General features: G+C 68.5%; 55 protein-coding genes (1 of these 55 running past the window's edge). 27 read left to right on the top strand and 28 right to left on the bottom strand.

Annotated elements, in window-relative coordinates:
* Together C6P64_RS09510 and C6P64_RS09505 are read right to left on the bottom strand one after the other, a co-directional pair.
* On the bottom strand, positions 1-394 hold the beginning of the coding sequence (locus C6P64_RS09510; RefSeq protein ID WP_105748326.1) for a penicillin-binding protein 1A. It extends 1,874 nt beyond the left edge of the window; only the first 394 of its 2,268 coding nucleotides appear in the window; the start codon lies at positions 392-394; the stop codon falls past the left edge of the window.
* A 44-nt stretch (positions 395-438) separates the two neighbouring features.
* Positions 439-780 carry an ArsR/SmtB family transcription factor gene (locus C6P64_RS09505; protein ID WP_105748325.1) on the bottom strand — a complete coding sequence of 114 codons (342 nt, stop codon included), beginning with the start codon at positions 778-780 and terminating at the stop codon, positions 439-441.
* 141 nt (positions 781-921) lie between these two features.
* On the opposite strand from C6P64_RS09505, the gene C6P64_RS09500 reads away from it, so the two are divergent.
* From C6P64_RS09500 to C6P64_RS09455, 10 genes are read left to right on the top strand one after another with little or no spacing between them, the layout of a single operon-like run.
* Positions 922-2,001, top strand: a complete 1,080-nt coding sequence (locus tag C6P64_RS09500) for an efflux RND transporter periplasmic adaptor subunit (RefSeq protein WP_105748324.1) — start codon at positions 922-924, stop codon at positions 1,999-2,001.
* Positions 2,002-2,012: 11 nt separating this feature from the next.
* On the top strand, positions 2,013-5,267 hold the full coding sequence (locus C6P64_RS09495) for an efflux RND transporter permease subunit (protein ID WP_105748323.1): 3,255 nt from the start codon (positions 2,013-2,015) through the stop codon (positions 5,265-5,267).
* A gap of 39 nt (positions 5,268-5,306) precedes the next feature.
* A complete protein-coding gene (locus tag C6P64_RS09490; protein ID WP_105748322.1) occupies positions 5,307-5,516 on the top strand; it encodes a YgaP family membrane protein in 210 nt (69 codons plus the stop codon).
* Positions 5,517-5,565: 49 nt separating this feature from the next.
* Entirely contained in the window at positions 5,566-6,945 is a 1,380-nt protein-coding gene (locus tag C6P64_RS09485) for a TolC family protein (protein WP_105748321.1), read from the top strand.
* A gap of 39 nt (positions 6,946-6,984) precedes the next feature.
* Positions 6,985-8,259, top strand: a complete 1,275-nt coding sequence (locus C6P64_RS09480; protein ID WP_105748320.1) for an NAD(P)/FAD-dependent oxidoreductase — start codon at positions 6,985-6,987, stop codon at positions 8,257-8,259.
* A gap of 21 nt (positions 8,260-8,280) precedes the next feature.
* On the top strand, positions 8,281-8,739 hold the full coding sequence (locus C6P64_RS09475) for an OsmC family protein (protein ID WP_105748319.1): 459 nt from the start codon (positions 8,281-8,283) through the stop codon (positions 8,737-8,739).
* Positions 8,740-8,749: 10 nt separating this feature from the next.
* Positions 8,750-9,349, top strand: a complete 600-nt coding sequence (locus C6P64_RS09470; RefSeq protein ID WP_105748318.1) for a class I SAM-dependent methyltransferase — start codon at positions 8,750-8,752, stop codon at positions 9,347-9,349.
* Positions 9,350-9,384: 35 nt separating this feature from the next.
* Entirely contained in the window at positions 9,385-10,593 is a 1,209-nt protein-coding gene (locus C6P64_RS09465; RefSeq protein ID WP_105748317.1) for an efflux RND transporter periplasmic adaptor subunit, read from the top strand.
* A complete protein-coding gene (locus tag C6P64_RS09460; protein WP_105748316.1) occupies positions 10,590-11,783 on the top strand; it encodes an ABC transporter permease in 1,194 nt (397 codons plus the stop codon). Before C6P64_RS09465 ends, C6P64_RS09460 begins: the two co-directional genes overlap by 4 nt.
* Before the next feature lie 2 nt (positions 11,784-11,785).
* Positions 11,786-12,538: an ABC transporter ATP-binding protein gene (locus C6P64_RS09455; protein ID WP_105748315.1), complete on the top strand. Its 753-nt coding sequence runs from the start codon at positions 11,786-11,788 to the stop codon at positions 12,536-12,538.
* 1 nt (position 12,539) lies between these two features.
* Here the strand turns inward: C6P64_RS09455 and C6P64_RS09450 are convergent, their stop codons facing one another.
* The 7 genes from C6P64_RS09450 to C6P64_RS09420 all read right to left on the bottom strand — a co-directional run bounded on the left by C6P64_RS09450 (position 12,540) and on the right by C6P64_RS09420 (position 19,364).
* On the bottom strand, positions 12,540-13,325 hold the full coding sequence (locus C6P64_RS09450) for an ABC transporter permease (protein WP_105748314.1): 786 nt from the start codon (positions 13,323-13,325) through the stop codon (positions 12,540-12,542).
* Between the two features lie 9 nt (positions 13,326-13,334).
* A complete protein-coding gene (locus tag C6P64_RS09445) occupies positions 13,335-14,522 on the bottom strand; it encodes an ABC transporter substrate-binding protein (RefSeq protein ID WP_105748313.1) in 1,188 nt (395 codons plus the stop codon).
* A 1-nt stretch (position 14,523) separates the two neighbouring features.
* Positions 14,524-15,342 (bottom strand): ABC transporter ATP-binding protein, encoded by an 819-nt coding sequence (locus C6P64_RS09440; protein WP_105748312.1) that lies wholly within the window; start codon positions 15,340-15,342, stop codon positions 14,524-14,526.
* Positions 15,343-15,359: 17 nt separating this feature from the next.
* The gene (gene rd / locus C6P64_RS09435) at positions 15,360-16,625 is read right to left on the bottom strand and encodes a rubredoxin (protein ID WP_105748311.1); all 1,266 of its coding nucleotides are present in this window, start codon (positions 16,623-16,625) and stop codon (positions 15,360-15,362) included.
* Complete coding sequence (locus C6P64_RS09430) at positions 16,622-17,740, bottom strand: acyl-CoA dehydrogenase family protein (RefSeq protein ID WP_105748310.1); 1,119 nt, start codon at positions 17,738-17,740, stop codon at positions 16,622-16,624. The genes rd and C6P64_RS09430 overlap by 4 nt, the downstream gene beginning before the upstream one ends.
* A gap of 42 nt (positions 17,741-17,782) precedes the next feature.
* Complete coding sequence (locus C6P64_RS09425) at positions 17,783-18,340, bottom strand: carboxymuconolactone decarboxylase family protein (protein WP_105748309.1); 558 nt, start codon at positions 18,338-18,340, stop codon at positions 17,783-17,785.
* Between the two features lie 100 nt (positions 18,341-18,440).
* Positions 18,441-19,364 (bottom strand): AraC family transcriptional regulator, encoded by a 924-nt coding sequence (locus C6P64_RS09420; protein ID WP_105748308.1) that lies wholly within the window; start codon positions 19,362-19,364, stop codon positions 18,441-18,443.
* Between the two features lie 240 nt (positions 19,365-19,604).
* On the opposite strand from C6P64_RS09420, the gene C6P64_RS09415 reads away from it, so the two are divergent.
* Entirely contained in the window at positions 19,605-21,641 is a 2,037-nt protein-coding gene (locus C6P64_RS09415; RefSeq protein WP_105748355.1) for a bifunctional 2',3'-cyclic-nucleotide 2'-phosphodiesterase/3'-nucleotidase, read from the top strand.
* 7 nt (positions 21,642-21,648) lie between these two features.
* On the opposite strand, the gene C6P64_RS09410 is transcribed toward C6P64_RS09415, so the two are convergent.
* The gene (locus tag C6P64_RS09410) at positions 21,649-22,098 is read right to left on the bottom strand and encodes a c-type cytochrome (RefSeq protein WP_105748307.1); all 450 of its coding nucleotides are present in this window, start codon (positions 22,096-22,098) and stop codon (positions 21,649-21,651) included.
* A 135-nt stretch (positions 22,099-22,233) separates the two neighbouring features.
* Here C6P64_RS09410 and C6P64_RS09405 point away from each other — a divergent pair, with 135 nt between their 5' ends.
* Positions 22,234-22,890 carry a cytochrome b/b6 domain-containing protein gene (locus C6P64_RS09405; protein WP_105748306.1) on the top strand — a complete coding sequence of 219 codons (657 nt, stop codon included), beginning with the start codon at positions 22,234-22,236 and terminating at the stop codon, positions 22,888-22,890.
* Positions 22,891-22,978: 88 nt separating this feature from the next.
* Here the strand turns inward: C6P64_RS09405 and fghA are convergent, their stop codons facing one another.
* The 3 genes from fghA to C6P64_RS09390 form a co-directional block, all read right to left on the bottom strand.
* Positions 22,979-23,812 (bottom strand): S-formylglutathione hydrolase, encoded by an 834-nt coding sequence (gene fghA, locus C6P64_RS09400; protein WP_105748354.1) that lies wholly within the window; start codon positions 23,810-23,812, stop codon positions 22,979-22,981.
* 8 nt (positions 23,813-23,820) lie between these two features.
* Entirely contained in the window at positions 23,821-24,933 is a 1,113-nt protein-coding gene (locus tag C6P64_RS09395; protein WP_105748305.1) for an S-(hydroxymethyl)glutathione dehydrogenase/class III alcohol dehydrogenase, read from the bottom strand.
* A 73-nt stretch (positions 24,934-25,006) separates the two neighbouring features.
* On the bottom strand, positions 25,007-25,282 hold the full coding sequence (locus C6P64_RS09390) for a metal/formaldehyde-sensitive transcriptional repressor (RefSeq protein ID WP_105748304.1): 276 nt from the start codon (positions 25,280-25,282) through the stop codon (positions 25,007-25,009).
* A 99-nt stretch (positions 25,283-25,381) separates the two neighbouring features.
* Between C6P64_RS09390 and C6P64_RS17940 the strand changes: the two genes are divergently transcribed.
* Positions 25,382-25,576 (top strand): hypothetical protein, encoded by a 195-nt coding sequence (locus C6P64_RS17940; protein WP_146115890.1) that lies wholly within the window; start codon positions 25,382-25,384, stop codon positions 25,574-25,576.
* Positions 25,577-25,587: 11 nt separating this feature from the next.
* Positions 25,588-27,177 (top strand): MFS transporter, encoded by a 1,590-nt coding sequence (locus C6P64_RS09385; RefSeq protein ID WP_105748303.1) that lies wholly within the window; start codon positions 25,588-25,590, stop codon positions 27,175-27,177.
* Between the two features lie 67 nt (positions 27,178-27,244).
* Here the strand turns inward: C6P64_RS09385 and C6P64_RS09380 are convergent, their stop codons facing one another.
* The 11 genes from C6P64_RS09380 to C6P64_RS09330 form a co-directional block, all read right to left on the bottom strand.
* The gene (locus tag C6P64_RS09380) at positions 27,245-28,144 is read right to left on the bottom strand and encodes an HTD2 family dehydratase (protein ID WP_105748353.1); all 900 of its coding nucleotides are present in this window, start codon (positions 28,142-28,144) and stop codon (positions 27,245-27,247) included.
* 107 nt (positions 28,145-28,251) lie between these two features.
* On the bottom strand, positions 28,252-29,031 hold the full coding sequence (locus C6P64_RS09375) for an SDR family oxidoreductase (protein ID WP_105748302.1): 780 nt from the start codon (positions 29,029-29,031) through the stop codon (positions 28,252-28,254).
* A gap of 15 nt (positions 29,032-29,046) precedes the next feature.
* Complete coding sequence (locus C6P64_RS09370) at positions 29,047-30,405, bottom strand: 3-hydroxyacyl-CoA dehydrogenase (RefSeq protein WP_105748301.1); 1,359 nt, start codon at positions 30,403-30,405, stop codon at positions 29,047-29,049.
* A gap of 13 nt (positions 30,406-30,418) precedes the next feature.
* Positions 30,419-31,207 carry a crotonase/enoyl-CoA hydratase family protein gene (locus C6P64_RS09365; protein WP_105748300.1) on the bottom strand — a complete coding sequence of 263 codons (789 nt, stop codon included), beginning with the start codon at positions 31,205-31,207 and terminating at the stop codon, positions 30,419-30,421.
* Between the two features lie 78 nt (positions 31,208-31,285).
* Complete coding sequence (locus C6P64_RS09360; protein ID WP_245911688.1) at positions 31,286-32,263, bottom strand: PDR/VanB family oxidoreductase; 978 nt, start codon at positions 32,261-32,263, stop codon at positions 31,286-31,288.
* A 31-nt stretch (positions 32,264-32,294) separates the two neighbouring features.
* Positions 32,295-33,575, bottom strand: a complete 1,281-nt coding sequence (locus C6P64_RS09355) for an aromatic ring-hydroxylating oxygenase subunit alpha (RefSeq protein WP_105748298.1) — start codon at positions 33,573-33,575, stop codon at positions 32,295-32,297.
* 31 nt (positions 33,576-33,606) lie between these two features.
* Positions 33,607-34,578, bottom strand: coding sequence for a Bug family tripartite tricarboxylate transporter substrate binding protein (locus tag C6P64_RS09350; RefSeq protein WP_105748297.1), 972 nt, complete (start codon positions 34,576-34,578; stop codon positions 33,607-33,609).
* A gap of 96 nt (positions 34,579-34,674) precedes the next feature.
* A complete protein-coding gene (locus C6P64_RS09345; RefSeq protein ID WP_105748296.1) occupies positions 34,675-35,910 on the bottom strand; it encodes a Rieske 2Fe-2S domain-containing protein in 1,236 nt (411 codons plus the stop codon).
* Between the two features lie 28 nt (positions 35,911-35,938).
* Complete coding sequence (locus tag C6P64_RS09340; RefSeq protein ID WP_105748295.1) at positions 35,939-36,940, bottom strand: amidohydrolase family protein; 1,002 nt, start codon at positions 36,938-36,940, stop codon at positions 35,939-35,941.
* 33 nt (positions 36,941-36,973) lie between these two features.
* Complete coding sequence (locus tag C6P64_RS09335; protein ID WP_105748294.1) at positions 36,974-37,360, bottom strand: RidA family protein; 387 nt, start codon at positions 37,358-37,360, stop codon at positions 36,974-36,976.
* Between the two features lie 40 nt (positions 37,361-37,400).
* Positions 37,401-38,150 carry a GntR family transcriptional regulator gene (locus tag C6P64_RS09330; protein WP_105748293.1) on the bottom strand — a complete coding sequence of 250 codons (750 nt, stop codon included), beginning with the start codon at positions 38,148-38,150 and terminating at the stop codon, positions 37,401-37,403.
* A 338-nt stretch (positions 38,151-38,488) separates the two neighbouring features.
* Here C6P64_RS09330 and C6P64_RS09325 point away from each other — a divergent pair, with 338 nt between their 5' ends.
* The 13 genes from C6P64_RS09325 (at position 38,489) to C6P64_RS09265 (ending at position 51,891) form a co-directional block, all read left to right on the top strand.
* Positions 38,489-40,639 (top strand): acetate--CoA ligase family protein, encoded by a 2,151-nt coding sequence (locus tag C6P64_RS09325; RefSeq protein WP_105748292.1) that lies wholly within the window; start codon positions 38,489-38,491, stop codon positions 40,637-40,639.
* A gap of 39 nt (positions 40,640-40,678) precedes the next feature.
* Positions 40,679-41,872: an acyl-CoA dehydrogenase family protein gene (locus C6P64_RS09320; protein ID WP_105748291.1), complete on the top strand. Its 1,194-nt coding sequence runs from the start codon at positions 40,679-40,681 to the stop codon at positions 41,870-41,872.
* Between the two features lie 25 nt (positions 41,873-41,897).
* Complete coding sequence (locus tag C6P64_RS09315) at positions 41,898-43,028, top strand: acyl-CoA dehydrogenase family protein (RefSeq protein WP_105748290.1); 1,131 nt, start codon at positions 41,898-41,900, stop codon at positions 43,026-43,028.
* A gap of 35 nt (positions 43,029-43,063) precedes the next feature.
* Complete coding sequence (locus C6P64_RS09310) at positions 43,064-44,044, top strand: Bug family tripartite tricarboxylate transporter substrate binding protein (RefSeq protein ID WP_105748289.1); 981 nt, start codon at positions 43,064-43,066, stop codon at positions 44,042-44,044.
* Between the two features lie 25 nt (positions 44,045-44,069).
* Positions 44,070-45,302: a thiolase domain-containing protein gene (locus C6P64_RS09305; RefSeq protein ID WP_105748288.1), complete on the top strand. Its 1,233-nt coding sequence runs from the start codon at positions 44,070-44,072 to the stop codon at positions 45,300-45,302.
* Between the two features lies 1 nt (position 45,303).
* The gene (locus C6P64_RS09300) at positions 45,304-45,684 is read left to right on the top strand and encodes a Zn-ribbon domain-containing OB-fold protein (protein ID WP_105748287.1); all 381 of its coding nucleotides are present in this window, start codon (positions 45,304-45,306) and stop codon (positions 45,682-45,684) included.
* Positions 45,685-45,698: 14 nt separating this feature from the next.
* Positions 45,699-46,910, top strand: coding sequence for a CaiB/BaiF CoA transferase family protein (locus C6P64_RS09295; RefSeq protein WP_105748352.1), 1,212 nt, complete (start codon positions 45,699-45,701; stop codon positions 46,908-46,910).
* 66 nt (positions 46,911-46,976) lie between these two features.
* A complete protein-coding gene (locus C6P64_RS09290) occupies positions 46,977-47,978 on the top strand; it encodes a DODA-type extradiol aromatic ring-opening family dioxygenase (RefSeq protein WP_105748286.1) in 1,002 nt (333 codons plus the stop codon).
* 19 nt (positions 47,979-47,997) lie between these two features.
* Positions 47,998-48,681, top strand: a complete 684-nt coding sequence (locus tag C6P64_RS09285; protein WP_105748285.1) for an RraA family protein — start codon at positions 47,998-48,000, stop codon at positions 48,679-48,681.
* Positions 48,682-48,683: 2 nt separating this feature from the next.
* A complete protein-coding gene (locus C6P64_RS09280) occupies positions 48,684-49,346 on the top strand; it encodes an RraA family protein (protein ID WP_105748284.1) in 663 nt (220 codons plus the stop codon).
* Positions 49,343-50,005, top strand: coding sequence for a 4-carboxy-4-hydroxy-2-oxoadipate aldolase/oxaloacetate decarboxylase (locus C6P64_RS09275; RefSeq protein WP_105748283.1), 663 nt, complete (start codon positions 49,343-49,345; stop codon positions 50,003-50,005). Before C6P64_RS09280 ends, C6P64_RS09275 begins: the two co-directional genes overlap by 4 nt.
* A 13-nt stretch (positions 50,006-50,018) precedes the next feature.
* Complete coding sequence (locus tag C6P64_RS09270; protein WP_105748282.1) at positions 50,019-50,807, top strand: enoyl-CoA hydratase/isomerase family protein; 789 nt, start codon at positions 50,019-50,021, stop codon at positions 50,805-50,807.
* Between the two features lie 88 nt (positions 50,808-50,895).
* The gene (locus C6P64_RS09265; protein ID WP_105748281.1) at positions 50,896-51,891 is read left to right on the top strand and encodes a porin; all 996 of its coding nucleotides are present in this window, start codon (positions 50,896-50,898) and stop codon (positions 51,889-51,891) included.
* A gap of 34 nt (positions 51,892-51,925) precedes the next feature.
* On the opposite strand, the gene C6P64_RS09260 is transcribed toward C6P64_RS09265, so the two are convergent.
* The 4 genes from C6P64_RS09260 to C6P64_RS09245 form a co-directional block, all read right to left on the bottom strand.
* The gene (locus tag C6P64_RS09260) at positions 51,926-53,125 is read right to left on the bottom strand and encodes an MFS transporter (protein ID WP_105748280.1); all 1,200 of its coding nucleotides are present in this window, start codon (positions 53,123-53,125) and stop codon (positions 51,926-51,928) included.
* The gene (locus tag C6P64_RS09255; RefSeq protein ID WP_105748279.1) at positions 53,126-54,346 is read right to left on the bottom strand and encodes a CaiB/BaiF CoA transferase family protein; all 1,221 of its coding nucleotides are present in this window, start codon (positions 54,344-54,346) and stop codon (positions 53,126-53,128) included.
* The gene (locus C6P64_RS09250) at positions 54,346-55,332 is read right to left on the bottom strand and encodes a Bug family tripartite tricarboxylate transporter substrate binding protein (RefSeq protein WP_105748278.1); all 987 of its coding nucleotides are present in this window, start codon (positions 55,330-55,332) and stop codon (positions 54,346-54,348) included. Before C6P64_RS09250 ends, C6P64_RS09255 begins: the two co-directional genes overlap by 1 nt.
* Positions 55,333-55,360: 28 nt before the next feature.
* Positions 55,361-55,559 (bottom strand): acyl-CoA dehydrogenase family protein (locus C6P64_RS09245; protein WP_281257957.1); only part of this gene is annotated, 199 nt, incomplete at its 5' end.

Below are 55,559 nucleotides of genomic sequence, written 5' to 3'. Positions count from 1 at the left end.
CCTGCATCGTGATGGTCGAGGCGCCCTGCTTGAGACCGCTGGTGAGATCGGTGATCACGGCCCGCGCCACGCCCTTGAAGTCGACGCCACCATGCTCGTAGAAGCGGGCGTCCTCGATGGCGAGCAAGGCCTGCTGCTGGATCAGCGGGATGTCCTTGATCGGCATGAACTCGCGCCGTTCCTGGCCGAACTCGCCGATCAGCACCCCGTCGCTCGTGTAGACGCGCAGCGGAATCTTGGGGCGGTAGTCGACCAGGGCCTCCAGGCTGGGCAGGTCCATCGGCGTCGCCGACCAGGCGACGGGCCCGCTGGACAAACCCAGCCACAAGCCGGCCAGCAGCAGGGCCAAGCGCCCGTGAGCGATCACCGCCGACCTGGGGCGGTCCTGTTGCATCGCATCGAGTCTGTGGATTTGACGGTTCCTGGCCCACGGCATGATCAGTGCGGGGCCCCGGTGAAGGCGGCCCGGCTCGCCGCCGAGCGCTCGAGCTGGCGCGCGATGTTGCCGCAGACCAGGTCGCACAGGGCGTAGATGGTCGGGTCGGCGATGCGGTAGAACACGCTGGTGCCGCGCCCCTCGCGCTTGACCAGGCCGTGTTTGCTCATCATAGTCAGATGGCGCGAGATGTTGGCGGTCGTGAAGCCGCACAGCTGGGCCAGTTCGCTCACGTTGCGCTCGCCGCTGCGCAGCAGATTCAGGATCTGCAGCCTGGTCGGTTCGGCCAGCACCTGGAAATAGGCCGCGATTTCCTCCATCGCCTCGAGCGGCATGTGTTCCATCGCCGGACAGTCCGGGGGCGTGGGGGCGCCGGAATCGACGGGCGGGGAAATTTTTTCGCTTGGCATGGTTTTATTGTAACATTGCATAATTAAGCAATCAGTTAAATAAGCAAGAAACTACAAGTACAAGAGGAACGCAAGATGAAACGCTTACATCGGGTGACCCTGGCATCGCTCGCGGCCCTGTCCTTGGCCGGCGCGGCGCTGGCGGCCGAGGGCGGGGCGCTGGCCACGGTGGAGCTGCGCAGCGCGGCCGGCACGGGCCTGGAGACCAGCGTCGACGGCGTGGTCGAGGCGGTGCGCCAGACCCGGCTCTCGACCCAGGTCGCCGGTGCCATCGTCGCGCTGCAGGTCAAGGCGGGCGACCGGGTCAAGGCGGGCCAGGAGCTGCTGCGCATCGATGCCAGCGCGGCCCAGCAGGGCGTGGCGGCCAGCGCATCCCAGGTCGAGGCAGCGCAGGCCCAGCTCAAGGTGGCCGCCAGCGAGCTGGCGCGGCAGAAGCAGCTGCACCAGAAGCAGTACATCAGCCAGGCCGCGCTCGAGCGCAGCCAGGCCCAGTGGGAGGCGGCCCAGGCCCAGGTCAATGCGCTGCAGGCGCAGACCCGGGTCGCGCAGACGCAATCGGGCTTCTTCCTGCTCAAGGCGCCCTATGCGGGCATCGTCAGCGAGGTCGCGGTCACGCTGGGCGACATGGCGCTGCCGGGCCGGCCGCTGCTGACCCTGCATGATCCGTCCGCGCTGCGCGTGACGGCGGCGGTGCCGCAGGCGCTGCTGGGCAGCTTGAGTACCCGGCTGGACCAGGTGCGCTACGAGATCAACGGCATGGGCGGCTCGGCCACGCGTCTGCAGCCGGCCGCGGTCGAGCTGCTGCCCACCCTCGATGCGGCCAGCCATACCGCGCAGATCCGGCTTGCCCTGCCGTCCTCCGGTGCTGCGGGTGCGGCCGGTCAGGCCCTGATGCCGGGGCTGTTCGCCCGCGTCTGGCTGCCGGTCGGCGGCAGCGCCAAGGCCGGGCCGCAGCGCCTGTTCCTGCCGGCCAGCGCCATCCTGCGCCGCGCCGAGCTGACAGCCGCCTATGTGGTCGATGCCCAGGGCAAGCCCAGCCTGCGCCAGGTCCGGCTCGGGCGGGTCACGGGCGACCAGGTCGAGGTCCTGAGCGGCCTGCGCCCGGATGACAAGGTCGCTGCCGATCCGCAGGCGGCTGCTGCCGTCGCACGCTGAAAGGGCGCCGCATGAGTCCGATCAAGTCCATGGGCCCCTCGGGCCGGATTGCCGCGCTGTTCCAGAGCGCGCAGATCACGCCGCTGCTGGCGCTGGTCGCGCTGCTGCTGGGCATCTTTGCCGTGCTGGTGACGCCGCGCGAGGAGGAGCCGCAGATCAACGTCACCATGGCCAACGTCATCGTGCCTTTCCCGGGCGCCTCGGTGCGCGATGTCGAGCAGATGGTCGCGATTCCGGCCGAGCAGGTGCTGTCGCGCATCGCGGGCATCGAGCATGTGATGTCGGTCTCGCGCCCGGGCGTGGCGGTGCTGACGGTGCAGTTCAAGGTCGGCGTGCCGCGCTCGGAGGCGCTGGTGCGCCTGCACGACACGCTGCGCGACCACAGCGACTGGTTGCCGCAAGGGCTGGGCGTCATGGAGCCGCTGGTCAAGCCCAAGGGCATCGACGACGTGCCTATCGTGACGCTGACGCTGTTCAGCCAGGAGCCGGAGACCGGCGCCTACGAGCTCGAGCGGGTCGCGCACAGCATCGAGGCCGACCTCAAGCGGGTGCCGGGCACCCAGGACGTGAGCACGCTGGGCGGCCCGGGCCGCGCGGTGCGGGTGCAGATCGATCCGGGCCGCATGGCGGGTTCGGGCGTGACGGTGCAGGACCTGCGCCAGAGCCTGCAGTCGGCCAATATGGGCCTGCCGGTCGGCGAGCTGCTGGCTGGCAACCGCAGCATCAGCGTCGAGGCCGGCCCGTGGCTCTCGAGCGCCGACGAGGTCGCCGAGCTGATGGTCGGCGTGCGCGCCGGCAAGCCGGTGTTCCTGCGCGATGTCGCCGAGGTCAGCGAGGGTCCGCTGCCCGCCGCCCGCCATGTCTGGCATGGACTGAACCGGCAGCAGGGCGGCGGCGAATACCCGGCCGTGACGCTGGCGATCACCAAGAAGCCGGGCGAGAACGCGATCGATGTCGCCAATGCCGTGATGCAGCGCGTCGAGCAGCTGCACGGCAGCGTGATCCCGGACGGGGTCGAGGTCGCCGAGACGCGCAACTATGGTGCCAGCGCCAACGACAAGGCGCGCAAGCTGATCCAGAAGCTGCTGTTCGCGACTGCCTCGGTGGTGGCGCTGGTCTTCATCGCGCTGGGCCGGCGCGAGGCCGCCATCGTCGGCACCGCGGTGATCCTGACCCTGACCGTGACCCTGTTCGCCTCCTGGGCCTGGGGCTTCACGCTGAACCGGGTCTCGCTGTTCGCGCTGATCTTCTCGATCGGCATCCTGGTCGACGACGCGATCGTGGTGGTCGAGAACATCCACCGCCACCAGCAGCTCTACCCCGGCAAGACCCTGGCCGAGATCATCCCGGGCGCGGTCGACGAGGTCGGCGGCCCGACCATCCTGGCCACGCTGACCGTGATCGCGGCGCTGCTGCCGATGGCCTTCGTGACCGGACTGATGGGCCCCTACATGAGCCCGATCCCGATCAATGCCAGCATGGGCATGCTGCTGTCGCTGGCGATCGCCTTCGTCGTCACGCCCTGGCTGGCGCGGCTGTGGATGAAGGCTGGCCATGGCCATGCAGCCGGCGCCCATGGCGCGCCCACGGGCCTGGCCGCCAAACTCGGGCCCTTGTTCGAGCGCGTGTTCGGTCCGCTGCTGCACCCCGAGGCGGGCGGGCGCAACCGCAGGCTGCTGGGCCTGGGCATTGCCGGCCTGATCGCGCTGTCGGTGCTGCTGCCGGTCGTCGGCCTGGTGCAGCTCAAGATGCTGCCGTTCGACAACAAGTCCGAGTTCCAGGTCGTGGTCGACATGCCGGCCGGCACCCCGGTCGAGGACACGGCGGCGGTGCTGCGCGAGCTCGGCGCCTACCTGGCCACCGTGCCCGAGGTCACCGACTACCAGGCCTATGCCGGCACGGCGGCGCCGATCAACTTCAACGGCCTGGTGCGCCAGTATTACCTGCGCGCTGGCGGCGAGGTCGGCGACCTGCAGGTGAACCTGGTCGACAAGCACCATCGTTCCGACCAGAGCCACGCGATCGCGACCCGGCTGCGGCCCGAGCTGCAGGCGATCGGCAAGCGCTTCGGCGCCAATGTCAAGGTGGTCGAGGTGCCGCCGGGCCCGCCGGTGCTGTCGCCCATCGTGGCCGAGATCTACGGCCCGGAGGCCGAGGGCCGGCGCCAGGTTGCCAAGCAGGTGCGCGCGGTGTTCGAGCAGACCGCCAATGTGGTCGATGTCGACGACAGCAGCATCGCCGACGCGCCGCGCCAGCTGCTGCTGGTGGACCGAAGCAAGGCTGCGCTGCTGGGCGTGCCGCAGGCGGCGATCGTGAGCACGCTGCGCGCCGGCCTGGCCGGCGAGGAGGCGACCTGGCTGCACGACGGCAGCAAGTATCCGCTGCCGGCGCTGATCCAGCTGCCGCCCGAGCGCCATGGCGAACTCGACGCGCTGCTGCAGCTCGCCGTGCGCGGCTCGTCCGGCCAGCTGGTGCCGATCCGCGAGCTGGTCAAGGTCAGCGACACCCTGCGCGAGCAGCCGGTGATCCACAAGGACCTGCTGCCGGTCAACTTCGTGACCGCCGACATGGCCGGAAAGATCGACAGCCCGCTCTACGGCATGTTCCAGATGCGCGCGCGGATTGCCGAGCTCAAGCCCCCGGTCGGCGGCCAGCTGGAGGAGTATTTCATCCACCAGCCCGCCGATGCCTGGCGCGGCTACGCGCTCAAGTGGGACGGCGAGTGGCAGATCACCTACGAGACCTTCCGCGACATGGGCGCCGCCTATGGCGTCGGCCTGATCCTGATCTACCTGCTGGTGGTGGCGCAGTTCGGCAGCTATCTGACGCCGCTGATCATCATGGCGCCGATTCCGCTGACCCTGATCGGGGTGATGCCGGGCCATGCGCTGCTGGGCGCGCAGTACACCGCGACCAGCATGATCGGCATGATCGCGCTGGCCGGCATCATCGTGCGCAACTCGATCCTGCTGGTCGACTTCATCGAGCTGCAGGCCAGGGCGGGCGTGCCGTTCCGGCAGGCGGTGGTGCATTCGGCCGTCACGCGGGCCCAGCCCATCATGCTGACCGGACTGGCCGCGATGCTGGGCGCCTTCTTCATCCTCGACGATCCGATCTTCAACGGGCTGGCGATCTCGCTGATCTTCGGCATCCTGGTCTCGACCCTGCTGACCCTGGTCGTGATCCCGACCCTGTACTACGCGGCCTACCGCAAGCAGCACCCCGAGCGGCCGCAGCCGCCGGCTGGCGCTGAAGCGGCGGCCTGAACCCATTCAACCCATTCGCCATCCAAGGAGCAACCCATCATGACCACCTGGCAAATCGTTCGCGTCGTCGCCGGCAGCTTCATCCTGCTGTCGCTGGCGCTCGGCATCCCCGGCAGCCCGGTCTTCGTCAGCCAGTGGTGGCTGGCCTTCACCGCCTTCGTCGGCGCCAATCTGCTGCAGAGCGGCCTGACGAAATGGTGCTTGATGGAAACCCTGCTGCGCAAGCTCGGCTTCAAGCCCGGCTGCTGAGCCGCGCTCGAGCTGTTTCGACCCGTTGACGGATTTACGGAGCGCAAGGATGAGATCTCGCCCCCTGATTGCCGGCGCGCTGCTCGCGCTATGCGCCATGTCCCCCGGTTTTGCCAGTGCGACCGACCTGCTGCAGGTCTGGCAGGCGGCGCGCGAGCATGACCCGCAGGGCCAGGTGCTAGACGCGGCCCGCGCTGCCGGTGCCGCCCGGCGCGAGCAGGCCGCCGCGCTCTGGCGTCCGACCCTGGGCCTGAGCACCAGTGCCGGCTACTCGAGCGCCGACAGCCGCATGGACGGCGCACAGTTTGCCGCGCCGGGCTTCGGCCATTCGACCGGCGTGTCCTTCGGTACCTCGGTCGAGGGCGGCACGGCCACGCGCTGGGCCCTGGGCGCGCGCCAGCCGCTCTACAGCCCCGAGCGCCGGGCCCAGCAGCGCCAGCTGTCGCTGGCGGCCGATGCCGCCGACCTCGAGTGGCAGGCCGCGCAGCAGGACTGGATGCTGCAGACCGCGCAGCGCTATTTCGGCCTGTTGCTGGCCGAGCGCCGGCTGGCGCTGCTGAAGCAGCAGCAGGTCGCCGTCGACCGCGCCTACACCGAGGCCCAGGACCGCTACGCGCTGGGCGACCAGCCGATCACCGACAGCCACGAGGCCGCGGCGCGCGCGCGCGGCCTGCAGGCCCAGGTGCTGGCGGCGGCCAACGAGCTCGAGCTCGCGCGCCAGGCGCTGCAGGACAGCACCGGGCTGGCGGCCGAGCGACTCCAGCTGCAAGCGCCCTCCGGCCAGCTGGCCGACGGCGCGCTGGCCCCGCTCGAGTCATGGCTGGCGCTGGCGCAGCAGCACAACCCGCTGCTGCGCTTGCAGCAGGCCCAGGCCGAGGTCGCCGCGGCCGAGGTGCGCAAGCATGGCCTGGCCGGATCGGCCACGGTCGAGCTGGTGGCGCAGGCCTCGCGCGAGCGCCTGGGCGGCTCGGGCGATTACGGCACAGCCAGCAACAGCCAGAGCCAGCAGATGGTCGGCGTCGCGCTGAACCTGCCGCTCTACACCGGCGGCTGGCGCAGCGCCAAGCTGGCCGAGGCCTTGAGCCTGGAGCAAAAGGCCAGGGCCGAGCTCGAGCGAGTCCGGCTGCAGCTGGCGCAGCAGACGCGCGCCAGCTGGCTGGCGCTCAGCAGCGGCCAGGCCAGGCTGGCGGCGCTCGAGCAGGCGCTGGTCGCCAGCCGCGCGCGGCTGGACGCGACCCGGCTCGGTCGCCAGGTCGGCGACCGCACCACGCTCGACCTGCTCAATGCCGAGAACGATGCCGCGGCGGCCGAGCTCGCGCTGTTGCAGGCGCGCACCGAGCTGCTGCAGAATCGGCTGCAGCTCGAGGCGCTGGCCGGACAACTGGATTTGCCGGGGCTGCAGGCGGTCAACGCCAAGCTGCAGCCCTGAGCCGGATTTACCCACCAAGCCCGCAAGAGGAGACAGACCATGGCCCATGTCCTTGTCATCGGTGCAGGCGTCGGCGGCATGCCGGCCGCCTACGAGTTGCGCGAGATCCTGCCCCGCGAACACCGGATCACGGTGATCAGCGCGGTCGACTATTTCCAGTTCACGCCGTCGAACCCCTGGATCGCGGTGCACTGGCGCGAGCGCCAGCACACCACGCTCGAGATCGCGCCGCTGCTCGAGCGCAAGGGCATAGGCTTCATCGCCCAGCCGGTCACGGCCATCGATGCCGAGGCCAATCGCCTGACCCTGGCCGACGGACAGGGCGTGGACTACGACTACCTGGTGATCACGACCGGCCCCAAGCTGAGCTTCGACGAGGTGCCCGGCGCCGGACCGCATGGCGGCCACACCCATTCGATCTGCACCGTCGACCATGCCGAGCGCTTCTGGCAGGACTACCAGGCCTTCCTGGAAAACCCGGGGCCGGTGGTGATCGGCGCCATGCCGGGCGCGAGCTGCTTCGGGCCCGCCTACGAGTTTGCCTTCATCCTGGCCACCGACCTGCGCCGGCGCAAGCTGCGCCACAAGGTGCCGATCACCTATGTCAGCAGCGAGCCCTATGTCGGCCACATGGGCCTGGGCGGCGTCGGCGACAGCAAGTCCATGCTCGAGAGCGAGTTCCGCCAGAACGACATCAAGTGGATCACCAATGCCCGGACCACCAAGGTCGAGGCCGGCAAGCTGTTCGTGACCCAGCTCGACGACCTCGGCAATCCCTACCAGGAGCATGAGCTGCCGTTCAAGCTGGCGATGATGCTGCCGGCCTTCAAGGGCGTCGATGCGGTGGCGGCGGTGCCCGGGCTGTGCAACCCACGCGGCTTCGTGCTGATCGACGAACACCAGCGCAGCAAGAAGTACCGCAACATCTTTGCCGCCGGCGTCTGCGTGGCGATCCCGCCGGTCGAGGTCACGCCGGTGCCGACCGGTGCGCCCAAGACCGGCTACATGATCGAGAGCATGGTCAGCGCCATCGTCCACAATATCGTGGCCGAGCTCAACGGCCGGCCCGCCAGCGCCAGGGGCACCTGGAATGCGATCTGCCTGGCCGACATGGGCGACACCGGCGCGGCCTTCGTCGCGCTGCCGCAGATCCCGCCGCGCAACGTCAACTGGAACCGCAAGGGCAAGTGGGTGCACCTGGCCAAGATCGGCTTCGAGAAGTATTTCCTGCACAAGATGCGTGCCGGCCATTCCGAGCCGATCTACGAGAAATACGTGCTCAAGGCGCTCGGTATCCTGCGGCTCGAGAAGTGAACCCTGGAAAGCGATGACAAGATGAGCGAAGCCACCGTATCCGTCACCCTGCACCAGCAGCAGGACTACCGCTTCGAGATCCGTTTCGATGACACCATGCCGGTGCTGGTCTGCGACGAACCGCCGCCGCTCGGCAGCGGGCAGGGGCCGTCCCCGGTGCAGCTGCTGTGCGCCTCGGTCGGCAACTGCCTGAGCGACTCGCTGCTGTTTGCTCTGCGCAAGTTCAAGCAGGCGCCCGAGCCGATCAGCTGCACCGTGCAGGCCGAGGTCGGCCGCAATCCCGAGGGCCGCTTGCGCGTGCTCAAGCTAGGCGCCAGGCTGCAGCTCGGGGTGAAGGCCGCGGCGCTCGAGCATCTGGAGCGGGTGCTGGGCCAGTTCGACGCCTTCTGCACCGTGACCCAGAGCATCGGGCAGGGCATCCCGGTCACGGTCGAGGTGTTCGACGTCACGGGCGCCTTGCTGAAATCTTCCACTACCTGAATTGACTTGCATGAACTTCTGGGACCAGCAATTTTCCGGCGCCGGCTTCAAGTACGGCACCCGGCCCAATGCCTTCCTGCTTAGCCAGGCCAGCCGCCTGCCGAGCGCCGCGCGCATCCTGGTGCCGGGTGACGGCGAGGGGCGCAACAGCGTCTGGCTGGCCTCGCAGGGCCACCAGGTGCTGGCCATGGATGGCTCGGCGGTCGGACTGGCCAAGGCCCAGGCGCTGGCGGCCGAGCAGGGGGTCAGGATAGCCACCCAGCTCGCCGACCTGGCCGACTGGCAGCCGCCCGCCGGCGCCTTTGACGCGCTGGTGCTGACCTATGTCCACCTGCCGCCCGCAATCCGTGCCAGCGCCCACCAGAGGCTGGCCGATGCGCTGCGCCCGGGCGGCCTGCTGATCCTGGAGGCCTTCCACCCGAAGCAGCTCGAACGCAGCAGCGGCGGGCCCAAGCAGCTCGACATGCTCTATGCGCTGGCCGACCTCGAAGCAGACTTCGCGGGCCGGCTGCAATGGCTGCTGCGCGAGGAAGTCGAGACGGTGCTCGACGAGGGGCCTGGCCACCAGGGGCCGGCCTGGGTGACCCGGCTGGTGGGCCGCCGGACCTGAGTCAGCCCCATCACTGCACTTCCAGAAGGACTCCGATGACCGTTTCCCCCGCGCTCAAGCGGCGTCTCCTGCTCGGCGGCTCGGTCGCGCTGCTGGCGCTGCTGTTCCTGTTCGTGCTGCTGCGCACCGGCCCGTTGGCGCCGGTCCAGGTCACGGTCGCCGAGGTCAAGCCCGGCCGCTTCACGCCCGAGCTGTTCGGCATCGGCACGCTCGAGGCCAGGCACCACTGGATGCTGGGTCCCACGGCGCCAGGCCGGCTGCTGACGCTCCAGGTCGATGTCGGCGACCGGGTCCGGGCCGGGCAGCTGCTGGCCGAGATGGACCCGGTGGACCTGGACCAGCGGCTGCAGGCGCTCGATGCCAGCATCGCGCGCGCCAGCAGCGTGCAGGCCGCGGCTGCTGCGCAGCAGGCCGATGCCCGGGCCCGGCGCGAGCTCGCGCTGTCCAACCTGCGCCGCCAGCAGGAGCTGGCAAGGCAGCACTTCATCAGCGCAGGTGCCCTGGAGGCGCGCGGCCAGGAGCTGGCCTCGGCCGAGGCCGCGCTCGAGTCGGCGCGCGCCACGGCCCAGGCGGCGGCGCAGGATGCACTGCGCGCCAAGGCCGAGCGCGCGGCGCTGCAGCAGCAGCGCGCCAATGCCCGGCTGATCGCGCCGGCCGACGCGGTGGTGTCGGCGCGCGAGGCCGAGCCGGGCTCGACCGTCGTCGCAGGGCAGGCGGTGCTGCGCCTGATCGATCCGACCAGCCTGTGGGCCAGGGTGCGGCTGGACCAGGGCCGCTCCGCCGGTCTGGTGCCTGGCCTGCCGGCCCGGCTGCTGCTGCGCTCGCGCCCGCATGAGCCGGTGCCGGCCCGGGTGGCACGGGTCGAATGGCTCAGCGACAGCGTGACCGAGGAGCGCATCGCCCAGCTCTCGCTCGAGCAGATTCCGCCGGGCCTGTCGGTCGGCGAGATGGTCGAGGCCAGCATCGAGTTGCCGGCGATTGAAGACTCGCTGCTGCTGCCGGCAGCCAGCCTGCAGCGCCAGGGCGGCGCCACTGGGGTCTGGCGCCTGCAGGACGGCCGGCTGGCCTTCGCGCCGGTCCAGGTCGGTGCGAGCAGCCTGGACGGCCAGGTCCAGGTGCTGGCCGGGCTCAAGTCGGGCGAGCGGGTCGTGGTCTACAGCCAGAAGCCGCTGAGCGCCGATTCGCGCATCCAGGTGGTGGAGCAGCTGATCCGGCCCGCGGGTGCAGCCAGGACCGGCCCATGATCAGCCTAGCCGGACGCGACATCCTGCACGGCTGGCGCAAGTTCCTGCTGACGGGCATCGGACTCGGGCTGCTGATCGGCGTCACCTTCTCGATGGCCGGGCTCTACCGCGGCATGGTCGACGATGCCCAGGTGCTGCTGAGCAACAGCGGCGCCGACCTGTGGGTGGTGCAGCAGGGCACCCAGGGCCCTTATGCCGAGTCGTCCAGCCTGCGCGACGACCTGGTCCATGGCATCGAGGGCATGCCCGGGGTGGCGCTGGCAGCCAACGTGACCTATTTCAACATGCAGGTCAGGCGCGGCGACACCGAGGTGCGGGCCATGGTGGTCGGCATCGAGCCCGGCAAGCCCGGCAGTCCGAGCCATCTGGTGGCGGGCCGGCCGCTGAGCCGCAGCCATTACGAGGCGCTGGCCGATGTCAGGACCGGCTTCGCGCTTGGCGACCGCATCCGGCTGCGTCGCCACGACTACGAGGTGGTCGGACTGACCCGGCGCATGGTCTCGTCGGGCGGCGACCCGATGGTCTTCATCCCCTTGAAGGATGCGCAGCAGGCCCAGTTCCTCAAGGACAACGACGCCATCGTCAACGAGCGCGCGCGCAGCGCAGCCAATCCGGCCTTCAACCGCCCCGGCGTGCCGGGACTGCTGGAGGCCGTGGTCGAGAGCCAGAGCAGCAGCAGCCAGGTCAATGCCGTGCTGGTGCAGGTCAGGCAAGGGTTTTCTCCGGCTCAGGTGGCCGAGCCGATCCGGCGCTGGAAGCACCTGCAGGTCTACGACCGCGCCGGCATGGAAGAAATCCTGGTCGCCAAGCTGATCGCCACCTCGGCCAGGCAGATCGGCATGTTCCTGGTCATCCTGTCGGTGGTGAGCGCCGCCATCGTCGCCTTCATCATCTACACCATGACCATGGGCAAGCTGCGCGAGATCGCCGTGCTCAAGCTGATCGGCACCCGCAACTCGACCATCGCCTCGATGATCCTGCAGCAGGCGCTCGGGCTGGGGCTGATCGGCTTTGTCGTCGGCAAGTTCGCGGCCACCCTGTGGGCGCCGATCTTCCCGAAATACGTGCTGCTGCTGCCGCGCGATGCGCTGACCGGGCTGGTCGTGGTGCTGCTGATCTGCGCGCTGGCCAGCACGCTGGCGATCCGGATCGCGATCAAGGTCGATCCGGCCGAGGCGATCGGGGGCTGAGCATGACGATCACCTTATTGCCATCGTCCCCGTCTGGCGCCGCCGAGCCCGGGGCGGGCATCCTGGTCCAGGGCCTACGCAAGGTCTATGGCCAGGGCCAGACCGCGGTCGAGGCGCTGAAGCAGGTCGACCTGGTGGTCGGCCCGGGCGAGGTGGTGGGCCTGGTCGGGCCCTCGGGCTCGGGCAAGAGCACGCTGCTCAAGTGCCTGGGCGCCATCATCGAGCCGACCGCGGGCCGCATGGTGCTGGGCGGCAAGGTGCTGTACGACCAGGCCTGGGCCAGCCGCGACCTGAGCGCGCTGCGCCGCGACCATATCGGCTTCGTGTTCCAGGCGCCCTACCTGATCCCCTTCCTCGATGTCACCGACAACGTGGCCCTGCTGCCGATGCTGGCCGGGATGCCGAACGCGGCGGCCAGGAGCCGTGCCCTCGAGCTGCTGACCGAGCTCGACATGGCGCACCGGGCCCAGGCCGCGCCGTCCCAGCTCTCGGGTGGCGAGCAGCAGCGGGTGTCGATCGCGCGGGCGCTGGCGAACCGGCCGGCGGTGATCCTGGCCGACGAGCCCACCGCGCCGCTCGACAGCGAGCGCGCCCTGGGCGTGATGCGGCTGCTGGCCCGGATGGCGCGCCAGTACCAGGCCGCCGTCATCGTCGTGACCCATGACGAGAAGATCATCCCGACCTTCCGTCGCCTGTATCACATCCGCGACGGCAGAACGGTGGAGGAGCCGGGCCAGGGGCGGGCGCTGGACTGACTCAGTCGCCGCGCCGGCTGTGCGTCCAGTGCCGGTGCAGCGCGCGCGCCATGCCGTCGAGCGCGAAGCCGAGCGCGCCGATCAGCAGGATCACCGCCATCAGCTCGGAGTAGGCCAGCCGGTCGCGGGTGTCGAGGATGAAGTAGCCCAGGCCGGCGCTGACCCCGAGCATCTCGCAGGGCACCAGCACGATCCAGACGATGCCGATCGCGAGCCGGATGCCGGTCAGGACATGGCCGAGCACGCCCGGCAGCACGATCCGGCACAGCAGTTCCCAGCGCGTCGCGCTCAGGCTCTGGCCCAGCATCAGCCAGCGCGCATCGAGCTGGTGCACGCCGGAGACGGTGTTGAGCAGGATCGGCCAGACGGCGGCAAAGGCGAGCAGGAAGTAGATCGGCGCATCGCCGACGCCCAGCACCATCACCGCAATCGGCATCCAGGACAGCGGCGAGATCATGCGCAGGAACTGGAAGGCGATGCCGGTGCCGGCCTCGAGCCGGCGCGAGGCGCCGACGGCCAGGCCCAGCGGCACGCCGATCGCGAGCGCGATCAGCAGCCCGACCAGCACCCGCTTCAGGCTGACCAGCACATGCTCGGTCAGCTGGTTGCCGATCAGCAGCTGGTACAGGCTGGCCAGGGTCTGGTCGGGCGCGAGCGCGGCCGCCAGCGGCACCTTGGCCTGCAGCGACCAGGTGCCGCCCCACCAGGCGGCAATGACCAGCGTCAGCCCGAGCAGGCCCAGCATCCAGCGGGCGAGCGGGCCCGGCTTGTTCGAATTCGATCGCATCGGCCGCACTCAGCTTCCGAACACTTCGGTGCGCCCGAAGGACTCGGGGAAGCCGAAGGTCTTGAGCCCGCCGACCTGCCTGAGCGCCTGCTTGACGAAGCGGTCATCGACCAGGTCGGCGGCGGTCTTCTTGCCGTCGAGCGACTGGATGAAGGCGTTGTTGCCCTCGATCTGGGTCAGCTTGAGCAGCTCGACCATCTTCTCGGTGTAGCTCGGGAAGGGGTAGGGCTGGAAGTCGATGCGCTCCTCCTTCCATTCCGGGTGCCGGATCGCGCCGCTGGCCTGGTACTGGCGCGCCTGGTCGGCGCTGGGCTCGAGCACGCGCAGCAGCGCCTTGGCGCTGTGCGGGGTGTAGCGGTTGGCGCCGTCCTTGGCCAGCAGGCGCGCGGTTGCGGCGCGGTTGTCCTGGATCCAGGCCTGGGCCTGCACGAGGCTGCTGACCACCTTCTGGCTCCATTCGGGACGCTGGTTCAGGTCGCGCTCGTGCATGAAGACGACGCAGCAGGCGTGGTTCTTCCAGACATCGCCGGTGAAGCGCAGCACCTTGCCGACCTTGAGCAGCTCGGCGCTGGCATTGAAGGGCTCGGCGACGATGAAGCCGGCGATCTGCTTGGAGGCCAGTGCCGGCGTCATGTCCGACGGCGCCATCACGACCAGCTTGACCTGCTGCGGGCCGGCATCGCCCTTGGTGACGGCCTCGAGCTTGGCTTCGCGCAGCAGATGCTGCAGCACGACGTTGTGCATGGAATACCAGAACGGCACCGCGACGGTCTTGCCGCCGAGCTGCCTGATGTCGTTGATCTCGGGCGCGACGGTCAGCGCCGATCCGCCGACATGGTTCCAGGCCACGACCTTGGCCGGCACCTTGCTGCCGTAGCGGGCCCAGACCGTGATCGGCGACAGCAGGTGCACCACGTTGACCTGGCCGGCGATGAAGGCCTCGACCAGCTGGGCCCAGCTGCGGAACATGCGCGGCGGCTCGACCTGCAGGCCCTGCGCCTCGTAGAGCTTGTTGTGGTGCGCGACCAGCAGCGGCGTGGCATCGGTGATCGGCAGGTAGCCGATGCGCACCGGCGCATTGGCGTCGGTCGCCGCGCGCGCCTCGAAGGATTGCAGCAGCGGCAAGGCGCCGCCGGCGCTCAGCAGCGACGCGAGCTTGAGCCATTCACGGCGGTTGTTCAGCAGGATTTGCGACATGTCAGATCTCGTAGGTCAGGGGCTCGGAGGGGGAGGGCTGCCGCGCCGGGGCGCGGGCCTGGTGCAGCGCCTCGACGACGGACAGGCGCAGCTGGGCCAGTGCGCGCACATGGTCGGCGCGCGGCTCGGGGATGTCGACGCTCCAGCTGCCGGCCAGGCGGCCGGGCTGGCCGCCGATCAGCACCACGCGGTCGGCCAGGAGCAGCGCCTCGTCGATGTCGTGCGTGACCAGCACCGCGGCGGTCCGGTGGCGCCGGCAGACGCCGCGCAGCAGCTGCTGCATCTCGCCGCGCGTGACCTCGTCGAGCGCGCTGAACGGCTCGTCGAGCAGCAGGATCTCGGGCTGGCGCGACAGCGCGCGCGCCAGCGCGGTGCGCTGCGCCATGCCGCCCGAGAGCTCTGCGGGATAGCGCCGGTGTGCCTCGCTCAAGCCGACTTCGGCAATCGCGTCGCTGACGCGCTGCCTGCGTTCGGCCGGGCTCAGTGCCGGCTGGTGCTTGAAGTCGAGGCCGAAGGCGACGTTCTGCTCCAGCGACAGCCAGGGCAGCAGGCAGGGGTCCTGGAACACCATGCTCAGGCGCGGATGCGGACCGCGCAGCGGCTCGCCGTGCACCTGCACCAGGCCGCTCTCTGCGCCCTGCAGGCCGGCGAGCACGCGCAGCAGCGAGGACTTGCCGACCCCGCTGGGTCCGAGCAGCGCGACGATCTCGCCGGCCGCGATGCGCAGCGAGAAATCCTCCAGCACGCGCCGGCGGCTGCCGTCCGGCTGGGCGTAGGCCAGGGCGATGCCCTGGGCATCCAAAACGAAGTCGGCGCTCATGGTTCCTGTCTCGGTTTTCAATCGGTCCCGCCTTGCAGCGTCAGCGGGCAGGAGCTGGTCTTGACCCGCACCACCACCGGACGACCCTCGTAGCGCAGCGGCGGGCAGCCGCAGATCGCGGCAGCCAGCGTGCTGGCCTGGCGCGAGATCGGCTCGATGAAGCGGCTGACGGTACCGGCCACGCTGGCGCAGTCGCCCAGCGCATAGATGCCGGGCTGGCTGCTGCCCATCGTTTGCGGGTCGACCACGATGCCGCGGTCCCAGTCGAGCGCGGCGCCTTGCGCCAGCCGGCTGGGCGTCTGCAGTCCGGTCGCCGCGATCACCTGGTCGGCCTCGAACTGCTGGCCGCAGGCGGTGCTCAGGCGGTAGCGGGGCCGCTCGCCGGCATCGATGCGCTGCAGCCCGGCCAGCTCGATGCCGCCGACGAAGCGGATCGGCAGCGCCTGCCAGGCCTGCAGCAGCTGCGCGCCGGCGCCCTGGTCCCGCCAGCGCGCCAGCGGCTCGGGCTGGCTGTCGAGCAGCGTGAGCTGGTGTCCGCCGAGCGCGAGGTCGTTGGCCAGCTCGCTGCCTATCAGGCCCGCGCCGACGATGGCGACCTGCTGCGGGCCGGCCTGCAGCGCGGCCCTGAGCTTGCGGTAGTCATCCAGGTGGTTGATGCGCCAGCAGTTCGCGGTCGACAGCGGCGACGGCAGCCCGGCCTGGGCGCCATGCGCGAGCACCAGATGGCTGTAGGCGAGGTTGCCGCGCGTCGTGCGCAGCCGCTGACGCGCTGCATCGATGCGGATCGCGTGCGTGTGCGCCAGCAACCTGACATCGAGCCGTCTCGCCGCGTCGCGGCCCGACTCCTTGACCAGCTGCTGCGGCGCGATGCCGCGCGCCAGCGCGACCGACAGCAGCGGCTTGTCGTAGAGGTCGCCCGAGCAGGCGCTGACCAGGGTGATCGGCAATGCCGCATCCTGGGCGCGCAGCCGCTCGGCCAGGGTCCAGCCGGCGCGGCCTGCGCCGACGATCACGACGCTGCTGGCCTGGCAGTTGGCCGGCCAGGGGCCGGCGCCGTCGCGCGCCTGCGCCCTGAGCGTCTCGAGGCAGACCGGCTGGTAGGGGCTGAAGTCGGCCTTGGTCACGCCGCACAGCGGGCAGACCCAGTCCTCGGGGATGTCGGCGAAGCGGGTGCCGGGCGCCAGGCCCGAGTCCGGGTCGCCGAGCGCCTCGTCGTAGACATAGCCGCAGGCGTCGCAGATGTATTTTTGCCAGGGCGTCGCGCCCGCATCAGGTGCCGTCATGCCGGAGTCTCTTGCTGGCTCAGGCGCGCCATTTCCTTGCGCAGGTGCTTGATCGCTGGCGTGACGATGGCGACGAAATGCGACTCGCGCACGCGCCGCTGCACCGCCGAGCTCATCAGGTAGCCGCGCGCGCCCTGGTGCAGCAGCGCCGATTGCGCCGCGCGCAGCGCCAACTCAGCCCCTTGCGCGCGCGCGTCGAGCACGTCGAGGAAGAACTCGTTCGAGCTGTTGAACGGCGTCTCGGCCAGCTTCATGACGCGCGCCGTCAGCTCGTCGAGCTCGGCCTGCAGCGCATCGGGGCGCTCGTCGAGGAACTGGTTGACATGGCCGAGCTGCGGCTCGACCGCCCACATCGAGTCGATCGCGCCCTGGATCACGCCGACTGCCATGCCGCATTGCAGCATGACGAAGGCGGCACGGATGCGGGCGATGAAGGGCTTGGCCGGATCGGCCATCAGGCGATCGGCGCCGACGAAATAGTCCTTCAGCCGCAGCGCATAGGTGCCGGTGCCCTCCATGCCGGCGAAGCTCGGGCATTCGTGCAGCTCGACGCCCGGGTCGCTGCAGTCGAGCAGGAACATCACCTCGCGGCCCAGCGCCTGCTCGCCGTCGGTCACGGCTGCGATGGCGCCGCAGTAATGATCCTGGTCGAGGTTGCTGACCCAGGGCAGGTTGCCGTTGACGAGGTAGCCGCCCTCGACCGGCTGCGCCTTGAGCAGCAGCGTCTCGATCTGGGCATAGCTCTTCATCGGGTTCGACAGCGCGGTGCCGCCTAGGCCCAGGCCGCCGACATGGCGCTGCAGCCGCTCGCCGCTCAGCGCCGGATTGCCCGACTGCTGCAGGTACAGGCCGCAGACCGCGTGGCACCAGACCATGAAGCCGGTCGCGCCGCAGACGCGCGAGACCTCGGCCATCGCGCGTATCGCCAGCCCGAAATCGCTGCCGCCATGCGGCGCGTCCAGGTGGGCGCTGATCGCGCCGAGGCGGGCCAGCTCGCCGAGCTCGGCCTTGGGGTAGTAGCCCTGGCGGTCGATCGCTTCGACCTGGGCGGCCAGCGGTCCCTGCGCGAAGGCGCGCACCGCGCCCAGCAGTTGATCGGCATCGAGGGTCGTCATGTCATGGTTTCCGGCTACGCACTCTGGGCCTGCCTGCACGGCTCAGGCCTTGGCTTCCCAGCGGTAGGCGGCCAGCTCGGGGTTGAGCTCGGTGCCCGCCAGGCTGTTGGCGAAGTTGCACAGGGTGGCCAGCGCGACGCCCAGGATGGTCTCGAGCACCTGCTGCTCGCCGTAGCCGGCGTCGTAGAAGGCCTGCAGCTCGGCCGGCGACACCGCGCCGCGGCTGCGGATCACGGCGCGGGTGAACTCGGCCAGCGCCTCGAGCTTGGGGTTGGGCAGCGGGGTCTGGTCGCGCATCGCGTTGACCAGCTCGGGCGCCAGCTTGCCCTGCTTGTAGCAGATCGCGGTGTGGCCGGCGACGCAGAAGGCGCAGCCGTGGTTGGTCGCCGCGGTGATCTGGACCGTCTCGCGCTCCTCGAGCGTGAAGCTGGTGCGGCCGTTGATCTCGCCGACCTTGATATACATCTCGACGGCGGTCGGCGCGTTGGCCAGCACGCCCATCAGGTTGGGGATGAAGCCGTTGCGGGCCTTGGAGGCCTCGAGGTAGGGCTTGCTGGCTTCGGGGGCGGTCTCGGGGGTCTGGATGGTCAGGCGGGACATGGAAACTCCTGTGCAAAGATAGCTACGATTGTTCCGGCAGCCGCTGATGCGATCCAGGTGCAGGAGTCCCGTTCTCTTGCCCGAAAGTCCCAGTCCCGGCTCAGGCGGCCAGCCGCGAGCCGACCGAGCGCCGCAGCGTGCCCGGCAGCGAGCCGGTGATCTTCTTGAATGCGCGCGAGAACGCCGCGTCGGACTGGTAGCCGGCCTTCTCGGCCGCGCGCGCCAGCGGCATGCCCTCGACGATCCAGCGCGAGGCCAGCTGCATGCGCAGCTGCGCGACGAACTGGCTCGGCGAGGTGCCCGCGGTCTGCGAGAACAGCCGGAAGAACTTGCTGCGCGACATGTGCGTCAGGTCGGCCATCTGCTCGACGCTCCAGTCCCGTCCCGGCTCGCGCAGGATCGCCTCGAGCAGCGGCGTGAACTCGGGCCGAGCGAGCACCGCCCACAGGCCTTCCTCGACCTCCTGGCGCCGGCACAGGTGGCGCACGACATAGAAGAACATCAGGTCGACCAGCTTGGTCAGCAGCGGCGACGGCTCCGCGCTGCCGTTGCTCGCCTCGGCCAGCACCAGGTCGAACAGGGGCCGGATCTCGCGCAGCTCGGCGCGCTCGCGCGAGACCACCACATAGGCCGGGAACTTGGCCAGGAAGACCTCGTTGATCGGCGCGCGGAACTCGAAGAAGCCGCAGGCCAGCGCCGTGCTGCAGGGTGCCGCCAGGTCGATCGCCTGCATGGCAGGCCTGGGCGAGCCGGCCGCGGCACCAGCGTCCTCGTGCGGACTGAGCAGGTGCGGCAGGTCGCGCAGGAAGAAGACCGCATCGCCGGCCTGCAGCTTCTGCTTCTGTCCGCTCTCGCTCAGGTGCAGCCAGCAGTCGCCGTTGAGGATGACATGGAAGCCGCCCTGCGCCATGCCGGCGGTCGAGGCCTGCCAGGAGCCGCAGTACTGCCCGAGGTGGAACAGCGTGGTCCGCAGATCCAGGCTGCCGAGCAGCCATTGAATCAGTCGATCCTGGTGTGGGGTCATGGAAACAGGCGATCCGGAGGGGTGAACAGGGAGGGGGAGTCGCGGCAGCGCGGTGTTCTGCCGGGATGGGGGCGAATCATAGGCAGGCTTGTGATATTTCTAAACTAATATTTAGTAGCTTCCATATTTCTTTTTTGCATATATGCTGGCCGCAGCTTCACCTGACTGTCATGACGGGCCGATAGATTCAGTCGATCCCTCTCACTATCAGGAGTTTTTGTGGATATCAATTCCAAATCGATATTGTTTTCGCGGCCGGCATTGACCGCGGCGATCGCTGCCGCGCTGGCTGGCGGCCTGACCGCCTGCGGCGATTCGGACCAGCCTGCTGCCGTCCTGCCCGAGTCCGCCACGGCCGAGCTGGCCATCCTCGAGACCTCGGACCTGCATGCCAACCTGCTGAGCTACGACTATTTCCGCCTCGCCGAGGACAAGAGCATCGGTTTCGAGCGCACTGCCACGCTGATCAAGCAGGCCCGTGCCGATTTTCCGAACAACCTGCTGATCGACAACGGCGACACCATCCAGGGCACGGCCCTGGCCGACTACCAGGCGCTGGTCAAGCCGGTCAGCTGCAGCCAGAAGCTGGCCACCTACAAGGCCATGGACGCGATCGGCTTCGACGCCGGCACGCTGGGCAACCACGAGTTCAACTACGGACTGCCCTACCTGGCGCAGGTCACAGGCACCAAGTTCAACGTCGACGGCATGCCCGCCGTGGCCAGCCAGCCCAGCTGCGCCGGCCCGGCCTTTCCGCTGGTGCTGGCCAACGTGAGCAGCAAGAAGGACGGTGCCCCGCTGTACAAGCCCTACACCCTGATCAACAAGAAGGTCAGCGCCAAGGACAAGGACGGCAAGACCATCGAGACCACGGTCAAGGTGGCGGTGATCGGCTTCACGCCGCCGGCCATCCTGCAATGGGACAAGCGCTGGCTCGAAGGCAAGGTCGATGTGCAGGGCGTGGTGGAGGCCGCGACCAAGTACGTGCCGATGGCCCGCGCCGAGGGGGCCGATATCGTGATCGCCGCCTCGCACGGCGGCTGGGACACCGGCGCCTACAGCCCCAGCATGGAAAACGCCAACTACTACCTGGCCAAGGTGCCGGGCATCGACGGCATCCTGATGGGCCACTCGCACAGCGAGTTCCCGAATGCGGTTTGCAGCACCGCCGCCTGCAACGCCGCCGGCGTCGACAAGGTCAAGGGCACTTTCCACGGCGTGCCGGCCGTGATGCCGAGCTTCTGGGGCAAGGCCATCGGGGTCATCAACTACCAGCTGGTGGTCAGGAACGGCAAGTGGACCATAGACAGCGGCAAGACCGCGGTGAGCCTGCGCAAGGCGCTGACCGACGCCACGGCCAAGACCTATGTGCCCGTCGATCCGGCGATCGCGGCCGTGGTCAAGACCGAGCATGAGGCGGCGATCGACTACGTGAAGACCCCGATCGGCCAGTCCGACTTCGCCCTGTCGTCCTACTTCGCCGACGTGGGCGATGTGACCGCGATCCAGGTGGTCAACGCCGCGCAGGCCGACTATGTCGCCAAGTACGTGGCCGCCAACCTGCCGCAGTACAAAGACCTGCCCGTGCTGTCGGTCAGCGCGCCGTTCAAGAGCGGCTTCGGCGGCGGCACCGACTTCACCGACGTGAAGCAGGGGCCGATCGCGATCAACAACGCCGCCGACCTCTACCTCTATCCCAATACCGTCTATGCCGTCAAGGTGACGGGCGCGGGCATCAAGACCTGGCTCGAGAAGGCGGCCGAGCGCTTCAACCAGATCGACCCGAGCCTGACCACGGCGCAGCCGCTGATCTCGACCTTCCCGGGCTACAACTTCGACATGTTCACCTCGGCCGACCTGAGCTACGAGATCGACGTGACCCAGGCCAAGGGCAGCCGGATCAAGAAGCTGACCTACAAGGGCGCCCCGATCAATGCCAGCGCCGAGTTCATCATTGCGACCAACAACTACCGCGCCACCAGCGGCACGCAGTTCGGCCTGACGGCGGACAACATCATCCATGCCTCGCCCGATGCCAACCGCGATGTGCTGATCGACTACATCAAGGCGCGCAAGAACCTGACGCTGGCCGCCGACGGTTCAACCCGCAGCTGGCGCTTCACAAAGGTCGCCACGGCGGGCCCGGTGACCTTCGTCTCGGGCAGTAACAAGCTGTCGGTCGCGCAGACCGCCGGCCTTGGCAACATCAGCGTGGTGAGCAACGACGACGGCAGCGGCAAGGGGCAGGGCGTCTACGCCATCGACCTGTCCAGGTAAGGCCGGCTTACTTGGACTTGTAGGAATCGTGGCAGGCCTTGCAGCTGGCTGCGGCCTCGCCAAACGATTTCTTCACCGCATCCAGGCTGCCGGTCCTGGCTGCGGCGTCGAGCGCCACGGTGGCGCTCACCAGCTTGTCCGCGCCGGCCTTGAACTTGCCCGTCTCGCTCCACAGCTCGGGCTTGGCCTTGCTGTCGAGCTTCTGGCTTTCCGGCGTGAAGCCGGCCCAGGGCAGGCGGCTCAGCATCAGCACCACGGCGGCGTCCTCCTGCGCCTTCTGGGCATCGAACGGCACCTTGCCGTTGGCCATGGCGCCCAGGCGGCTGAAATGCGTTCCCATGACCGACAAGGCGCTCTGGCGATACTTCACCGCATCTTCGGGCTTCTGGAACTGGGCCTGGGCGGCACCTGCCGACAGGAGGGCGACTGAGAGCATCAAGGCGTGGCTGGCTTTCATCGAGGGCTTTCTGCTAGAGGGTTGACAAGGAGGTAGGCGCCCGATCGCCAGGCGCATACGCCGATCAGTGTATGCTGTTATTCTCTTTTTGGCATTTGATGCCAGAGATACCTTGACCTGCTGGGAGATGGACTGATGCATAGCCTTCGTGTGTGGGACCTGCCCACCCGCCTGTTCCACTGGCTGCTGGTGGCTGCCGTGATCGGTCTGGTCGTCAGCGGCAACCTGGGGGGCTCGTGGATGAACTGGCATTTCCGCCTGGGCCATGCCGTGCTGGCGCTGCTGCTGTTTCGCCTGCTGTGGGGCTTTGTCGGCGGCTACTGGTCGCGCTTCGCGCAGTTCAGCTACTCGCCGCTTACCTTGTGGCGCTACCTGCGTGGCCAGTCCAGGCCGGAGCACGAGCTGGGCCACAGCCCCACGGCGGCCCTGTCGGTGTTTGCCCTGCTGCTGATCCTGCTGCTGCAGCTGGCCTCGGGCCTGCTGAGCGACGACGAGATCGCCTTCAGCGGGCCCTTGTCGCGCTTCGCTCCGGCCGAATGGGTCTCGCTGGCCACGGCCTACCATGCCGAATGGGGCAAGGCCATTCTGATCGCCTGGGTGGCGCTGCACCTGCTGGCCATCATCTACTACCAGCTGTTCAGGAAGGTCCCGCTGGTGGCCGCGATGGTCAGCGGCGACAAGGCCACCGACCTGGAGCAGCCCGCCGCCAAGGACGGACTGCCCCAGCGCCTGCTGGCCTTGGCGCTGGCGCTGGGCTGCGCCGCGCTGTCGGCCTGGGTGGCGTCCCTGTGACCGATAGGCAGCTGCAAGGCCCTGGCTGATCGCCGCCCGCAGGCAGGCCTGGATCAGGTCAGCGCTCGATGGCTTTGGCCTGGCCTGCTCATGCGCGCAGTGCGTGCACGTGGTGCTCGAAGTGCTCGGCCAGGAAGCTGGCGATGAAGTAGTAGCTGTGGTCGTAGCCGGGCTGGCGGCGCAGCGTCAGCGGGTGGCCGGCGCGCTCGCAGGCGGCCTCGAGCAGCTCGGGGCGCAGCTGGGTGGCGAGGAACTCGTCGGCCTCGCCCTGGTCGACCAGCAGCGGCAGCTTTTCCGTCGCGCGGCCGATCAGCTCCACCGTGTCCCAGTCCTGCCAGCCGCTGGGCTCATCGCCCAGGTAGGCGGCAAGCGCCTTCTGGCCCCATGGCACCTGGCTCGGCGCCACGATGGGCGAGAAGGCCGACACGCTGCAGTAGCGCCCCGGATGGCGCAAGGCGGTGACCAGCGCGCCATGGCCGCCCATGGAATGGCCGAAGATGCCGCGCCGATCGCTGGCCGGGAAATGCTGCTCGACCAGCGCCGGCAGCTCCGCGGCCACATAGTCCTGCATCCGGTAGTGCGGCGCCCAGGGTTCCTGGGTGGCGTTGACGTAGAAGCCCGCGCCCTGGCCCAGGTCGTAGGCCGGGTCGTTGGCCACGCCTTCGCCGCGCGGGCTGGTGTCGGGTGCGACCAAGATCAGCTGGTGCCGCGCGGCATGCTGCTGCGCGCCGGCCTTGGTGATGAAGTTCTGCTCGTTGCAGGTCAGCCCCGAGAGCCAGTACAGCACCGGGCAGCGCTGGCCCGCCAGCGCGGCCGGCGGCAGGTAGACCGCCAACCGCATCTTGCAGCCCAGCGTGGCCGAGTCGTGCTGCCAGACCTCCTGGCGCCCGCCGAAGCTGGCGTGCTGTTCGATCCGTTCCATCGCCGCGCTCATCCGTAGTGGACCACCGAGCGGATCGACTTGCCCTCGTGCATCAGCTCGAAGGCCTCGTTGATGCCAGTCAGCGGCATGGTGTGGGTGACGAAGGGTTCGAGCTGGATGCGGCCGGCCATCGCGTCCTCGACCATGCCGGGCAACTCGCTGCGGCCCTTGACGCCGCCGAACGCCGTGCCCAGCCACTTGCGCCCGGTCACGAGCTGGAACGGACGGGTGGAGATTTCCTGCCCTGCGCCCGCGACGCCGATGATGACCGACTGGCCCCAGCCGCGGTGCGCGCATTCGAGCGCGGCGCGCATCACGTTGACGTTGCCGATGCACTCGAAGCTGTGGTCCACGCCCCAGCCCGTCATCTCGACGATGACCTGCTGGATCGGCTTGTCGAAGTCCTTCGGGTTGATGCAGTCGGTGGCGCCGAAGGTGCGCGCCAGGTCGAACTTGCCCGGGTTGGTGTCGACCGCGATGATGCGGCCGGCCTTGGCCAGCTTGGCGCCCTGGATCACGGCCAGGCCGATGCCGCCCAGGCCGAACACCGCGACCGTGTCGCCTTCCTGCACCTTGGCGGTGTTCTTGACCGCGCCCAGGCCGGTGGTCACGCCGCAGCCCAGCAGGCAGACCTGCTCGGGATTCGCGTCGGGGTTGACCTTGGCCAGCGACACCTCGGCCACCACGGTGTATTCGCTGAAGGTCGAGCAGCCCATGTAGTGGTAGATCGGCTCGCCCTGGTAGGAAAAGCGTGTCGTGCCGTCCGGCATCAGGCCCTTGCCCTGGGTGGCGCGCACCGCGACGCACAGGTTGGTCTTGCCGCTCTTGCAGAACAGGCATTCGCCGCATTCGGCGGTGTAGAGCGGGATCACATGGTCGCCAGGCTTGACGCTGGTCACGCCTTCGCCGACCTCGACCACGATGCCGGCGCCTTCATGGCCGAGCACGGCCGGGAACACGCCCTCGGGGTCGTCGCCCGAGAGGGTGAAGGCGTCGGTGTGGCAGACGCCGGTGTGCGTGATCTTGACCAGCACTTCGCCCTTTTGCGGCGGTGCGACGTCGATCTCGACGATTTGCAGGGGTTCTCCGGCCTTGAAGGCCACGGCAGCACGGGATTTCATGAACGGTCTCCGTAAAGAGGAAGGGTGAGTGAAAGGCGAAAGAGGAAGCAATAGCCAGGCCAGCCGGGGCGGCTCACTTGAGGTAGGAGCGGATCAGGCGCATGAGCTGCTCGATCTCGGCCTCCATGCCGGGCCTGGCATCCTGGGCCTGGCCGAAGGTCTCGCGCAGATGGCTGTCGAGCACCTCGGCCATCAGCCCGTTGGCCGCGCCGCGCATCGCGGCGAGCTGCTGCAGCAGCGAGCCGCAGTCGGTGCCGGCCGCGACGGCGCGCTCGAGCGCCTCGGCCTGGCCACGGATGCGGCGCAGTCGGGTGATGACGCGCTTCTTTTCCTCGGGTGAATGGGGCATGGCAAGTATGGATGCTATGTACTGGGGGGTAGTATATTGGCGAACGCCGGGCAGGGCAACTGCCCCGCTGTCGCCAGCTGGCGCGCTGGGGGCGCTGCCGTGGCCAACCTGGCGGCTGCGCCCGCCGGCCATGGCATCGGACCGGCGCTGGAGCGGGGGCTGATGGATGACTTGTTTTCCTGGCGGCAAATCGAAATCAATTCATCGCCTGCCTATAATGGAAATAGGCGACTCAAGTTTCGCCTGACTGAGAAATCCGGCTGTTTCAGGAAAATCATGAAACTTCCCATTTGAAAAAACACGCTATGAGCATTGCAGAACCAGACCTTTCGCCGCTGGCGCCTTTCAAGGTTCGCATCTTCAGGCATCTATGGGCCACCTGGCTGGTAGCGAACCTGTGCATGTGGATGAATGACGTGGCGGCCGCCTGGATCATGACTTCGCTCACCACCTCGCCAATCTGGGTCGCCCTGGTGCAAAGCGCCGCGACCCTGCCGGTTTTCCTGCTCGCATTGCCCAGCGGCGCGTTGGCCGACGGGCTGGATCGCAAGAAGTATTTCATGCTGACGCAGATCTGGATTTCCGCGGTGGCGTTTGCGCTGGCGCTGGTGACCTTCCTGGACCTGCTGAGCCCGCAGCTGCTGCTGGCGCTGGTATTTGCCAACGGCATCGGCCTGGCGATGCGCTGGCCGGTCTTTGCCGCCATCCTGCCGGAGCTGGTGGGCCGGCCGCAACTGCCGGCTGCCCTGTCCCTCAACAGCGTGGCGATGAACATCTCGCGCATCGGCGGTCCCTTGATGGCCGGGGCCATCATTGCTGCTGCGGGATCGGCCTGGGTGTTTTCGCTCAATGCGCTGCTCTCGCTGCTGGCAGCGCTGGTGATCGCCCGCTGGAAGCGCGAGCACAAGCCCCATCCCCTGGGACGCGAGCCGATCCTGAGCTCCATCCGGGTCGGGGTCCAGTACATTGCCCAGTCGCCGCCGCTGAAGAATGTCCTGCTCAGGATCTGGCTGTTCTTCTTCGGTGCCTCCGGCCTGGTGGCCTTGCTGCCGCTGGTCGCGCGCGGCATGCAGGGCGGCGGTGCCGAGGCCTTCACCCTGCTGCTGGCCGCCATGGGAATCGGCGCCATCTTGTCGACCACGCTGCTGCCCCGCCTGCTCAAGCGGTTCCAGCGCGACGGCCTGGTCCTGCGCGCGGCGGCCTTGCAGGCCTTGACGATGCTGGTGATCGCGCAGACGGACAAGCTGTGGCTGGCCCTGCCCGCGATGGTCTTGTCCGGCATGACCACGGTCACGGTGGCCAATGCGCTGACCGTCGCGTTCCAGCTCGCATTGCCCGACTGGGTGCGCGCCAGGGGGATGTCCGCCTACTTCATGACCATGATGGGGGCGGGCGCCTGTGGTGCCGCGCTCTGGGGCCAGCTGGCCGCCTGGTCCGGCATCTCGCTGAGCGTCAGCGTCGCGGCGCTGACGGGCTTCTGCCTGCTGGCCCTGGTGATGCGCCTGCTGCCGGATTCCGCGCCGGTGGGGGACCTGAGTCCGAGGCGGATCTTTGCCGTGCCGCAACCCCCCGAGCCGCCGGCGAAGGGCCAGGTCGTCATCAGCATCGAATACCAGGTGGAGCCGGCGGCGGCGGCCGATTTCCGTCAGTTGATGCTCGAGGAGAGTCGCCCGGCCAGGCTCAGGCAGGGGGCGGTCTCGTGGCAGCTGTTGCATGACATCAGCGATCCGGGCCGCTTCGTGGAGGTGACGGTCGAGCGTTCCTGGACCGATCACTTGCGCCGCTTCGAAAGGACTACCGCGGCCGATGCCGAGCTGCACGAGCGAAAGCTCGGCTACCACCTGGGTGGCGAGCCGCCCCGCATCTCCCGCTATCTGCTCGAAACGAGCGCCTGAGCCGGGCGAGCGATGCCGGCGGCCCCGGGGCTGGAGGGCGCCGGCCGGGCCGGCATCAGGACCGGTGTCAGGGCTGGGACAGCTCGGCCTTGCCCTGCATCGTCAACCACCCCTCGTGGTCTTGCGACCAGAGCCGCACCGTTTTTCCGTCCCCTTCCGGCTGGCCATTGACACGCAGCGCATGCAGGTCGAACGTCGGGCGGACTGCCTTGAATTCAAAGCGCCTGATGAAGGAACCGGGTGCATTCCGGCGTACCAGGTCGAGCAACAGGGTGGCAATCAGGGGGGCATGAACCACCAGGCCCGGATAGCCCTCCACATGGTTGCAATAACTGCGGTCGTAATGAATCCGGTGGCCGTTGAAGGTCAATGCGGAATACCTGAACAGCAGGACCGGATCGGCATATATTTCCCTTTGCCAGGCCGCGCCGGTTTCGGCGGCAATCGGGCTGGGTGCCAATTCGCCTGCGTGGGCTGCGGCCCGGTAGACAATATCGTGGATTTCCGTCATGGCAAGACCATTGCCATTGAAGAATTCATGCCTGACCTGGACGAAGACCAGATCGCCGCTATTGCCGGTCTTGTGCTTGACGCTTTCGATGCGCGAGACGCGCTGGACCGAATCACCCACGCGCAGCGGATTCGATTCCTGCCATTCGAATTTTCCACCGGCCCACATCCTGCGCGGCAGTGGCACCGGAGGCAGGAAGCCGCCGCGCTTGCAATGGCCATCGTCGCCGGTTTCCCTTTGCAGATGGCGCGGCAGGAAATAGAGCCAGTGCCCCAGGGCCGGCACGGGACTGCCCTCGGTGGCCAGCTCGTCCTCCCGGTCCAGCGTGGCGCTCAAGCCATGCAGCGGCGCGGCGACGATCACGTCATGCAGGGTTTCGGTCCTGCCGACCCATTGCTGGAGTCGGGACAGGGTCTGCGGGTTGAGGGTCATGGGGTCTGCGGGATCGGCTGGCATGGGGTCCTCCATTGAAGCGGGTGGCGTGTAGCGGGTCGGGGTCGCTCGGGTTGCCAGGCCGGGGTGGCCGGAGTAGCCGGGCGGGTGCCGGCCAGGGGCTGGCGCGTTCAGACCAGGCCCCAGTAGGAGCCGCCGTCGAGCTGGAGATTCTGCCCGGTCATGAAGCCCGCGTGCTGGCTGCAGACAAAGGCGCAGGTGGCACCGAACTCCTCGGGCTTGCCAAAGCGGCGCGCCGGCAGGGTGTCGGCGATCAGCTGCCTGGCCTGGTCGCGGTCGATGCGCTTGTCCTGCATCAGCTTCTGGGCCATGAATTCCTGCCTTGGCGTATCGAAGCGTTCGGGCAGCAGGTTGTTGATCGTCACGCCATCGGCGATGGCCTCGCGCGCCAGCGCCCGCGACAGCGCGGTGAGTCCGGCGCGCGCGGCGGTCGACAGCCCCATGGCGGCATGGGGCGTCTTGACCATCGCGGAGGTGATGTTCACCACCCGGCCGAAGCCGCGCGCCCGCATGCCCGGCAGGACGGCGCGCAGCAGCAGCGCGGCGCTGACCAGGTTGCTCTGCAGCGCACTCGACCAGGCCGCCTGGTCCCAGTCCTCCAGCTGGCCGGGAGGCGGGCCGGCATTGTTGTTGACCAGGATGTCGGGCTCGGGGCAGGCCGCCAGCAGGGCGGCACGACCCGCCTCGGTATCGAGGTCGGCCACTACCGCCAGCACGGCGGCGCCGGTCTGCTCGCGGATCGACTGCGCCGCCCGCTCGAGTTTTTCCGCCTGCCGACCGTTGAGATAGACGCTGCATCCTGCCTGGGCCAGGGCCAGCGCGCAGGCATATCCCAGGCCCTGGGAGGAGGCGCAGACGAGGGCTTTGCGGCCCTGTATTCCCAGATCCATCATCCAGCTCCCGGTTCAGTGCGGCGCGGTTCCCGCTGACTGCAGGTCGGCAAAGCTGCGCTTGTCCTGCACCAGTTGTTTGAGCAGCGGCGCCGGCGTCCACCAGTAGCCGTATTGCTCGTGCAGGCGCTCGATCTCGGCCAGCACCTGGTCGAGCCCGATGCGGTCGGCCAGGTACATCGGGCCGCCATGGTGGGCCGGGAAGCCGTAGCCGGTCAGGTAGCTGATGTCGATGTCGCTGGGCCGGATCGCCACGCCGAGCTCGAGCAGCTTGGCGCCCTCGTTGATCATGCCGTAGAGGCAGCGCTGCAGGATCTCCTGCTCGCTGATCGGCTGGCGGCTGATGCCCATGCGGGCCGATTCCTCGACGATGAACCGCTCGAGCTCGGGGTCGCGCTGCGGCGTGCGGTCGCCCGGCTCGTAGCGGTACCAGCCCTTGCCGGACTTCTGGCCCAGCCGGCCCAGGTCGCACAGCTTCATGATCAGGTCGTTCCAGCGCCGGTCGGTCGGCCGCGTCGCCATCTGCGCCTTGCGCGTCTGGTAGCCGACGTCGTTGCCCGCCATGTCGTGCACCGCGAAGATGCCCATGGCATAGCCGAACTTCTTGAGCGCGGCATCGACCTCGTGCGGCAGCGCGCCGTCCTCGACCGCGAAATGGGCCTCGCGGGTGTAGTTGCGGAACAGCGCGTTGCCGATGAAGCCGGGATAGATCCGGGCCAGCACCGCGATCTTGCCCATGCGCCGGCCCAGCTCCATCAGCGTGGCGATGACATCGGGCGCGGTCTTGCTGCCGCGCACCACCTCGAGCAGCTTCATGACATGGGCCGGGCTGAAGAAATGCGCGCCCACCACGTCCTGCGGCCGTTGCGTGACGGCGGCGATCTCGTCCACGTCCAGGCCCGAGGTGTTGGTCGCCAGGATGGCGCCGGCCTTGCAGTGCTGGTCGAGCTGGCGGAAGATGGACTGCTTGAGGCCCATGTCCTCGAACACGGCCTCGATCACCATGTCGGCGTCCTTGACGTCGGCCATGTTTATGCTGCCGCTGATGAGGGCCAGGCGCTGGTCCATCTGCTCCGGGCTGAGCTTGCCGCGCTTGACCGTGGTGGCGTAGTTGTCCTTGACGCGGGCCAGGCCGCGGTCCAGCCCCTCCTGGTTGGCATCGATCAGCGTGACCGCGATGCCAGTGTTGGCCAGCGCCATCGCGATGCCGCCGCCCATGGTGCCGGCGCCGATCACCGCGACCTTGTTGATCGGGCGCAGCGGCAGGTCGGCCGGGATGTCGGGAATCCTGGCCGCCTCGGCGGCGGCGAACTTGGCGTGGGCCTGGGCGCGGGCCCGGTCTTCATCGCTGACGTGAAACAGGTCGTAGCTCATGGTGGTCTCCGGTTCAGGCCTGGTTTTCCTGCAGCTTCTTGGCCTTGCCGTCGACGAACTCGCGCAGGCGGGCTTCGGCTTCGGGCGGACGCGCGCGCGCGGAGTTGAGCTGCTCCAGGAACAGGCCGTCGTCGTGCGACAGGTCCTGCACCCGCGGCAGCACGTTGATGATCATCCAGTTGGTCTCGAGGCTGTTCTTGCCGATGCGCTCGGCGATGGCCCGCGCCTTGTCCAGCGCCTGGCCGGCCGGCACGACGTAGCGCACGATGTGCTCGCGCTCGGACTCGGCGGCGTCGAGCAGGCGGCCGGTCAGCATCATGTCCATCATTACCGTGGTGCCGACCACGCGCTGGATGCGCACCGTGCCGCCGCCGCCGACGAAGATGCCGCGCTGGCCTTCGGGCAGGCCGCAGACCACGGTCTCGTCGGCCACGCGCACATGGGCCGCCATGGCCAGCTCCAGGCCGCCGCCGACCACCGCACCGTGCAGCGCGGCGACAAACGGGATCGGGCCGCGCGCGATCAGGTCGAACACCTCGTGCCAGTTGTGGCGGCGGCGCTTGCGCGGCGCCTTGATCTGGCCGGTGGCGCGGGCCAGTGCCTCGGCCAGGTCGAGCCCGGCGCAGAAGTTGCTGCCCTGCCCGTAGAGCACGGCCACGTCGGCTTCCTCGTGGGCGCGCAGCACGGCGGCGCGCAGTTCGTCGACCAGCGGGTCGTTGATGGCGTTGCGCTTGTCGGGGCGGTTCAGGCCGATCAGGGCGATGTTGCCGTCGAGCTGGTAGGTGATCAAGGGGGTGGTCATGATGTCTCCGTGGTTTTATGGTTGGCGGTGGGGCCGTTGGCCAGCCCCGGTTGTCATGTTCGGTTGCGTGTGCCGGCCTTACAGGTCGAGCACCAGCCTGGCGCTCCTGGCGCCGGAGCAGCAGACCATCATGCGGTCGTTGGCGGCGCGTTCGCTGTCGCTCAGCACCAGATCGCGGTGGTCGGGCTGGCCTTCGAGAACCTTGACCTCGCAGGTGCCGCAGACGCCTTCGCGGCAGGAGTAGGGCGGCTCGGCGTTGATCTCGATCAGGCAGTCCAGGATGGTCTTGCCGGCCGGGATCTGCAGCGTCTTGTGGCTGCGCGCCAGCTCGACGCTGAAGCCGCCGTCGGTGGCCGGTGCCTCCTTGGCCGCGAAATATTCCATGTGCACCCGCTCGGCAGGCAGGCCGGCGGTGGCTTTCTCGTAGGCCTCGAGCATCGGGATCGGGCCGCAGCAGTAGACATGGGCGCCGGTCGGCAGGGCGGCGACGATGGCCGCCAGGTCGAGCATCCGGCCGCCGGGTTCCTGGTCGAAGTTCAGCACCACCCGGCCGCCCTGGCTGCCGGCTGCGCTCTCGAGCCAGTCCAGGAAGCCGGCGTGCGCCCGGGTGCGCGCGCTGTAGTACAGGGTCCAGGGCGTGCCCAGCGCCTGCGAGCGGGCGATCATGGACAGCATCGGGGTGATGCCGATGCCGCCGGCAATGAAGACATTGTGCGGGGCGGATTCGTCGAGCGGGAAATGGTTGCGCGGGGCGCTGATCGCCAGCTTGTCGCCCACGCGCAGCTGCTCGTGCACATGGCTCGAGCCACCGCGGGACTTGGCATCGCGGTTGATGCCCAGGCGGTAGCGCTGCGTTTCGCGCGGGTCGTTGAGCAGGGAATAGCTGCGGATCAGCTCGCCCTTGGGGGTCGGCAGGTGCAGGTCGATGTGCGCGCCAGCGCTGAAGGCGGGCAAGCGGGTCGCTGGCGGCAGCGGTACCAGTTCCAGGCTGACGATGCCCTGGGCTTCGTAGCGCATGGAGCGGACAAGGACAGTCAGGTTGGAGAGGGCGGTCACGGGAAACTCCAGTTAGTCTAGAAGTAGGCGGTCACAGGTCGATCACGTCCAGCGCTTCGATCGCCACGCCGGTGGCGGCCTGGTGGGCCTGCTGCACCCAGTCGGGCTGGCCGGCGTGGAAGATGAAATGCCGCAGCAGCCGGGCCCACTTGGGGTGGCGCTGGTACTCGGCCAGGGGCAGGCCTTGCAGGAAGAAGTCGCGCGAATCGCTGGGCAGGAATACCCGCTGGTTGGCCAGCGGATCGCGCAGCACCCCCTTGGGGTCGCGGCCGGCCTGCACGGCGTCGATGTCGTTGAACAGCTGGCGCCGCAGCAGCGCAATGCCGCGGTCGCTGGCGCCCAGGTTTTCCTGGGTCCGGTCGGCGACGCGGCCCTGGCCGACCCAGGCCACGATGTCCTGGTTGATCACATGGCTGGTGATCCAGCGTCCGTCCGGCTCGCGGATGGGCGCGGTCCAGGTCGGAATGCTGGCCTGCACATAGGGTTCGGCCTCGCGCGGCACCCGGATGAAGGACCAGGTCACGCTGAGCGTGTTCTCGTCGTCCACCGGCACTCGCCATTCGAAATGGTCGCCCAGGAAGAAGCCGTTGGGCCACAGGCAGACCCGCCCGATGGTCCACAGCGGATGCTGGTCGCTGGTGTCTTCCGAGATGCGCTTGTAGACGAAGCCATGCTCGAATTCCTCGAACGCCAGCTGCAGGTGGCTGGGGGCATAGCCGCCGGTGTGGCCGCGCAGGCGGCGGCTCCAGTTGGCATGCATCCATTCGAAATGCACCGGATCGATCGAGTTTTCCTGGGTCTGCAGCCAGTTGCACGGCACCTCGGCAAACACCGCCTGCACGAAGCCATTGCTCCAGTGGAAGGGCTCCCAGTCGGGCAGTTCGGGGGCAGGCTGCGGTCCCAGGTAGGCCCACAGCAGGCCCGCCTTGGCCTGAACGGCATAGGCCTTGAGCCGGATCTGCTGGCGCAGCTTGGACTGCGGGTCGACGCGGTCCTCGAACGGCGCGGCCACGCAAGCGCCCTGGGCATTGAACTGCCAGCCATGGTAGTTGCAGCGTATGCCTTCGGCCTCGACGAAGCCGTAGCTCAGGTCGGCGCGGCGGTGCGCGCAGTGGCGGTCGGTCAAGCCGTACTGGCCGCCCAGGTCCTTGAACAGCACCAGGTCTTCGCCCAGCAGTCGCACTGGCTTGATCGACTGGCGCTCCAGCTCGTCGACACCGGCAATCGGGTGCCAGTGCCGGCGCAACACCTCGCCCATCGGTGTGCCGGGGCCCACCTGGGTCAATTGACGGTTCTTTTCGCTGCTCAACATGGTACGGGTCCGGCTAGGTACTGGCTGGCTCTCATTCCGGCTTGAAGCCGGAGGCCTTGATGATGGGTTCCCAGTGGGCGAGTTCGGCGCGCTGCAGGGCGTCGAGTTCGGCGCCATTGCGGAACACCGGGTGCACCAGCAGGCGCTGGCTCATCACTTCCTTGACCTCGGGCAGCTGCAGCACCTGCTGGATGGCTTTTTCCATGCGCTGCACTTCGGCCTTCGGCGTGCCGGCCTTGGCCCAGATGCCGGTCCAGCCCTCGCCCGAGGTGACGTCGATGCCCTGTTCGGCAAAGGTCGGGATGTCGGGCATCAGCGGCGAGCGCTCCTTGCTGAAGACGCCGATGATCCGGATCTTGCCCGCGCGGTGATGGGCCATCATGCCGTCGAGCAGGCTGATGGCCGAGGGCACATGGCCGCCGACCAGGTCGGTCACCATCGGCGGCGAGCCCTTGTAGGGCGTGACCGGCAACTCGATGCCGGCAGCCTTGGCGAATTGCACCCCCAGGAAGGCGTTCTGTCCGCCCAGGCCCGGCGTGCCGTAGCTGGCCTTGCCCGGATTCTTCCTGACCCATTCGACGAACTCGCGCGCATTGTTGACCCCCAGCTTGGTCGCCACCCCCATGCCCAGCGGGTAGGACGCGAAGCTGGCGACCGGGACGAAGTCCTTCAGGATGTTCCATTTCAGCTGGTCCTTGAACACCAGCATCTGGAAGGTCGGGGTCGCGTTGGGCGCCACCATGAAGGTCAGGCCGTCGGCTGGCGCCGCCAGCAGCATGTCGGCTGCCATGCGTCCGCCCACGCCAGGCTTGTTGTCGACGATGACGGGCTGGCCCAGCAGGGTGGGCAGCTTGTCGGCCACGGCGCGGGCGATGGCATCGGTGGCGCCGCCAGGCGGGAATCCGACCAGGATGCGGATCGGCTTGGGCTGGGCCAGCACGGTCTGGGGCAAGGGCAGCAGGGCGCTGCCAGACAGCAGGAGCTGCCGGCGATTGAGCTTCATGGGTGTCTCCTCTTGGGGGGGAAGCGCTTGGGGCACGGCACGACCCCCGGCCTCTGGTGGGCCGGTGGGTAGTGCGGGCTGGACAGATGAGAGAAATCAGGCGTCAGCCAGCGTGCGCCAGTCGGCGCCAGCGGGAATCACGCCGCCGACCGACTTGATCTTGCGGTAGTCCAGTTCCGGATGGTGGGCCTGGGTCGGCGCCTTGCCTTCCATGAACTCGCGCGCCGCCTTGATCAGCAGCTGGCGCACGCGGATCACCGCGCCGTCGGCCGAGCAGAGCTGCTCGTCGCTGCGGTCGTAGAGCGGCCCCTGGCTCAGGAACATCGCGAAGTCCTCGGTGCCCAGGTGCTGCGGGAAGCCGGTCTTGTGGCCGCGCTTCATGAGGTCGCGGTTCTGGCCCCAGTTGTCCTTCGGCTCGCCAGGCGGCAGGGGCGGGAAGTTCCACACGTCCGGGCTGGCCGACATGATGGTCATGCCCAGCTCCCGGTTCGGGTTGAAGTGCACGAACCAGGCGCGGTGGGTCACGTCGTCGACCGGGGTCGAGAAGAACACCGTGGTCGGGCTGTTGGCGTCCGGCGGGCAGATGATGCCGTACCAGGGCATGACGAAGTTATTGACGCGGGCATAGACCTGCTCGTCGGCCAACGGGCGCAGCGCGGCGTAGCGATAGCCGTAGGGGCGCTCCTCGAACTCGAGCTTGGGCGCCAGCGCCTTGGTCATCAGCAGCCGCTGGTTGCCGCCGCCGGCGGTCATCTGGGTGGTGGACTCGTGCAGCACGCCGACATGGGAGGAGTCCATCGAGGCCTCGACGCCCTGCACCCAGTTCGTCGGGATCTCGACGCTGGTGACCGAGCGCTGGCTCTGCGGCAGGTCCATGAAGGGCAGGTCGGGGAAGGGCGGCGGGGTGTCGCCCTTGCCGAGCCAGACCCAGACGATGCCGCCGCGGTCCACCGTGGTGTAGCGGTTGACGCGCACATGCTTGCAGAACTGTTCCTGGTTGCCGGTGTGGTTGGGCGCGTCGACCACCTCGCCCCTGACGTTGAACTTCCAGCCGTGGTAAATGCAGCGCAGGCCGTTGTCGGCATTGATGGCCAGCGCCAGCGAGGCCTTGCGGTGCGAGCATTGCTCGTCGAGCACGCCGACGCTGCCGTCGGTGGCGCGGAAGGCCACCAGATTGGTGCCCAGCAGCCGCACCCGAACCGGGGCGCCGTCGGCTTCCAGCTTGCACGACGGCACGGCGGGCAGCCAGTAATGCTGGCGAATCATCTCGCCCATGGGGGCGCCGTTCTCGACGCGGCACAGCAGATCGTTGTCTTCTTTGCTCAAAGGCATGGTGGTCTCCTCTCGATGTGGCTCTGGATCAGCAGTCTTCGTCCTTGCGGAAGGCGCGGCTGTAGACGCGGCGGCAGTTGCATTCGAAGATGTTCTTCTTCTGCTCGTCGGTCAGCCAGGCCATGCCTTCGATGATCGGCTTCATGTCGTCGTAGTCGCGGCCGGTCAGCGGGTTGCGCGCGCTGCCGGTGCCGGGCTTCTCGGTGCCGAACATGACGTTGTCGGTGCCGGCGACCTTGAGCAGCAGCTCCATCGCCTCCTCGCTGTAGTTGCAGGTGTCGAAGTAGAGCTTCTTGAGTTGTTCGTCGAAGGTCTCCTTCTCGCCCCTGCGCACGTTCCAGGAGCGGAAGCGTCCCATCTGGTAGGGCACGGCGCCGCCGCCGTGGGCGACGATGATCTTGAGCTCGGGGAAGGTATCGAAGGTCTTGGCGCCCAGCAGGTGGACGATGGAGATGGTCTCCTCGTTGAGGAACTTGAGGGTGTAGGACTCGCGCTCGCTGCAGCTGCTGGCCGAGTGGATCAGGCCGGGCACGTCGAGCTCGACCATGGCCTGGTAGAGCGGATGCCAGTAGGCGTCGCCCATGCCGGGCGGGTCGCCGAGGCCCTCGGTCGGGTCCGGGTTGATCAGGCAGCCGACGAAGCCGAGCTCGTTGACGCAGCGCTTGAGCTCGGGGATCGCGCGCTGCTCGAGCGGCTCGTCCATGAACTGCGGCAGGCCGGCCACGCCGCGGAAGCGGTCGGGGGCGAGCTTGACGAACTCGGCGATCAGGTTGTTGCAGTGCTGCGACCAGAGCTCGGTCACCTTGCCGGGCTTGACCGAGTGCATCTGCAGATAGGGGCGCGGCGAGATGAACTGGATGTCGGTGCCGACCGAGTCCATGATCTTGAGCTGGTCCTCGACCACCTTGCGGATCGAGGCCTCGGGGATCTTGGGCAGGGTGTAGGGGTTGGCACGGCCGCCGACGAGTTCCGCCATGAAGCGGAAGCTCTCGGGCGGCATGTGGATATGCGCGTGCGAATCGATGATCATGGTCTTTGTCTCCTTTGTGGTGTTGTGGGGGGCTTACTGGATGACGGCCATCACCTCGAGCTGCAGCAGCATGCCGTGCTGCAGCGGATGGACCGTGATGTGACGGGCTGGCCGGTCATGCGGATCGGGGAAGGCGGCCAGCCATTCGGCATTGATCGCGTCGCGCACGCTGTCCTCGTGCAGCGTGACGCTGAGCTTGACCACCTGGTCCAGGCTGGCGCCTCCCGCCTGCAGCACGGCGCGCAGGTTGGCGAAGGCCAGGCGCGCCTGACCAGACGCGTCCGGCGGCAGCTGGCCGGTGGCCGGGTCCTTGCCTGACACCGCCGAGGTGCACAGGATCTGGCCGACGCGCGCGGCAGCCGGAATCGGTGCCTTGTGCGAGGCGCCGGGGACGTCGATCGAGCGGGGGAGATTTGCCATGGTGGAACAGGTGCTGGAAGCAGTGGCTTGAAACAGGGGCTCAGGACTCGGTCGAGTCCGGATCGAAGAGGCTCATCGGCATGCGGGCCAGGAATTCCGAGAAGCCGGTGGTGCCGGACGGCACATGCAGCAGCATCAGCTGGCCGGCCGCGTTCTCGTCGCCGTCCGAGATGGCGCGCGCGATCTTCTGGTGCTCCTGCAGCGAGCGGCTGATCTGGGCCCGGGTCACGAAGTCGCGCAGGCGGTAGCGGTGGATCTGGCGCCTGGCGGTGCGGATCAGGTCGGCCAGGTAGCTGTTGCGGCTGCCGACATAGATCACCTCGTGGAAGGCCGAGTTGGCTGCCGCGTATTCCTCGGTGCTGCCCTCGATGGCGGCATCCTGGCATTTCTGCAGCGTCACCTCGAGCTCGGCCCGCAAGGCGTCGTCGGCCCGGCGTGCGGCGAGCTTGGCGCACATCGCCTCGAGCTCGCCAACGGTCTCCATGATGGCGCGCACCCGGCTGATCGAGAGCCGTGACACCAGGACCCCCTGGCGCGGAACGATGCGCACCAGGCTGTGTGCCGCCAGCTGCTGCAGGGCTTCGCGCACCGGGGTGCGCGAGACGTTGAAGCGGGTCGCCAGCGCGCGCTCGTCGAGCGCGCTGCCGGGGGCGAGCTTGCCGCTCTCGATCTCTTCTTGCAAGGCGGCCCGGATCTCGTTGGCGCGCCCGCCACGGGGGCGGCCATCTTCCGTCGCGAGCGGGAAGCTGGGCTCGGCCGGGATGTCTTGAGAGTCGGTGGTGTTTTCCATACTGGTTCCTAATATACCTTGATTTTGTTGTGGCATACAAATATTTTTCTTATGTATGCCAGATTGGGCCGGTAGCGGCGCGATACCGGCTGCCGTTCCCAGTCTCGCAGATCCTTGTTTCGGGTCGCTGATGACGGCTTGCAGCAGCAATCTGGCCCAAGAGAAAGGCATGCCAGGCCGGCAGATCAGTGCTATCCCTGTTGGTGTAAACCCTTGGGAATGCCAAAAATCAGTCTTTGGTATTCACAAATTGATTTTGTGTATGCCAGAATGGGCCTATACCAGTCCTCCGGACGCTTTCATGAAGCGTTCTTGTGCAAGAAAAAGGTTGTTCCCGCATGGCCCACTCCAATCCTGATACCGCCGCAGTCCTGTCCCGCATGTCGACCATCCTCAAGCCGCGCTCGATCGCCGTGGTCGGGGCCTCGGCAGATCCCCGTTCCTTCGGCGGCTTCGTCCAGGGCAACCTGGAGCGCTACGGCTACCCGGGCCAGCTGCACCTGGTCAGCCGCAGCAGCAGCGAAATCAATGGCCGCCCCTGCGTCAAGACCATCGACGAGCTGCCCGAGGGCATAGACCTGGCGGTGCTGGCGATTCCCGAAGCCGGCGTGATCGATGCGATCCGCGCGCTGGCGCAGCGCCGCTGCCAGGCCGCCGTGCTGTTTGCCTCCGGCTATGCCGAGGCGGGCGAGGAAGGCCAGGCCAAGCAGCTCGAGCTGGCCCGGGTGGCGCAGCAGGCCGGCATCGCGCTGGTCGGCCCCAACTGCATGGGCTTCAGCAACCTGGCCGACGGCGTTCCCGTCACCTTCGAGCCGTTGCCGGCGCGCGAGCGCGAAATCCGTCCTGCAGTGGGCATCGTGGCGCAGAGCGGCTTCATGGCCGCCAACCTGCGCGATGCGCTGCTGGGCCGCGGGGTGCCGGTGGCTTGCGTGTTCTCGACCGGCAACGAGGTCTCGGTCGCGGTCGAGGATGTGCTGGCGGCCTATATCGACAACGAGCAGATCCGCGCCATCACGGTCTATGCCGAGCAGGTGCGCCGGCCGCAGCAGTTCCTGCAGCTGGCGGCACAGGCGCGGGCCGCCGGCAAGCCGGTCATCCTGCTGATGCCCGGCCGCAGCGCCCGCGCCCGCGAGGCTGCGCAGTCGCACACCGGCGCCCTGGCGGGCGACCATGCCACCGCCATGGCCTGCCTGCGCCGCGAGGCCGTCGTGACGGTGGAGTCGCTCGACGAGCTGCTCGACGTCACCGCGGTGCTGCTGCGCTATCCGCAGCCGCCGGCCGGCGGCGCCGCCTTCATGACCGGCTCGGGCGCGATGAAGAACATCGCGCTGGATTTTGCCGACGAGCTGGGCCTGGAGCTGCCGCCGCTCGGTCAGCCGGTGGCCGACAAGCTGCGCGCGCTGCTGCCTGCCTATGCCGTGGCGGAAAACCCGCTCGACTACACCACCGTCAGCGTGCGCAACCCGGCCATCGTCGGCGAGCTGCTGCTGACCATGCTGGAGGACGAGGGCATAGGCAGCATCGTGCTCGCGATCCCGGTCGGTCCGGTGGTGGCGCAGAAGGACAAGGCCGAGCACATCGTGCCGATGATCGCCAAGGCGAGCAAGCCGGCGCTGCTGGTGCTGACCGGTGACGACAGCCCGGTCGAACCCTTCTTCCTCGAGGCGATCCGGGCCAGCGGCGTGCCGCTGTTCCGTTCCGCCGACCGGGCGCTGCGCGCGCTGCGTCGGGTCGCCCAGTATGGCGAGGCGCTGCAGCGCGCCGCGCGCGCCAATTCCGCTGCGGTCGCGGCGCTGCCGCTGCCGGGCGCAGTGCCCGCCAACGGCATCTATCCCGAGTACCAGGGCAAGGGCTGGCTGCAGGCGGCCGGCCTGCCGGTGCCCGCCGGCGGCCTGGCGCGGGATGTCGAGGAGGCGCTGCGGATCGCGCAGCAGATCGGCTATCCGGTCGTGCTCAAGGCGCAGGCGAGCGAACTGCCGCACAAGAGCGACGTCGGCGGGGTGCTGGTCGGCCTGGCGGACGAGGCGGCCTTGCGCGCCGGCTGGAGCCAGCTGTTTGCCAACGTGGCCCGGCACCGGCCCGAGTTGCAGCTCGACGGCGCCCTGGTCGAGGCCATGGGCCCGCGCGGTCTCGAGCTCGTGGTCGGCGCCAAGCGCGATGCCGACTGGGGCCCGGTGGTGCTGGTCGGCCTGGGCGGCATCTGGATCGAGGCGCTCAAGGACGTGCGGCTGATCCCGGCCGACATGGCCGAAGAGGACATCGCAGTCGAGCTCGGGCGCCTGAAGGCGGCCTCGGTGCTGCAGGGCATCCGTGGCGCGGCGGCGGTCGACCTGCAGGCGATCGCCAAGGTCGTGGCCCTGGTCGGCGCGCAGATGCGGGCCAATCCCGCCATCACCGAAATCGACATCAACCCGCTGCTGGCTTATGGCGCCGGTTCGGCCCAGCCGGTGCTGGCGCTCGACGCGCTGGTGGTGGCCCGGCAGGCCTGAGGCCCAGTCCCCCGTCATCCGACCCGGAGTTCAATTAGCATGAAGCTGCAATTCACCGCCGAAGAAGAGGCGTTCCGCCTCGAAGTGCGCGAGTTCGTGCGCCAGCACCTGCCCGCCGACATCAAGCGCAAGGTCGAGCTCGGCCTGCGACTCGAGCACCAGGACTACGTGACCTGGTTCCGCATCCTCGAGGCGCGCGGCTGGCTCACGCCGAGCTGGCCGAAGGAACACGGCGGACCCGGCTGGACCCATGTGCAGAAGTACATCTTCGACGAGGAGACCCTGCTCGGCGGCGCGCCGCGCATCATCGCCAGCGGCATCCAGATGCTGGGCCCGGTGCTGCTCGCCTTCGGCACCGAGGCACAGAAGCGCCAGTACCTGCCCGACATCCGCCAGAGCAATACCTGGTGGGCCCAGGGCTTCTCCGAGCCGGGCGCCGGCTCCGACCTGGCCGCCGTGCGCACCACCGCCGTGCTTGAGCCCGACGGCAAGCATTTCCTGGTCAACGGTCACAAGGTCTGGACCTCCTACGCCCACTGGTGCTCGATGATGTTCGCGCTGGTGCGCACCGACCCGAATGCCAGCAAGCCGCAGGAGGGGATCTCCTTCCTGCTGATCGACATGAAGTCGCCGGGCCTGAGCGTGCGGCCGATCCGCATGCTCGAGGGCGGCAACGACCTCAACGAATGCTATCTCGACAACGTGCGGGTGCCGGTGGAGAACCTGGTCGGCGAGCTGCACAAGGGCTGGTCCTACGGCAAGTACCTGCTCGGCCATGAGCGCACCGGCATCGCCGGCATCGGCTCCTGCAAGCAGCAGCTCGCCCGTGCCCGCCAACTGGCCCGGCAGCAAGGCCTGGGCGACGACCCGCTGCTGCAAGCCAAGCTGGCGCAATTCGAGGTCGAGCTGATGGCGCTCGAGTTCACCGCGCTGCGCCTGCTCAGCCCGAACCAGCAAAGCCGCACGCCGGGCGTCGAGGCCTCGATGCTCAAGGTGCGCGGCACCGAGCTGCGCCAGGCGATCTACGAGACCCTGGTCGACATCGCAGGGCCGGACGCGGTGCCGTTCTCGCTCGCCGCCCAGGAGCTCGAGCACCTGGACCAGGCGGCCGTCGACGAGTCCCTGGTGGCGCTGGCCGCCAACTGCCTGGATTCGCGCAAGGTGACGATCTACGGCGGCACCAACGAGGTGCAACGCAACCTGATCGCCCGCGCCACCCTGGACGCTTACTGAACGCCGTGCAGACAAGGAAAACACCATGGATTTTGCTTTGAACGAGGACCATCTGGCGCTGCGCGAGGCCGTGCAGCGCTTCTGCGACGGCGAATACCCCGCCGAGCAGCGCGGCAATCCGCAAACCGAGGCACAACGTCGCCAGCGCTGGCAGGCGATGGCCGATCTCGGCTTGCTCGGACTGCCGTTTCCGGGCGATTGCGGCGGCAGCGAGCAGGGCCCGGTCGAGCTGATGCTGGTGGCGCAGGAGTTCGGCCGGGCGCTGGGCGGCGGCGCCTGGCTGGCCAGCACCGTGATGGCCGGCCAGTTGCTGGCCAGGCTGGGCAGCGCAGCGCAACAGCAGCAGTGGCTGCCCAAGCTGGCCAGCGGCGAGCTGCAGGCGGCGCTGGCGCTGCAGGAGCCCGGCACCCGCTACGAATGGCAGCAGGTCAGCACCCGGGCCAGTCGCAACGCTGCTGGCCATGTGCTGAATGGTCGCAAGACCCTGGTGCTCGACGGCGACAGCGCTGACCTGCTGCTGGTGGTCGCGCGCAGCTCGGGCGCGAGCGACGACCGCCAAGGCCTGAGCGTGCTGCTGGTCGATGCCAGGTCGCCCGGCGTGCAGCTGCAGGGCTTCGACACCCTGGATGGCCGTCGCGCCGCCCACATCAGCTTCGAGCAGGTGCAGGTTGCCGACGACTGCCTGCTGGGCCAGGAAGGACAGGCCGCCGATGAAATCGAGGCGGTGCTCGACGCGGCCAATGCGCTGCTGTGCGCCGAGGCTGCCGGTGCAGTCGAGACCCTGCTGGCGCAGAGCGCCGACTACCTCAAGACCCGCAAGCAGTTCGGCGCCCCGCTGGCCAAGTTCCAGGTCCTGCAGCACCGCATCGCCGACATCGCGATCGCGCTCGAGCAGCTCAAGTCCATGGCCTGTGCCGCCGCGGCGGTGCAAGGCGAGGAGCCGGCCAAGCGGCGTCGCGTCGTCTCGGCGGCCAAGGCCTATGCCAGCCAGCAGGGCCGCCAGATCGGCCTGACCGCCATCCAGCTGCACGGCGGCATGGGCATGACGGACGAATGCCGGATCGGCCACTACACCAAGCGGCTGCTGGTGATCGGCCAGTTGCTCGGCGATGCCGCCTGGCATCTGCAGCGGGTTGCCGCCCAAGGCGCCGCTTGATTCAGACCTCAGTGCAAGAACTACAGGAGACAAGGATGATCACACGCAAAGCCTTCAATGCCCTCGCAGCCACGCTGCTGCTCGGCACGGCGCTCGGGGTCCAGGCCCAGTCCGAGCAGCCGATCAAGTTCCTGGTCGGCTTCCCGCCCGGCGGCTCCACCGACACCATGGCCCGCCTGCTGGCCGACAAGATGTCGACCGTGCTCAAGCAGACCATCATCGTCGAGAACCGCCCTGGCGCTGGCGGACGCATTGCCGCCCAGGCCTTGAAGACGGCCGCCGCCGACGGCTTGACCTACATGATTGCCCCGAACGCCACCCCGGTGTTCCAGACCCTGCTCTATCCGCCGGCCGTGCTCAAGTACGACATGCTGACCGATTTCACGCCGGTCGGCATGATCGCCTCCTATCCGCTGGCGCTGGCCGTCAATTCGCAGTCCGGCATGAAGACGGCCAAGGACTATGTGGCCTGGGTCAAGACCAATCCGAAGCACAGCAGCTTCGGCAGCGCGGGCGCGGGCGGGCATACCCATTTCACCGGCGTGCAATTGGGCAAGGCAATCGGGGTCGAGCTGCAGGTGGTGCCCTACCGCGGCAACGGCCCGCTGGTGTCCGACCTGCTGGGCAACCAGGTGCCGGCCGGCATCATGACCGCCGGCGACGTGCTGCCGCAGCAAAAGGCCGGCAAGGTCAACCTGCTCGGGGTGTTCGGTGCCAAGCGCTCGCCGCTGCTGCCCGATGTGCCGACCCTGATCGAGCAGGGCATCCATGTCGATGCCGGCGATGCCTGGACCGGCATGTGGGCGCCGGCCAGGACGCCCAAGGCCACGCTGGAGCGGGTCCAGAACGCCTTGAAATACGCGCTCGACCTGCCCGAGGTGCGCACCACCCTGGCGAGCAAGGCGACGCTGAACCCGGACTTCCGGCCTGCCGCCGAGATGGACCAGATCCAGCGCAAGGAGCTGGCCTACTGGGGGCCGGTCATCAAGGCTTCCGGCTTCACGCCCGAGCAATGAACTGGCTGTCACGGAGAACTGCAACATGACCCTGAACGGCAAAGCAGCCATCGTCGGCGCCTACGAGCACCCGACGCGCCTGGCGACCCACCTGTCCGTGGTGCGACTGCACGCGGACGTGGCCAAGGGCGCGCTGGAAGACGCGGGCCTGGACAAGGGCGACATCGACGGCTATTTCTGTGCCGGCGATGCGCCGGGCCTGGGCACGGCCACGGTGGCCGAGTACCTGGGACTCAAGCTGCGCCATGTCGATTCGACCGAATGCGGCGGCTCGGCCCCCATCCTGCATGTGGCCCATGCGGCCGAGGCGATTGCGGCCGGCCGCTGCAACATCGCGCTCGTCACCCTGGCCGGTCGGCCGCGCGCCATGATGGAGGAGGCCAAGGCAGCGGCCGCGGCAGCCGCCCAGGCGGGCCAGGCCAAGGGACCGCCCAAGACGGCGCTGAAGGCGCCCGACCCGGACGCCCCCGAGCTGGCCTTCGAGCTGCCCTACGGCCCGGCGACCCAGAACCTCTACGCCATGGTGGCCAAGCGCCACATGCACGAGTTCGGCACCACCAGCGAACAGCTGGCCTGGATCAAGGTGGCCGCCTCGCACCATGCGCAGCACAACCCCAACGCCATGCTGCGCAAGGTGGTGACGGTGGACGACGTGGTCAACTCGCCGCTGGTGAGCGACCCGCTGCACCGCCTGGACTGCTGCGTCATGAGCGACGGCGGCGGGGCCGTGATCGTGGCCAGGCCCGAGATCGCGCGCGAGCTGTCGCGCAAGAGTGGTCGGCCTGTTGTGATGGTGCGCGGCACCGGCGAGGCGCCCAAGCATGGCATGGGCGGCTTCATGGACCTGACCTACTCGGCCGCGGCCTGGTCGGGTCCGATGGCCTTCGCCGAGGCCGGCGTGACGCCGGCCGACATCCAGTACGCCTCGCTCTACGACAGTTTCACCATCACCGTGCTGATGCAGCTGGAAGACCTGGGCTTTTGCCGCAAAGGCGAGGGCGGTCGCTTCGTGATGGACGGCAACCTGATCTCGGGCGTGGGCAAGCTGCCCTTCAACACCGACGGCGGCGGCCTGTGCAACAACCACCCGGCCAACCGCGGCGGCATGACCAAGATCATCGAGGCGGTGCGCCAGCTGCGCGGCGAAGCCCACCCGGCGGTGCAGGTGCCCGACTGCCAGCTGGCGCTGGCCAACGGCATCGGCGGCGCGCTGGCCTCGCGCCACACCGCCGGCACCCTGATTCTGGAGCGTGTCTGACATGAGAAAGATTCCCGCACCCAAGGTCCTGCCCGAGACCCAGGCCTACTGGACCGCCGCCGACCAAGGCCGGCTGCTGGTCAAGCGCTGCAACAGCTGCGGCCAGTTCCACCACTACCCGCGCGACATCTGCCCGCATTGCCTGAGCAGCGACACGGTGTGGCAGGACGCCGCGGGCACCGGCGTTGTCTACTCGTTCAGCACCATGGGGGTGGGCGATGCGGCCTGCACCCTGGCCTTCGTCACGCTGGACGAGGGCGTGACGCTGATGACCAACCTGGTCGACTGCGACCCGGCACAGGTGCGCATCGGCGACCGGGTCAAGGTGGTGTTCCAGCCCTCGCAGGGCGGTCACGCCGTGCCCATGTTCACCCCGGCCTGATGGAGAACCCGACCATGAACCACGCCGCCACCCCGCGCAAGGGCCCGCTGTCGCGCTTCACCATCCTGGACGCCTCGCGCGTGCGCGCCGGCCCGACCGCCATCCGCACCTTCGCCGACCTCGGCGCGCGCGTCATCAAGCTCGAGATCCCGCCCGGCGCGCCGGGGGGCGACGACATGATAGGCGGGCGCGACCACAACCGCGCCGACTACGAGAACCTGCACCGCAACAAGGAGAGCCTGACCCTCAACATGAAGGAGCCCGAAGGCCTGGCCATCCTGCACGAGCTGGTCAAGAGCGCCGACGTCTTCATCGAGAACTACCGGCCCGACGTCAAGTACCGCCTGGGCATCGGTCCGGACCAGCTGCGCCAGATCAACCCGCGCCTGGTGTACGCCAGCATCTCGGGCTTCGGCCAGGACGGCCCCTATGCCAACTGGCCCGGCTTCGACTCGATCGCCCAGGGCATGGGCGGGCTGATGAGCGTGACCGGCAAGCCCGAGGACGGCCCGATGCGGGTCGGCATCCCGATCGCCGACCTGTGCTCCGGCCATTTCTGCGCCCAGGCCATCATGGCCGCGCTGCTCGAGCGCGAGGTCTCGGGCGAGGGGCAGTGGGTGCAGACCTCGCTGCTCGAGTCGCAGATCGCGATGCTCGACTTCCAGGCCGCGCAGTGGCTGATCGACCACAAGGTGCCCAAGTCCACCGGCAACGAGCATCCGCTGACCGTGCCGACCGGCGTGTTCCAGACCCGCGACGGCTACATCAACCTGGCGGCGATCGGCAACAACATGTTCAAGCGCCTGTGCGTCGCGCTCGAGATTCCGGTGCTGATCGACCAGCCGGGCTTCGGCAGCGACCCGGAGCGGGTGCGCAACCGCGAGCGCGTCAATGCTGCGGTGGGCACCGCCTTCCGGCAGCGCAGCACCGCCGAGTGGACCGAGATCCTGCTCAAGGCCGGCGTGCCCTGCGGCCCGATCTACACGGTCGACCGCATGTTCGAGGACCCGCAGGTCAAGCACCTCGGGATCGCGCGCACCCTGCAGCATCCCGAGCTCGGCGACATCGAGGTGGTCGGCCTGCCGATGAACTTCTCGCGCTACCCGCGCCAGGACGGCCCGCTGAAGGCGGCCCCCGCCCAAGGCGACCAGACCGGGCAGATCCTGGGCGAGCTCGGCTACAGCGCCGAGCGCATCGCCGAGCTGCGCTCGCGTTGCGTGGTCTAGCGCCCGCCCGTTCCGGCACGACATTCACGGCCCATTTTCACGGTCCATCATCCCAAGGAATCCGACATGGCAAGACTCGTTGCAGCCTTCGGCTCATCGCACAGCATCATGCTGGTCTCGCAGCGCGAGGACTGGCAGCACCACTTCAAGCTGATCGACCCCAAGAACGCGCATTACTACGACAAGCAGGGCAACAAGACCGACTACGACGCCTTGCTGGCCGCCGCTCCGGCCGGCAGCGAGGCCATGGTCACGCCCGAGAAGATGGGCCAGCGCTACGACGCGGCCGAGGCGGCCATGGACCAGCTGCACGAGCGCATCAAGGCCGCCCGGCTGGACCTGCTGCTGATCGTCGGCGACGACCAGACCGAGCTGTTTCGCACCAGCAACAACCCGGCGATCGCGATCTACTACGGGCCGACCATTCGCAACACGGCGCGCGAGCCCGCCAGCCCGAGCGACAGCTGGGTCAAGTCGGCGCGCATGTGGCGCCACGAGCCCGAGCGCGACCGCGAATACCCGGTCAAGAGCGACCTGGCCGAATGGCTGATCCGCCAGCTCTGCGACCGCGATTTCGACATCGCGGCGCTCGACAGCATCGAGCCCGGCAAGTTCGAGGGCCATGCCTTCCAGTTCATCCACCGTCGCATCCTGAAGGACCACGAGCTGCCGGTGATCCCGGTCATCCTCAACACCTTCGATCCGCCGAACCAGCCGACGCCGCGTCGCTGCGTGGCCCTGGGTGCTGCGCTGCGCGAGCTGATCGCCGCCTGGCCCGAGGACCTGCGCGTGGGCGTGATCGCCTCCGGCGGCCTGAGCCATTTCCTGGTCGACGAGGAGCTCGACCAGCAGGTGCTGACGGCGATCCGCCACAAGGACAGCGCGGCGCTGGCAGCGCTGGACCCCAAGCTGCTGCAGGCCGGCAGCTCCGAGATCCGCAACTGGCTGGTGGTCGGCGAAATCGCGCGCGAGCTTGACCTGGACTGGGTCGAGTACGTGCCGGGCTACCGCACCCCGGCCCTGACCGGCACCGGCCTGGCCTTTGCCGCCTGGAAAACCCTCCCCTGACCTGCAGGAAACACAAGACATGAGCGATCCCCAACTCCAGCGCCTGCGCCGGCTCGATGCCTGCGCGGTCTCCGATGCCCTCGACAAGCTCGGCCTGCCCGGCGCCGTCACCGGGCTGCCGCTGCGCAGCGCCGGCCCCGGCGGCAACAGCCGCATCGCCGGCCGCGCCATCACCATGAAGGTCGGTCCCGGCCAGCCGCCGCCGGGCCCCCCGAAGCACCTGGGCTGCAGCGCGATCGAGCAGGGCGGCCCCGAGCACATCATCGTGGTCGAGCAGCGCAGCGGCCTGGAAGCCGGCTGCTGGGGCGGCCTGCTGACCCTGGGCGCCAAGGTGCGCGGCATCGCGGGCGTGGTCGCCGACGGCCCGCTGCGCGATGTCGACGAGGCCATCGCCTACGAATTCCCCATCTACAGCCGCAGCCTGACCTCGCGCACCGCGCGCGGCCGGGTGGTCGAGCTGGGCACCCAGGTCCCCGTGACGATAGGTGCCGAGCAGGGCGGCCAGGTCACGGTGCAGCCGGGCGACTACCTGCTGGTCGACCGCAGCGCGGTGATCGTGATCGCGGCGGCCGACATCGAGCGGGTGCTCGACGCCGCCGAGACCATCGTCGCCAAGGAGGCCGCTATGGCCAAGGCCATCCTGTCCGGCACGCCGATCGGCGCGGTGATGGGTGGCAATTACGAACACATGCTGGAGCAATGAAAATGAGCAACACCGACAAGAACGTGGCGCGTGCCGCCCGACTCGACACGCCCACGCTGTCCGATGCACTGGACAAGCTCGGCATCCTGGGCCAGTGCTACAAGATCAAGCCGCGCAGCAGCGACTTCCGCATGGCCGGCCGCGCCTGGACGCTGAAATACGGCCCGGCCGCCAAGCCCTGCGGCACCGTGGGCGATTTCATCGACGACGTGGCCCCCGGCAGCGTGGTGGTGCTCGACAACAACGGCCGCGAGGACTGCACTGTCTGGGGCGACATCCTGACCGAGATCGCGCACCGCCGCGGCATCGCCGGCACCGTGATCAACGGCATCAACCGCGACACCCATCTCTGCCTCTCGCTGGGCTATCCGGTGTTCTCGATCGACCACTGGATGCGCACTGGCAAGGACCGGGTGCAGGTCGAGGCCACCGGCGTGCCGGTCAACATCGGCGGCGCACGCGTCGCGCCGGGCGACATCCTGAAAGGCGACACCGACGGCGTGGTGGTGATCCCGAAGGAGCACGAGGAGCGGGTGCTCGAGATCGCCGAGCAGATCGAGGCGGCCGAGAACCGCATCCGCGAGGCTGCCCGCGGCGGCATGCGCCTGGACGAGGCACGCCAGGTCAACCGGTACCACAGCCTGCAGACCCGGGAGGGCGCATGAAGCGGCACGACCCGGCACTGACCACCCGGCTCGACATCCAGCGCCTGCCGGCCGAGCTGATCGCCCAGGCCGCCAAGCTGCCGACGGCTACCCTGCACGAGGCTGGCAAGAAGATCGGCGCCCTGCCTTCGGCCATCAAGCCGGTGGCGCCGCAGTTCAAGTTTGCTGGTTCGGCGCTGACCGTGCATTCTCCGCCGGGCGACAACCTGTGGCTGCACCGGGCGCTGGAAGTGGCGCAGCCGGGCGATGTGCTGGTGGTGTTCGCCAATGGCGCCTACGAGCATGGCTACTGGGGCGAGATCATGACCACCATGGCCCAGGTGCGCGGCCTGGCCGGACTGGTCATCGACGGCTGCGTGCGCGATGGCGCGCTGCTGGCTGAATTTGGCTTCCCGGTCTTTGCCCGCGGCCTGTGCATCCAGGGCACCGGCAAGGACTTCGGCGCCATCGGCTGGATCAACCATCCCGTCACCATGGGCCAGGTGGTGGTCCATGCCGGCGACCTGGTGGTGGGCGACGGCGACGGCGTGGTGGTCATCCCGCAGGCGCGCGCGCCTGAGGTGGTGCAGGCCGGCCTGCAGCGCGAGGCCGACGAGGCCGCCATCCTGGAGCGGCTGCGCCAGGGCGAGTCCACCATGACGGTGTACGGCTGGAACTGAAGGACTTGCAGCCATGGCAAGCACAGCCCCCGCTTCAAGCCTTCCCCTGCTGCAGATCGAGGACGGGATCGCCACCATCACCCTGAACCGCCCGGCGCAGAGGAATCGGCTGGAAAACGCCGACCTGCACGAACTGCTGCGGCAGATCGAGCGGCTCAACGCCGACCAGGCCGTTCGCGTGGTGGTCTTCACCGCCAACACGCAAGGCCAGGGCCGACCGGTATTCAGTGCCGGCTACCACATCGGCGGCTTCGAGGAGGAGGGCTCCGATCCCGACTTCTTCGAGCGCATCCCCGATGCGATCGCGCAGATGCGGCCGATCACGGTCTGCGCCCTCAATGGCAGCGTCTATGGCGGGGCGACCGACCTGCTGATGGCCTGCGACATCGGCGTGGCGCTGGAGGGGACGGAGCTGCGCATGCCGGCGGCCGCACTCGGCCTGCATTACTACCGCTCCGGCCTGCAGCGCTATGTCGCCAGGCTGGGCCAGTCGATGACGCTGCGTGCCTTCCTGACCGCGCAAGCCCTGCCGGTGGAAACCCTCAAGCAGCTCGGCTTCCTGACGGCTGTCTTGCCGGCAGGCTCCTGGACCGCTGCCGTCGAGGCGCTGGCCGCACAGATCCGTGACCTGGCGCCCTTGGCGGCCCAGCTGACCAAGCGCTCGATCCGCGAGATCGCGGCCGGCACCGACGAGGCGGCCGCGATCAGGCAAAGGCAGGACCTGACCGCAGCCAGCCAGGATTTCCTCGAGGGGCGCCAGGCCTTCGCGCAAAAGCGCAAGCCCCATTTCACGGGGAGATAGGTGTCCAACTCATGAAGGGTGGCTGACTCATGTGATTTCCCAAAAACCAGCTGAATTTCTCGCAAGCAAACATCGATAGGAGACATGTATGAAAAAAAGTATTCTTCCCTTGCTGGCCTTGGTCGCCACGACCGGCGCCCTGGCCCAATCCAATGCGGTGCTCTCGGGCGGCGTGGTGATCGGCTTCAAGCAGAGTTCGGCCAAGTCCGACGGCACGCCTAGCAAGACCGGCATCGACAACCTCGACGCCGGCGGCAACCACTACACGATCCGCACCAGCGAAGACCTGGGTGGCGGCCTCAAGGCCAATGTGCTGTTGAACTACCGCTTCAACCCGGACACGGGCAGCACCGGCAACGGCCACGACTACTTCGCCAACACCAAGCTGAGCCTGGCCGGCGACTTTGGCGAGGTTTCCATGGGCCGCTTCTGGGGTCCGGTGGACTTCCTGCTGCGTCCGGTGCTGGACATCTATACCCCGCTGGGCCTGGGCGCCACCGTCTATGGTGGTCCGCTGGATGCGCCGACGCGCTACAACGGCACTCTCATGTACGAGACCCCCGAGATCCAGGGCTTCAAGGCCGGCATCTCCTATGTGCCCAAGGCCGAGATGACGAGCAACAAGGCCAACACCACCGAAGTGGCGCTGCGCTACCGCAGCGGACCGCTGGCGCTGGGCCTGGGTCTGACCAAGAATGCGGGCACCGCGCCTTCTTCGATTGACAATGCCGAAGGCAAGGACGTGCTGACCATCGGTGCTGCCTACAACTTTGGCGTTGCCAAGGTCGGCCTGACCTACACCAATGTGGACGCCTACAAGGGCGCCAAGGGCACCGTGGCGGAGTCGGACCGCTGGAGCGCGGCCGTGCGTGTGCCGGTGACGGCATCGGCGCAACTGAAGCTGGGCTACGAGGACCAGAAGTTCAAGGGCGGTGCCTCGACCAAGGCCGTGGCCTTTGGCGGCGAGTACACCCTGAGCAAGCGCACCATGCTGTTCGCCGAGATCGGCAAGGTCGATTCCGACAACGTCAAGGCGGACGAAAAGGATGCGACCTACATGCTGGGCATCAAGCACAGCTTCTGAGCCCAGGCGGGCGAGCCGCTTGAGCGCTGGCGCGCTAGCCCGGCTTGCCGCGCTCCGAGACGCGCAGGCCGGCAATCGTGACGGTGACCAGCAGCACGCAGCTGGCCAGGGCGCTCACGATGCCCGGCCAGCCATGATGGGTCCAGGCCCAGCCGGCCGCGCTGCCGATCACGCTGCCGCCGAAGTGGTAGCTCGACAGGTAGAGCGCCGAGACCAGGCCGCGGCGCTCGCCCGCCTTGTGCCCGACCCAGGCGCTCGCGACGGCATGCAGCGCAAACACGCCGAAGGTGAAGCAGGCCAGGCCGGCGATCACGAAGGTCAGCGGGGTCAGCAGGGTCAGCAGCAGCCCGGCCAGCATGCAACCGCTCATCATCAGCATGGTGCGCAACTCGCCCAGGCGCTGGCTCTGGCTGCCGGCCCAGGCCGATGCCAGGCTGCCGATCGAGTAGAGCATGAAGATGCTGCCGCTGACGGCCGGCTCCAGGCTGTAGGGCGGGGCGGCCAGCCTGAAGCCGAGGTAGTTGTAGACGCCGATGAAGCTGCCCATGACCAGGAAGGCGACGCCGAAGATCCAGGGCAAGGGGGTCGCGGTGTAGACGCGACGCAGGTCCCGCAACAATGCGGCGGGGGCGAGCGTGCGGGAACTGAACTGCCTTGCCGGGGGCAGCAGGCGCCAGAACGCCAAGGCCAGTCCGGCGCCGAGCAGGCCCTGCGCGAGCAGACCCGCGCGCCAGTCCAGCCATTGCGTGACCAGCGAGCCCAGCAGTCGGCCGAGCATGCCGCCCAGGGCATTGGCGCTGATGTAGAGGCCGATGGCCCGCGAGCGCTGGTGCACCGGGATCTCCTCGCCCAGGTGCGCCAGCGCCGAGGCCGGTACCGCGGCGACGCAGATTCCGGTGCCGAGCCGGCAGGCCAGCATCAGCGGGAAATCCGGCACCAGCGCCGACAGCAGGGTGAACACCGCCGCTCCCAGCACGCCGGCGCGCATCAGCCTTTCCCGCCCATGCCGGTCGCCGAGCAGGCTGACCGGAATCAGCAGCAGCGCCATCGCCGCCGTCGCCGCCGAGATGCTCAGGCTGGCCGCAGCCGGCGTGACGCCGAACTCGCGGGCAATCTGCGGCAGCAGGGGCTGGGCACCGAACAGCAGCCAGAAGCTGGCGAAACCGGCCAGCGCGATCGCCAGCACCGTGCGGCCAGAGTGCTGCCCGCAGTCCTGCGCCGCTGCCCCGGTCATTCAGATGACCTGGCGCCGCTGCAAGGCCTCGATCTCGACCGCGCCGAGCTGGGTCAGTTCCTGCAATACCGAGACCGTGTGCTCTCCCAGCAACGGGGGCGGGCTGCGGTACTCGACCGGCGTCTCGCCCATCTTCAAGGCGCTGGCCGGTACGCTGACCTGGCCCGCCGTCGGGTGCGGCAGGTCGACCCGCATGCCGCGCGCGATCACCTGCTCGTTGTCGAACACCTCGGCCAGGTCATTGATCGACCCGCAGGGCACGCCCGCGGTCTCGAGCGCGGCGATCCATTCGGCACGGCTGCGGCGCAGCAGCATCGGCTCGAGCAGCGGCAGCAGGATCTCGCGGTTGCGCACCCGTTGCGGGTTGGTGGCGAAGCGCGGGTCGTCCGCCAGCCCGGGCTCGCCGCCGACCTCGACCAGCTTGCGGAACTGCCCGTCGTTGCCGCAGGCGATGATGATCCAGCCGTCGGCCGCCTTGAAGGTCTGGTAGGGCACGATGTTGGGATGCGCATTGCCCCAGCGCTGCGGCGGCTTGGCCGTGGCCAGGAAGTTGCTGGCCATGTTGGCCATCATCGCGACCTGGACATCGAGCAGGCAGATGTCGAGCTGCTGGCCCTGGCCGGTCCGGTCGCGGTGCGCGAGTGCGGCCAGGATGCCGATCGTGGCATGTGCGCCGGTGAACAGGTCGGCGATCGCCACGCCGGCCTTCTGCGGTCCGGCGCCGGGCTGGCCGTCGCGCTCGCCGGTCACGCTCATGAAGCCGCCCATGCCCTGCACGATGAAATCGTAGCCGGGACGCTGGGCATAGGGTCCGGTCTGGCCGAAGCCGGTGATCGAGCAATAGACCAGCCCCGGGTTGATCACCTTGAGCGTGTCGTAGTCGAGGCCGTAGCGTGCCAGCTGGCCGACCTTGTAGTTCTCGACCAGCACGTCGCAGCTGGCCACCAGCTGGCGGATGATGTCCTGGCCTTCTGGCGTCGTGATGTCGACCGTGACCGAGCGCTTGTTGCGGTTGACGGCCAGGTAATACGCCGCTTCACTGCTGTCCTGGCCCGCGGCATCGCGCGCATAGGGCGGGCCCCAGTGGCGGGTGTCGTCGCCCAGGCCCGGGCGCTCGACCTTGATCACGTCGGCCCCCAGGTCGGCCAGCGTCTGGGTGCACCAGGGACCCGCGAGCACGCGGGTCAGGTCCAGCACGCGGATATGGCTGAGCGCGCCCATCAGTCGAGCTGCACGTTGGCGGCCTTGACGACCTTGGACCACTTGGCCGCTTCCGACTGGATGAAGGCCGCGAACTGCTGCGGCGTGTCGGGGGCGGCTTCGGCGCCCTGGTCGAGCATGGTCTGCTTGACTTCGGGCAGCGACAGGATCTTGTTGATCTCCTGGTTGAGCCGCGCCACCAGGTCGGCCGGGGTCGACGCCGGCGCCCAGAGACCGAACCAGGACGTCGCGTCATAGCCCGGCAAGCCGCTTTCGGCGATGGTCGGCACATGGGGCAGGGCCGGGAAGCGCTGGCCCGAGGTGACCGCGATCGCCCGCAGTGCGCCCGACTTGATGTGCGGCATCGACGAGGGCAGGTTGTCGAACATGCAGTTCGTTTGCCCGGCGAGCAGGTCGGCCACGGCCGGTGCGCTGCCCTTGTACGGGACATGGACCATGTCGACCTGTGCCATCTGCTCGAACATCGCGCCCGACAGGTGGATCGAGGTGCCGTTGCCGGCCGAGGCGTAGTTGAGCTTGCCCGGATTGGCCTTGGCGTAGGCGATCATCTCCTTGACCGTCTTGAAGGGCTGGGACGGATGCACCACCAGCACATTGGGCACCATGGCGACCAGGCTGACCGGGGCGAAGTCCTTGAACGGGTCGTAGGCCAGCTTCTTGTACAGGTACTGGTTGATCGCGTGGGTGCCGATCGTGCCCATCAGCAGGGTGTGGCCGTCACCGGCCGCCTTGGCGACCATCGAGGCCCCGACGCCGCCGCCGGCGCCCGGCTTGTTGTCGATGATCACCGATCCGCCCAGGCGGGTGGCCAGATGCCTGCCGATCAGGCGGCCCAGGATGTCGGTGGTGCCGCCGGCAGCGAACGGCACCAGGATGGTGACGGGCTTGGACGGATACTTCGACTGCGCGAAGGCCGGCAGCACGACGGTGGACGCGGACAAGGCCAGCAGCTGGCGACGGTTGATGGTGTGCATTGTTGTTTTCATGGGGGAGTTGTCTCCGTTTGGAATGCTATCAGGCCTGCCGCAGCAGCTCGCGGCCGATGATGAGTTGCTGGATCTGGGTCGTGCCCTCGTACAGGCGCAGCAGGCGCACATCGCGGTAGAAGCGCTCGACCGGGTACTCGTTGATGTAGCCCGCGCCGCCGTGCACCTGCACGCCGCGGTCGGCGACGCGCCCGACCATCTCGGTGGCGAACAGCTTGGCGCAGGAC

It is taken from the genome of Malikia granosa (genome assembly GCF_002980595.1).
GTDB classification, from domain to species: Bacteria; Pseudomonadota; Gammaproteobacteria; order Burkholderiales; family Burkholderiaceae_C; genus Malikia; species Malikia granosa.
This window is presented reverse-complemented; position numbering and strand designations above follow the sequence as displayed.

Excerpts from the sequence above, each read along its gene's own strand:
- C6P64_RS09505 (WP_105748325.1), bottom strand. The coding sequence starts at position 780 with ATGGAACACATGCCGCTCGAGGCGATGGAGGAAATCGCGGCCTATTTC.
- C6P64_RS09500 (WP_105748324.1), top strand. The coding sequence starts at position 922 with ATGAAACGCTTACATCGGGTGACCCTGGCATCGCTCGCGGCCCTGTCC.
- C6P64_RS09495 (WP_105748323.1), top strand. The coding sequence starts at position 2,013 with ATGAGTCCGATCAAGTCCATGGGCCCCTCGGGCCGGATTGCCGCGCTG.
- C6P64_RS09490 (WP_105748322.1), top strand. The coding sequence starts at position 5,307 with ATGACCACCTGGCAAATCGTTCGCGTCGTCGCCGGCAGCTTCATCCTG.
- C6P64_RS09485 (WP_105748321.1), top strand. The coding sequence starts at position 5,566 with ATGAGATCTCGCCCCCTGATTGCCGGCGCGCTGCTCGCGCTATGCGCC.
- C6P64_RS09480 (WP_105748320.1), top strand. The coding sequence starts at position 6,985 with ATGGCCCATGTCCTTGTCATCGGTGCAGGCGTCGGCGGCATGCCGGCC.
- C6P64_RS09475 (WP_105748319.1), top strand. The coding sequence starts at position 8,281 with ATGAGCGAAGCCACCGTATCCGTCACCCTGCACCAGCAGCAGGACTAC.
- C6P64_RS09470 (WP_105748318.1), top strand. The coding sequence starts at position 8,750 with ATGAACTTCTGGGACCAGCAATTTTCCGGCGCCGGCTTCAAGTACGGC.
- C6P64_RS09465 (WP_105748317.1), top strand. The coding sequence starts at position 9,385 with ATGACCGTTTCCCCCGCGCTCAAGCGGCGTCTCCTGCTCGGCGGCTCG.
- C6P64_RS09460 (WP_105748316.1), top strand. The coding sequence starts at position 10,590 with ATGATCAGCCTAGCCGGACGCGACATCCTGCACGGCTGGCGCAAGTTC.
- C6P64_RS09455 (WP_105748315.1), top strand. The coding sequence starts at position 11,786 with ATGACGATCACCTTATTGCCATCGTCCCCGTCTGGCGCCGCCGAGCCC.
- C6P64_RS09450 (WP_105748314.1), bottom strand. The coding sequence starts at position 13,325 with ATGCGATCGAATTCGAACAAGCCGGGCCCGCTCGCCCGCTGGATGCTG.
- C6P64_RS09445 (WP_105748313.1), bottom strand. The coding sequence starts at position 14,522 with ATGTCGCAAATCCTGCTGAACAACCGCCGTGAATGGCTCAAGCTCGCG.
- C6P64_RS09440 (WP_105748312.1), bottom strand. The coding sequence starts at position 15,342 with ATGAGCGCCGACTTCGTTTTGGATGCCCAGGGCATCGCCCTGGCCTAC.
- rd (WP_105748311.1), bottom strand. The coding sequence starts at position 16,625 with ATGACGGCACCTGATGCGGGCGCGACGCCCTGGCAAAAATACATCTGC.
- C6P64_RS09430 (WP_105748310.1), bottom strand. The coding sequence starts at position 17,740 with ATGACGACCCTCGATGCCGATCAACTGCTGGGCGCGGTGCGCGCCTTC.
- C6P64_RS09425 (WP_105748309.1), bottom strand. The coding sequence starts at position 18,340 with ATGTCCCGCCTGACCATCCAGACCCCCGAGACCGCCCCCGAAGCCAGC.
- C6P64_RS09420 (WP_105748308.1), bottom strand. The coding sequence starts at position 19,364 with ATGACCCCACACCAGGATCGACTGATTCAATGGCTGCTCGGCAGCCTG.
- C6P64_RS09410 (WP_105748307.1), bottom strand. The coding sequence starts at position 22,098 with ATGAAAGCCAGCCACGCCTTGATGCTCTCAGTCGCCCTCCTGTCGGCA.
- C6P64_RS09405 (WP_105748306.1), top strand. The coding sequence starts at position 22,234 with ATGCATAGCCTTCGTGTGTGGGACCTGCCCACCCGCCTGTTCCACTGG.
- fghA (WP_105748354.1), bottom strand. The coding sequence starts at position 23,812 with ATGGAACGGATCGAACAGCACGCCAGCTTCGGCGGGCGCCAGGAGGTC.
- C6P64_RS09395 (WP_105748305.1), bottom strand. The coding sequence starts at position 24,933 with ATGAAATCCCGTGCTGCCGTGGCCTTCAAGGCCGGAGAACCCCTGCAA.
- C6P64_RS09390 (WP_105748304.1), bottom strand. The coding sequence starts at position 25,282 with ATGCCCCATTCACCCGAGGAAAAGAAGCGCGTCATCACCCGACTGCGC.
- C6P64_RS09385 (WP_105748303.1), top strand. The coding sequence starts at position 25,588 with ATGAGCATTGCAGAACCAGACCTTTCGCCGCTGGCGCCTTTCAAGGTT.
- C6P64_RS09380 (WP_105748353.1), bottom strand. The coding sequence starts at position 28,144 with ATGCCAGCCGATCCCGCAGACCCCATGACCCTCAACCCGCAGACCCTG.
- C6P64_RS09375 (WP_105748302.1), bottom strand. The coding sequence starts at position 29,031 with ATGGATCTGGGAATACAGGGCCGCAAAGCCCTCGTCTGCGCCTCCTCC.
- C6P64_RS09370 (WP_105748301.1), bottom strand. The coding sequence starts at position 30,405 with ATGAGCTACGACCTGTTTCACGTCAGCGATGAAGACCGGGCCCGCGCC.
- C6P64_RS09365 (WP_105748300.1), bottom strand. The coding sequence starts at position 31,207 with ATGACCACCCCCTTGATCACCTACCAGCTCGACGGCAACATCGCCCTG.
- C6P64_RS09355 (WP_105748298.1), bottom strand. The coding sequence starts at position 33,575 with ATGTTGAGCAGCGAAAAGAACCGTCAATTGACCCAGGTGGGCCCCGGC.
- C6P64_RS09350 (WP_105748297.1), bottom strand. The coding sequence starts at position 34,578 with ATGAAGCTCAATCGCCGGCAGCTCCTGCTGTCTGGCAGCGCCCTGCTG.
- C6P64_RS09345 (WP_105748296.1), bottom strand. The coding sequence starts at position 35,910 with ATGCCTTTGAGCAAAGAAGACAACGATCTGCTGTGCCGCGTCGAGAAC.
- C6P64_RS09340 (WP_105748295.1), bottom strand. The coding sequence starts at position 36,940 with ATGATCATCGATTCGCACGCGCATATCCACATGCCGCCCGAGAGCTTC.
- C6P64_RS09335 (WP_105748294.1), bottom strand. The coding sequence starts at position 37,360 with ATGGCAAATCTCCCCCGCTCGATCGACGTCCCCGGCGCCTCGCACAAG.
- C6P64_RS09330 (WP_105748293.1), bottom strand. The coding sequence starts at position 38,150 with ATGGAAAACACCACCGACTCTCAAGACATCCCGGCCGAGCCCAGCTTC.
- C6P64_RS09325 (WP_105748292.1), top strand. The coding sequence starts at position 38,489 with ATGGCCCACTCCAATCCTGATACCGCCGCAGTCCTGTCCCGCATGTCG.
- C6P64_RS09320 (WP_105748291.1), top strand. The coding sequence starts at position 40,679 with ATGAAGCTGCAATTCACCGCCGAAGAAGAGGCGTTCCGCCTCGAAGTG.
- C6P64_RS09315 (WP_105748290.1), top strand. The coding sequence starts at position 41,898 with ATGGATTTTGCTTTGAACGAGGACCATCTGGCGCTGCGCGAGGCCGTG.
- C6P64_RS09310 (WP_105748289.1), top strand. The coding sequence starts at position 43,064 with ATGATCACACGCAAAGCCTTCAATGCCCTCGCAGCCACGCTGCTGCTC.
- C6P64_RS09305 (WP_105748288.1), top strand. The coding sequence starts at position 44,070 with ATGACCCTGAACGGCAAAGCAGCCATCGTCGGCGCCTACGAGCACCCG.
- C6P64_RS09300 (WP_105748287.1), top strand. The coding sequence starts at position 45,304 with ATGAGAAAGATTCCCGCACCCAAGGTCCTGCCCGAGACCCAGGCCTAC.
- C6P64_RS09295 (WP_105748352.1), top strand. The coding sequence starts at position 45,699 with ATGAACCACGCCGCCACCCCGCGCAAGGGCCCGCTGTCGCGCTTCACC.
- C6P64_RS09290 (WP_105748286.1), top strand. The coding sequence starts at position 46,977 with ATGGCAAGACTCGTTGCAGCCTTCGGCTCATCGCACAGCATCATGCTG.
- C6P64_RS09285 (WP_105748285.1), top strand. The coding sequence starts at position 47,998 with ATGAGCGATCCCCAACTCCAGCGCCTGCGCCGGCTCGATGCCTGCGCG.
- C6P64_RS09280 (WP_105748284.1), top strand. The coding sequence starts at position 48,684 with ATGAGCAACACCGACAAGAACGTGGCGCGTGCCGCCCGACTCGACACG.
- C6P64_RS09275 (WP_105748283.1), top strand. The coding sequence starts at position 49,343 with ATGAAGCGGCACGACCCGGCACTGACCACCCGGCTCGACATCCAGCGC.
- C6P64_RS09270 (WP_105748282.1), top strand. The coding sequence starts at position 50,019 with ATGGCAAGCACAGCCCCCGCTTCAAGCCTTCCCCTGCTGCAGATCGAG.
- C6P64_RS09265 (WP_105748281.1), top strand. The coding sequence starts at position 50,896 with ATGAAAAAAAGTATTCTTCCCTTGCTGGCCTTGGTCGCCACGACCGGC.
- C6P64_RS09260 (WP_105748280.1), bottom strand. The coding sequence starts at position 53,125 with ATGACCGGGGCAGCGGCGCAGGACTGCGGGCAGCACTCTGGCCGCACG.
- C6P64_RS09255 (WP_105748279.1), bottom strand. The coding sequence starts at position 54,346 with ATGGGCGCGCTCAGCCATATCCGCGTGCTGGACCTGACCCGCGTGCTC.
- C6P64_RS09250 (WP_105748278.1), bottom strand. The coding sequence starts at position 55,332 with ATGAAAACAACAATGCACACCATCAACCGTCGCCAGCTGCTGGCCTTG.